Origin of the sequence: uncultured Turicimonas sp., assembly GCF_902477955.1 — a bacterium.
Taxonomy (GTDB): domain Bacteria; phylum Pseudomonadota; class Gammaproteobacteria; order Burkholderiales; family Burkholderiaceae_F; genus Turicimonas.
Window position 1 is genome coordinate 1 of the sequence record NZ_CABSJB010000015.1, and the last position, 57,671, is coordinate 57,671.

General features: G+C 45.6%; 52 protein-coding genes (1 of these 52 running past the window's edge). 32 read left to right on the forward strand and 20 right to left on the reverse strand.

The window, feature by feature from the left end; all coding sequences use genetic code 11:
* Nucleotides 1-99: 99 nt before the first annotated feature.
* On the reverse strand, nt 100-642 hold the full coding sequence (locus RDK53_RS05800) for a PBECR4 domain-containing protein (RefSeq protein ID WP_308513697.1): 543 nt from the start codon (nt 640-642) through the stop codon (nt 100-102).
* A gap of 597 nt (nt 643-1,239) precedes the next feature.
* Between RDK53_RS05800 and RDK53_RS05805 the strand changes: the two genes are divergently transcribed.
* From RDK53_RS05805 to RDK53_RS05815, 3 genes are read left to right on the forward strand one after another with little or no spacing between them, the layout of a single operon-like run.
* Entirely contained in the window at nt 1,240-2,478 is a 1,239-nt protein-coding gene (locus RDK53_RS05805; RefSeq protein ID WP_308513698.1) for a hypothetical protein, read from the forward strand.
* Between the two features lie 15 nt (nt 2,479-2,493).
* Nucleotides 2,494-3,021 (forward strand): hypothetical protein, encoded by a 528-nt coding sequence (locus RDK53_RS05810; protein ID WP_308513699.1) that lies wholly within the window; start codon nt 2,494-2,496, stop codon nt 3,019-3,021.
* Between the two features lies 1 nt (nt 3,022).
* Nucleotides 3,023-6,037: an LPD1 domain-containing protein gene (locus RDK53_RS05815; RefSeq protein WP_308513700.1), complete on the forward strand. Its 3,015-nt coding sequence runs from the start codon at nt 3,023-3,025 to the stop codon at nt 6,035-6,037.
* 129 nt (nt 6,038-6,166) lie between these two features.
* Here the strand turns inward: RDK53_RS05815 and RDK53_RS05820 are convergent, their stop codons facing one another.
* Entirely contained in the window at nt 6,167-7,678 is a 1,512-nt protein-coding gene (locus RDK53_RS05820; RefSeq protein WP_308513701.1) for an argininosuccinate lyase, read from the reverse strand.
* 136 nt (nt 7,679-7,814) lie between these two features.
* Between RDK53_RS05820 and RDK53_RS05825 the strand changes: the two genes are divergently transcribed.
* Nucleotides 7,815-8,798, forward strand: coding sequence for a LysR substrate-binding domain-containing protein (locus RDK53_RS05825; protein WP_308513702.1), 984 nt, complete (start codon nt 7,815-7,817; stop codon nt 8,796-8,798).
* 341 nt (nt 8,799-9,139) lie between these two features.
* On the opposite strand, the gene RDK53_RS05830 is transcribed toward RDK53_RS05825, so the two are convergent.
* Nucleotides 9,140-9,451 carry a hypothetical protein gene (locus tag RDK53_RS05830; RefSeq protein WP_308513703.1) on the reverse strand — a complete coding sequence of 104 codons (312 nt, stop codon included), beginning with the start codon at nt 9,449-9,451 and terminating at the stop codon, nt 9,140-9,142.
* A 368-nt stretch (nt 9,452-9,819) separates the two neighbouring features.
* Here RDK53_RS05830 and RDK53_RS05835 point away from each other — a divergent pair, with 368 nt between their 5' ends.
* The 8 genes from RDK53_RS05835 to RDK53_RS05870 are packed head-to-tail and all read left to right on the forward strand — an operon-like array spanning nt 9,820 to nt 19,262.
* Nucleotides 9,820-10,857 carry a hypothetical protein gene (locus RDK53_RS05835; protein ID WP_308513704.1) on the forward strand — a complete coding sequence of 346 codons (1,038 nt, stop codon included), beginning with the start codon at nt 9,820-9,822 and terminating at the stop codon, nt 10,855-10,857.
* Nucleotides 10,841-11,917 carry a P-type DNA transfer ATPase VirB11 gene (gene virB11 / locus RDK53_RS05840; RefSeq protein ID WP_308513705.1) on the forward strand — a complete coding sequence of 359 codons (1,077 nt, stop codon included), beginning with the start codon at nt 10,841-10,843 and terminating at the stop codon, nt 11,915-11,917. Before RDK53_RS05835 ends, virB11 begins: the two co-directional genes overlap by 17 nt.
* Nucleotides 11,904-14,459 carry a type IV secretory system conjugative DNA transfer family protein gene (locus RDK53_RS05845; RefSeq protein ID WP_308513706.1) on the forward strand — a complete coding sequence of 852 codons (2,556 nt, stop codon included), beginning with the start codon at nt 11,904-11,906 and terminating at the stop codon, nt 14,457-14,459. Before virB11 ends, RDK53_RS05845 begins: the two co-directional genes overlap by 14 nt.
* A gap of 33 nt (nt 14,460-14,492) precedes the next feature.
* Nucleotides 14,493-14,921 (forward strand): hypothetical protein, encoded by a 429-nt coding sequence (locus RDK53_RS05850; RefSeq protein ID WP_308513707.1) that lies wholly within the window; start codon nt 14,493-14,495, stop codon nt 14,919-14,921.
* Nucleotides 14,922-14,976: 55 nt separating this feature from the next.
* A complete protein-coding gene (locus RDK53_RS05855; RefSeq protein WP_308513708.1) occupies nt 14,977-15,207 on the forward strand; it encodes a hypothetical protein in 231 nt (76 codons plus the stop codon).
* A complete protein-coding gene (locus tag RDK53_RS05860) occupies nt 15,204-16,286 on the forward strand; it encodes a zincin-like metallopeptidase domain-containing protein (protein ID WP_308513709.1) in 1,083 nt (360 codons plus the stop codon). Before RDK53_RS05855 ends, RDK53_RS05860 begins: the two co-directional genes overlap by 4 nt.
* A 5-nt stretch (nt 16,287-16,291) precedes the next feature.
* A complete protein-coding gene (locus RDK53_RS05865) occupies nt 16,292-18,160 on the forward strand; it encodes a DNA topoisomerase 3 (RefSeq protein ID WP_308513710.1) in 1,869 nt (622 codons plus the stop codon).
* The gene (locus tag RDK53_RS05870; protein WP_308513711.1) at nt 18,147-19,262 is read left to right on the forward strand and encodes a hypothetical protein; all 1,116 of its coding nucleotides are present in this window, start codon (nt 18,147-18,149) and stop codon (nt 19,260-19,262) included. Before RDK53_RS05865 ends, RDK53_RS05870 begins: the two co-directional genes overlap by 14 nt.
* 3 nt (nt 19,263-19,265) lie before the next feature.
* Here the strand turns inward: RDK53_RS05870 and RDK53_RS05875 are convergent, their stop codons facing one another.
* The 5 genes from RDK53_RS05875 to RDK53_RS05895 all read right to left on the reverse strand — a co-directional run bounded on the left by RDK53_RS05875 (nt 19,266) and on the right by RDK53_RS05895 (nt 25,471).
* Nucleotides 19,266-20,195, reverse strand: a complete 930-nt coding sequence (locus RDK53_RS05875; RefSeq protein ID WP_308513712.1) for a site-specific integrase — start codon at nt 20,193-20,195, stop codon at nt 19,266-19,268.
* Nucleotides 20,196-20,215: 20 nt separating this feature from the next.
* Nucleotides 20,216-21,799 carry an ESPR domain-containing protein gene (locus RDK53_RS05880; RefSeq protein WP_308513713.1) on the reverse strand — a complete coding sequence of 528 codons (1,584 nt, stop codon included), beginning with the start codon at nt 21,797-21,799 and terminating at the stop codon, nt 20,216-20,218.
* Between the two features lie 30 nt (nt 21,800-21,829).
* A complete protein-coding gene (locus RDK53_RS05885) occupies nt 21,830-23,356 on the reverse strand; it encodes an ESPR-type extended signal peptide-containing protein (RefSeq protein ID WP_308513714.1) in 1,527 nt (508 codons plus the stop codon).
* 184 nt (nt 23,357-23,540) lie between these two features.
* Nucleotides 23,541-24,848, reverse strand: a complete 1,308-nt coding sequence (locus RDK53_RS05890) for a Y-family DNA polymerase (protein WP_290174413.1) — start codon at nt 24,846-24,848, stop codon at nt 23,541-23,543.
* Nucleotides 24,849-24,850: 2 nt separating this feature from the next.
* Nucleotides 24,851-25,471 carry a translesion error-prone DNA polymerase V autoproteolytic subunit gene (locus RDK53_RS05895; protein WP_308513715.1) on the reverse strand — a complete coding sequence of 207 codons (621 nt, stop codon included), beginning with the start codon at nt 25,469-25,471 and terminating at the stop codon, nt 24,851-24,853.
* A 495-nt stretch (nt 25,472-25,966) separates the two neighbouring features.
* Between RDK53_RS05895 and RDK53_RS05900 the strand changes: the two genes are divergently transcribed.
* The 3 genes from RDK53_RS05900 (at nt 25,967) to RDK53_RS05910 (ending at nt 30,595) form a co-directional block, all read left to right on the forward strand.
* Nucleotides 25,967-27,256, forward strand: a complete 1,290-nt coding sequence (locus RDK53_RS05900; RefSeq protein WP_308513716.1) for an integrase arm-type DNA-binding domain-containing protein — start codon at nt 25,967-25,969, stop codon at nt 27,254-27,256.
* Nucleotides 27,257-27,347: 91 nt separating this feature from the next.
* Nucleotides 27,348-29,402: an N-6 DNA methylase gene (locus RDK53_RS05905; RefSeq protein ID WP_308513717.1), complete on the forward strand. Its 2,055-nt coding sequence runs from the start codon at nt 27,348-27,350 to the stop codon at nt 29,400-29,402.
* Nucleotides 29,403-29,416: 14 nt separating this feature from the next.
* Nucleotides 29,417-30,595 (forward strand): restriction endonuclease subunit S, encoded by a 1,179-nt coding sequence (locus tag RDK53_RS05910; protein WP_308513744.1) that lies wholly within the window; start codon nt 29,417-29,419, stop codon nt 30,593-30,595.
* A 766-nt stretch (nt 30,596-31,361) separates the two neighbouring features.
* On the opposite strand, the gene RDK53_RS05915 is transcribed toward RDK53_RS05910, so the two are convergent.
* The 9 genes from RDK53_RS05915 to RDK53_RS05955 form a co-directional block, all read right to left on the reverse strand.
* Entirely contained in the window at nt 31,362-31,640 is a 279-nt protein-coding gene (locus RDK53_RS05915; RefSeq protein ID WP_308513718.1) for an HU family DNA-binding protein, read from the reverse strand.
* Between the two features lie 59 nt (nt 31,641-31,699).
* Nucleotides 31,700-32,011: a hypothetical protein gene (locus RDK53_RS05920; protein ID WP_008812115.1), complete on the reverse strand. Its 312-nt coding sequence runs from the start codon at nt 32,009-32,011 to the stop codon at nt 31,700-31,702.
* Nucleotides 32,004-32,624, reverse strand: a complete 621-nt coding sequence (gene mobC, locus RDK53_RS05925; RefSeq protein ID WP_308513719.1) for a plasmid mobilization relaxosome protein MobC — start codon at nt 32,622-32,624, stop codon at nt 32,004-32,006. The genes RDK53_RS05920 and mobC overlap by 8 nt, the downstream gene beginning before the upstream one ends.
* A 14-nt stretch (nt 32,625-32,638) precedes the next feature.
* Nucleotides 32,639-33,820: a ParB/RepB/Spo0J family partition protein gene (locus RDK53_RS05930; RefSeq protein ID WP_308513720.1), complete on the reverse strand. Its 1,182-nt coding sequence runs from the start codon at nt 33,818-33,820 to the stop codon at nt 32,639-32,641.
* Between the two features lie 14 nt (nt 33,821-33,834).
* A complete protein-coding gene (locus tag RDK53_RS05935; protein ID WP_308513721.1) occupies nt 33,835-34,710 on the reverse strand; it encodes a ParA family protein in 876 nt (291 codons plus the stop codon).
* A 14-nt stretch (nt 34,711-34,724) separates the two neighbouring features.
* Nucleotides 34,725-35,351 (reverse strand): hypothetical protein, encoded by a 627-nt coding sequence (locus RDK53_RS05940; protein ID WP_308513722.1) that lies wholly within the window; start codon nt 35,349-35,351, stop codon nt 34,725-34,727.
* A gap of 192 nt (nt 35,352-35,543) precedes the next feature.
* Entirely contained in the window at nt 35,544-35,807 is a 264-nt protein-coding gene (locus tag RDK53_RS05945; RefSeq protein WP_308513723.1) for a hypothetical protein, read from the reverse strand.
* Nucleotides 35,804-36,526 carry an ATP-binding protein gene (locus RDK53_RS05950; protein WP_308513724.1) on the reverse strand — a complete coding sequence of 241 codons (723 nt, stop codon included), beginning with the start codon at nt 36,524-36,526 and terminating at the stop codon, nt 35,804-35,806. The genes RDK53_RS05945 and RDK53_RS05950 overlap by 4 nt, the downstream gene beginning before the upstream one ends.
* Nucleotides 36,527-36,555: 29 nt before the next feature.
* Nucleotides 36,556-37,995: a hypothetical protein gene (locus tag RDK53_RS05955; protein WP_308513725.1), complete on the reverse strand. Its 1,440-nt coding sequence runs from the start codon at nt 37,993-37,995 to the stop codon at nt 36,556-36,558.
* A gap of 143 nt (nt 37,996-38,138) precedes the next feature.
* Here RDK53_RS05955 and RDK53_RS05960 point away from each other — a divergent pair, with 143 nt between their 5' ends.
* The gene (locus RDK53_RS05960) at nt 38,139-38,432 is read left to right on the forward strand and encodes a hypothetical protein (RefSeq protein WP_302296054.1); all 294 of its coding nucleotides are present in this window, start codon (nt 38,139-38,141) and stop codon (nt 38,430-38,432) included.
* 33 nt (nt 38,433-38,465) lie between these two features.
* Here RDK53_RS05960 and RDK53_RS05965 read toward each other — a convergent pair whose 3' ends face one another.
* Complete coding sequence (locus tag RDK53_RS05965) at nt 38,466-39,158, reverse strand: hypothetical protein (protein WP_302563837.1); 693 nt, start codon at nt 39,156-39,158, stop codon at nt 38,466-38,468.
* A 145-nt stretch (nt 39,159-39,303) separates the two neighbouring features.
* On the opposite strand from RDK53_RS05965, the gene RDK53_RS05970 reads away from it, so the two are divergent.
* Entirely contained in the window at nt 39,304-39,615 is a 312-nt protein-coding gene (locus RDK53_RS05970) for a YdaS family helix-turn-helix protein (protein ID WP_302563838.1), read from the forward strand.
* A gap of 213 nt (nt 39,616-39,828) precedes the next feature.
* Here RDK53_RS05970 and RDK53_RS05975 read toward each other — a convergent pair whose 3' ends face one another.
* Nucleotides 39,829-40,302 (reverse strand): hypothetical protein, encoded by a 474-nt coding sequence (locus RDK53_RS05975; RefSeq protein ID WP_308513726.1) that lies wholly within the window; start codon nt 40,300-40,302, stop codon nt 39,829-39,831.
* Nucleotides 40,303-40,332: 30 nt separating this feature from the next.
* Here RDK53_RS05975 and RDK53_RS05980 point away from each other — a divergent pair, with 30 nt between their 5' ends.
* On the forward strand, nt 40,333-40,587 hold the full coding sequence (locus tag RDK53_RS05980; protein ID WP_308513727.1) for a hypothetical protein: 255 nt from the start codon (nt 40,333-40,335) through the stop codon (nt 40,585-40,587).
* A gap of 277 nt (nt 40,588-40,864) precedes the next feature.
* On the opposite strand, the gene RDK53_RS05985 is transcribed toward RDK53_RS05980, so the two are convergent.
* Nucleotides 40,865-41,161, reverse strand: coding sequence for a hypothetical protein (locus RDK53_RS05985; protein ID WP_308513728.1), 297 nt, complete (start codon nt 41,159-41,161; stop codon nt 40,865-40,867).
* 286 nt (nt 41,162-41,447) lie between these two features.
* On the opposite strand from RDK53_RS05985, the gene RDK53_RS05990 reads away from it, so the two are divergent.
* From RDK53_RS05990 to RDK53_RS06055, 14 genes are all read left to right on the forward strand, one after another.
* Nucleotides 41,448-41,726: an AlpA family transcriptional regulator gene (locus RDK53_RS05990; RefSeq protein WP_278748454.1), complete on the forward strand. Its 279-nt coding sequence runs from the start codon at nt 41,448-41,450 to the stop codon at nt 41,724-41,726.
* Nucleotides 41,727-41,728: 2 nt separating this feature from the next.
* Complete coding sequence (locus RDK53_RS05995; protein ID WP_308513729.1) at nt 41,729-42,454, forward strand: hypothetical protein; 726 nt, start codon at nt 41,729-41,731, stop codon at nt 42,452-42,454.
* Nucleotides 42,411-42,818: a hypothetical protein gene (locus RDK53_RS06000; protein WP_308513730.1), complete on the forward strand. Its 408-nt coding sequence runs from the start codon at nt 42,411-42,413 to the stop codon at nt 42,816-42,818. Before RDK53_RS05995 ends, RDK53_RS06000 begins: the two co-directional genes overlap by 44 nt.
* A complete protein-coding gene (locus tag RDK53_RS06005; protein WP_308513731.1) occupies nt 42,815-43,024 on the forward strand; it encodes a hypothetical protein in 210 nt (69 codons plus the stop codon). Before RDK53_RS06000 ends, RDK53_RS06005 begins: the two co-directional genes overlap by 4 nt.
* 186 nt (nt 43,025-43,210) lie before the next feature.
* Nucleotides 43,211-49,723 (forward strand): autotransporter domain-containing protein, encoded by a 6,513-nt coding sequence (locus RDK53_RS06010; RefSeq protein ID WP_308513732.1) that lies wholly within the window; start codon nt 43,211-43,213, stop codon nt 49,721-49,723.
* 49 nt (nt 49,724-49,772) lie between these two features.
* Nucleotides 49,773-50,462 carry a lytic transglycosylase domain-containing protein gene (locus tag RDK53_RS06015; RefSeq protein WP_308513733.1) on the forward strand — a complete coding sequence of 230 codons (690 nt, stop codon included), beginning with the start codon at nt 49,773-49,775 and terminating at the stop codon, nt 50,460-50,462.
* Between the two features lie 25 nt (nt 50,463-50,487).
* On the forward strand, nt 50,488-50,766 hold the full coding sequence (locus tag RDK53_RS06020) for a TrbC/VirB2 family protein (RefSeq protein WP_308513734.1): 279 nt from the start codon (nt 50,488-50,490) through the stop codon (nt 50,764-50,766).
* Nucleotides 50,767-51,093, forward strand: coding sequence for a VirB3 family type IV secretion system protein (locus tag RDK53_RS06025; RefSeq protein ID WP_308513735.1), 327 nt, complete (start codon nt 50,767-50,769; stop codon nt 51,091-51,093).
* A gap of 3 nt (nt 51,094-51,096) precedes the next feature.
* Nucleotides 51,097-53,559 carry a VirB4 family type IV secretion/conjugal transfer ATPase gene (locus RDK53_RS06030; RefSeq protein WP_308513736.1) on the forward strand — a complete coding sequence of 821 codons (2,463 nt, stop codon included), beginning with the start codon at nt 51,097-51,099 and terminating at the stop codon, nt 53,557-53,559.
* Nucleotides 53,502-54,284 carry a type IV secretion system protein gene (locus RDK53_RS06035; RefSeq protein ID WP_308513737.1) on the forward strand — a complete coding sequence of 261 codons (783 nt, stop codon included), beginning with the start codon at nt 53,502-53,504 and terminating at the stop codon, nt 54,282-54,284. Before RDK53_RS06030 ends, RDK53_RS06035 begins: the two co-directional genes overlap by 58 nt.
* Before the next feature lie 12 nt (nt 54,285-54,296).
* Nucleotides 54,297-55,877: a type IV secretion system protein gene (locus RDK53_RS06040; protein WP_308513738.1), complete on the forward strand. Its 1,581-nt coding sequence runs from the start codon at nt 54,297-54,299 to the stop codon at nt 55,875-55,877.
* 13 nt (nt 55,878-55,890) lie between these two features.
* The gene (locus RDK53_RS06045; RefSeq protein WP_308513739.1) at nt 55,891-56,130 is read left to right on the forward strand and encodes a hypothetical protein; all 240 of its coding nucleotides are present in this window, start codon (nt 55,891-55,893) and stop codon (nt 56,128-56,130) included.
* 9 nt (nt 56,131-56,139) lie between these two features.
* A complete protein-coding gene (locus tag RDK53_RS06050) occupies nt 56,140-56,889 on the forward strand; it encodes a type IV secretion system protein (protein ID WP_308513740.1) in 750 nt (249 codons plus the stop codon).
* Nucleotides 56,886-57,671, forward strand: partial view of a TrbG/VirB9 family P-type conjugative transfer protein gene (locus RDK53_RS06055; protein ID WP_308513741.1) — the 5' portion only. Its footprint extends 63 nt past the window's final position; the window shows 786 of its 849 coding nt (coding positions 1-786); the start codon lies at nt 56,886-56,888; its stop codon lies beyond the right edge, outside the window. The genes RDK53_RS06050 and RDK53_RS06055 overlap by 4 nt, the downstream gene beginning before the upstream one ends.

Genomic DNA, 57,671 nt, shown 5'->3' on the forward strand with positions numbered 1-57,671 from the left:
TTTGTTTAATTGAGGATTTTTAAAATAATGAAGATCTAGAAGCGCAAAATTTCAGGGCAATCCGTGGGCCGTTTTGCTCAATATGTAGATGAGGCGTCGTTAATCCTCGTTATATTTCAGCTCGATTTTCTCTTTTTCAAGGATTGTGTACTTGGGCATTCCTTTTGAATAATTCTGAGCTCCTTTCTCAAACAGAGAGATCCCCACAAAGCAATTATTGTTTTTTGCAATAAAGAGGTAAGACACGGAGTCGTTAAGATGATTCTCCAGAAGATAGTCGGCTTTGATTTTTGAAAAACTTTTTTCTTCAAGGTAGCGAAATATCAATTGATCACTATCCAAGTAATTTTCCAAATTATTAAGAACGGTCAGTCTAGGCAAGATCTTTTGAAAATTCGGACTCTTTTCCAACAAAGCCATTGTTATTCTTTCTTCCAGAACTGCAAGAAATACAGCCTCTCTTTCTGCTGTTCTGATGAAGTCAATATCCCGAAGGTACTGGAATCCGGCAAGATGGTGAAAATGTCCACGGTCGAAGCGAAGATCTATGTCCACTTTGCGCCCCTTCTTCCCTAATACAAATCTGTAAGAAAAACGAGTCAGGTGCAGAAAACTATTTGCAATTTGACAAAGCGGGTCCATAATCGCGCTAAAAATAAGACCCGCACAGTGCGGGCCTTGATGGTGTTTTATTTCGGCTTTCAGCCTAGCTAAGTTGAGGTAACGTCACCGAACCCTTCCCGAAGGCTCCGTGCTTCAAGGCTTCTTAGCACCCTCAAGCACCTCATAACCAAATCTGCACACTCGTTGCAGACTTACTACTTTGTATGTATTTTATCCATACGTTTGACACCCGTCAATTTCCGTAAGGATCGGCCTTGTGCGTTTCAGAGATTAAGCAGCAAACCGATTCTTCCAACAAGTCCGCTAAAAACGTGAAATAATTAACAAGATCAAGTTTAACGATCAGTTCGTAAACGTCTGCACAAGAAGTCCCGCCAAGATTTTTTGATTAAAGCGTTATGAACTTCTTTAATGCAGCCGGGCTTCATGCCTGTCGGGAAGCCCCGCAGGTCACCCTGTCATTTCCCTATTCTAAAAAACTCCTCTTTTCTGCCGTAAAAGTCGGCTGGAAGAAAAATTCAAAGCAACCGAAAAAGCAGGTATCCGGCTCGATTTGCGGCACAAGGACGACCTAAGAAGAAATCCCAAGATCTCGAACGTTAAAGGTTAAACAAAATGAACTACGAAGAAAAAATCGAATATGCGGAACCGGTCGTTATTGAAAAGCGACTCATGCAGCAGCTGATCGACCCCGGCACGGACGTCCGTCCGCTGGACGCTAAGGCAGCCGAAAAGTTTCTCGCCGAGTATGAGGTGCTGAGATTTGAGAATCCGCTGGAAACTCAAATTTGCAAACCTTTCGGCGGAGAAAAAGAAACCGAATGCGTCACGGCACTGGCGGTGATGAAGGAAACGATCAAAAAGATTGATGCGCTTGAGCACGATTTAGATGAAGCAAGACAGAACCAATGGCGCACCGAGTACCTCCAAGACTGTAAGTCCGGGAAGGAGGTCAAACCTCTTTTCGGCGTTGATATCGAGTACGACAACATTCCATGGGAGAACCCGCTTGATGAAGAGGAAATGGATTATTTGACCCAGATAACGCCTACGTCTTTTGTGCTTGATCCAAAAGGGGAACCGGGCAGAATTGATCAGCTGGACTCGGCTCTGATAACAAAGTTCGGCGCATTTCTCAATAGGAAAAACGGAGAAATTGAAGATGACAAATATTACTGCGCTCCGGAGTTTCGCAGAAATGAGGTGTGTTATTACGGCTCTTTGAGATTTCACCTCCACGAAGTCGGAGAGCCGGTGAAATCATTCGGAAACTGGAACGAACAAACAAAAACATGGAGCGGCGTATTCGATCTTTCTCAATTAAACGTGGACGACAAGGAGGACATTAAAGATGCTCTGGAAGAACTTCCAGAGAAATTATCTCAGGAGAAAGTTTTTCAAGGCGCTAAAGAGGATGAACTTTTCTGGAGAGAAAGTGTCACGGCTCCGGTAGAACAAACGCTGCGGCTGCTTGAAGAACCGAAAAAAGAAATCAAACTTCAGGTAAAAGAGAAGGACCTCAGTATGGCGGATGTTTTGGAGCGGAGCATCCGGGAAAAAGCCGAAGAGCGATGGAAGGCCATTGAGACCGAGCGCAACCAGTCCAAAGCAGTTTTAACACCGGAAAACAGAAAGGTATTCGACGTCCTGTTTGAAGCTTATGTTGCGACCGAAGAACTTCAAAAGCACCCTAGATTGCAAAAGGCGCTGGAAAAACAACTTCTCAGTGTCTTTGTAGCGGCCCAAAAAAAAGGTATTACCGTCGGACTTAATGAATATTCAATGGACGCGCCGAGCAGAAATCAAACGATCATTCAGGTCAAGCAGCCCGCCCGCGACCGGGAAAAACAATAAGAACAGGAGGAGAAGATGGCAATCAGTTTTAAAGAACAAATTGACAACTTCAGCAACGATTTTTATATCAACACGGCCTACATTCCCTACATCGTCAATGGGCCGGAATGCGCAGACGGTTTGTCTGCGGATGAACTGAAAAAAATTGATGACTTCCTCGATAAATGGTCATACGTCGATTGTTCGGAGGCAATGCTCGATTCACCGGACTTCGGTGAATGCCGTATCTGCGGTATGCAAGCAGCGGTGACTAAGGCCACTTTTATCAATAAAGAGGCCGTCCGGGAAGAAGAGCAGCGGAGAGAAACCGATGAGAAATTATCGGAGCTTTCCTCGGAAAACGCTGAAACCTTTAAGCAGGTCTATGAATCCCATGTTTCGCGTCCCGAATTTAAAGAGCATCCGCGCATGAAAGAAATCTTCAGGGCAAAACTCGCCGATGTTTTTGTGGACGCAGAACGCCGGGGAATTGTTTTAAAGCCCGAGGAACGCGCCATTGATTCAAATCTCAACAAACCTAACAAGAACGACATGGAGAGATAGCATGGCCCGATTATTGCCGGAACAGCTTGAATTTGACTTTTTTGCTCCTCCTGCCCCGGAAAAGCTCAAGCAGTCTGAGAACAAGGCTAAATCAACTGCATTCAAAGACACAGACATTTTGAAATTTCAATTAAATAAAGACGGCAGCCGTAAACTCGAGGATTTCGGAGAAGACCTTAACAACACGAGAAAAGGAAGGTCGGTTCACAAAAAAGGCGACCCTTATCAATTTCTCACTGCATCTCAGGATGAGATTGAAGAACGACTGGCTACAGAGTCGCTGGATAGAGTCTGGCCTAAAGAGGCCGTTTTCGATCTGCACAAACAAAACCCAAAAGCAGCGGCTTGTCTTTGGATTGTCAGAGCTTCATTGAACGGACGGCGCCCCCCGAAAAGTTCCAGCAAATACGGGCGTTATAAGTACATTGCTTCGACCGCTATTGCCCTGCATCGTCAGGTTGTAACCGGAAAACTTGCCCCGGAAGCAGAAGTCGAAGCCTTTGATCGTTTTTATGAAGCACGGGATAAATATGAAATCTTCTCCCACATTTCTCCGAAGTATTGGCCTTTTATCAGTGCAAAAAGCATCGGAGACGCAGCCAATATGTGTCGATGGAATAACCTCGAACTCTCGGATGGTTCCGACATCAATTCTTACCGCTTCCAATGCACTTTTCCGGGAAGCATGGACAGCGAACATTTATGTTTAAAAAACTCCGACGGTAAACTTTATCCCTACTATGCGATAGCAGTCGGCAACAGCGAGAAAGAATTTGAGGCAAATATTGAAAAGCAGCTTAATGCAACTTTCGGAAAACTGCTTAAAGCACCGGGCCAAGCCGAAAAAACTCTGGAATCCAAGCCCAAACCTGAATTACCCGTAAAGCTCTACGGACGCGGTATCAGTAAGACTCATACTTACGAGGTGTACGGCAAATCCGGCTCGATTGAGTTTCAGCTTACTGACAAGATTGCTTTTGAATCCGATGACGCTTTCTGGAAGTATGTTAATGAACACAGAGGGGAGCTGGAAGGAAAATACCGGGCTTTCAGAGAAGAATTTTCGAGAAGCGAAAAGGATTGGAGAAGCGGAAACCCGATCAGAGATCGAGTGGGGCCGGATTACCGTCAAGGTAAAGACGCAACGCCGGAAATGTTCCAAGAGACCTTCGGATTCAGAGGCGTTGAGTTCGGGAACTGGGTCAAACAAGGCAAAAACGGGCGCGAACGGCAATGGATGCTCAACAATGCTTATGACTCCCTCATGGATCTCTCAAAGATATTGGACATTCCTCCGAAGGCCGTTGCTTTGGACGGTGGTTTAGGGCTTGCCTTCGGCTCTCGCGGTCACGGAGCAGCTTCGGCGCATTATGAAGTGGCGAATCGCGTTATCAATCTCACCAAAACCAAAGGCTACTCAAGCCTTGCGCATGAGTGGTTTCATGCGCTCGATCACTATTTGATGAGAACAAATTACAAAGAAATTCAAGACCCGGAAAGGCGCTACTTGAGTCAACAGGTAGACTCTTCGATCACCGTTCAGCTTACGGAAGACGCAAAAAGAGAAATCTTCAAGCGTGCCGAATCGGTATACCGTTCTGCAAAATGGATTCCGGCTCAAATGGAGTATTTAATCAAAAACGATTCAAAAAACTTTGACGCCGCGATTAAATGCGCTCAAGGTGATACCGATTCCTTCAGCATTGAAGTGAATTATCAGGAGCGCTCGAACTCAGCCAACAAGAAGATGATGTTTGAGTTCACCCGAAAAGACATTAACGTTAAAGAAGTCGGCCAAAACAATGTTATCCGCTTCCCGCTGCATGATGCATGGGCCGAAACCATCAATGCCATCCGAGACAGCGATATGCACAAACGTATGACGCGCAAGAGCGACTATTGGCATTCCAAAGCTGAGGAAGCCGCCCGCAGCTTTGAGGGTTTTGTCGAGCTGCGCTGCAAGGAAATCGGCATAACAAACGACTTCCTTACAAACGGTGCCTACACTGAAAAAGCTCTCGGCAAAGAAGGTTTTTATCCTTACTTAGACGGAAAAGACGTTGAGAAAGTAACGAACGGATTCAAGAGAATTTTCAAGGTTATTAAAACCAAAGAAACGGATAAAGGCGTGGCTCTTTTTTCCAAGGCCAATCAGGAAAGTCCGAAGACACCCAAGGCCGAGATCCGAGAGGCCTTAATTAAAGCGTTCGGAAAAGAAGGTCTCGTTAATCTCGTCAACAACAACCGCTTTTACTTGGCGCAAACGGAGTACGAAGCACTGACCGTTGCTTCGATAGAACAGGAGAAAAAACAGGGATTCTCGACTATTGCGCTACCGCAAGATCCGACACGGATTCTCGGATTCCACGACAAAGTAAATCACCGGACATTTCTCATTGCCGACAACCTCAAACCGGAGACCGCTTGCGCGGTGATGCTGCATGAGGTCGGCATTCACATGGCTGCCGATTCCACTCTAAGAGCAAAGACCCGGAAGCTGATTGATACGGCTGTAAATCTCTATGAAACAGGATTAAAAACTGAAGACACTCTGATGAAGACAGTTGAAAACCGTCTTCAGGAAAGCAGAATCTCCCGCAGTTCCTTTGATTACCGGGAAGAAGTCTGCGGATATCTTGTCGAAGAAGCGGCAAAAGCTCAGGCCCGAGCTCCGGCTGTCGTCCGATGGTTTAACGACGTTAAATCTACAGTCAACGTCTGGTTGGTCGAGCACGGCGTCAGAGATACCAGTAAGCTCTCAGCGCTCGATCTCGCGACGATAGCCAAATCGAACGTCAAAGAAATCTCGAAGATGCCGCAGGAGCTTGAACTAAGTCCGAAGGGCCGCGAGATTCTTGCAAAGCACGTTCAGGCTTTGTCGTCTAAGTATTCAAAGCTTTCGGATGCTGAAGCTGAAATCAAGGGACTCTACAAACGGTTTACCGAGCTGGAACAAGCCGGAAAACCGCTGCCGGAAGTTCCGAAAGCGAAAAAGACAAAAGAACCTGAGAGATAGGGGGAAAAACATACACCTGAAAACAGCTGACCTAAAGGGCTCTATGCAACATCCCCGCTGCGAGGATCTACACTGCGGGGATGTTTTAACAGAGTGATTGACACCTATCGATTAAGATCTAATGATCTGTCAGTTTTTTTTAGCCTCCTCTTTTGGGAGAATTTTTTGGAAGTCACCATCTAGTTTTTGCAACGCATTTGATATTGTGGCAACGTTGTCTTTTGCCCAATTAAGCTGAGACTGAATGGATTTCTCCATACTTGCAAGATTCTTATTAAGTTCGGCCGGTTGCGGACCCCCTGTAGTTTTGCGATTTTGAATAATTTTGACGGGATTCAACGTATCCTTAAATTGACTTTCGGGCATTGGACACAGTGGATTACCTTGCGGGTATTCCTTCTTAATTACTTCAGCATAGATTCGTTTTACCTCAGAATAGGGAAAATCTGCCGGCTTAATACCGTTCGCTTTGGCGTAACTAACAATTTCACTTGCAATATGGTGGCCTACTCTAAAAGGTAATTTATAGTCACGCATGAAAACGTCAGCTACTTCCTGACTAGCAGTCCAGTCCGAATTCAACTCTTCCAAAGCACGTTCGGGATTGATTTTTAAAGCAGCGATTACTCGCCTAACCTGACTTAACATAGCAAGGGTTTCTTTCACTCGGCCGGATGTGTCTTCAACATTACGAGCATCGCTCATACCCGGAATGATATTGTGCGCAAGCCAAACAGCCTGTTGCGCATCCGAAATGACACGACTAGCGTTTGTACGGGTACGGATCATCAGTCCCGGATTACGTTTCTGTGGCATTGCCGATGAAACATAAGTATTCTCTCCACCCTCTTGCAGTAATATCCACGGCCTTGGCTGAGCGTACTGCACACTCAAGTCCTGTATAAAGGTTCCAACGTGAAGTGCAATGCTCGTTAAAATTGAAGAGAACTCGACTGCGTCATCGTTGGACTTAAACTGGCCCGCGTCATAGGCATTTTCAACCGGAGCTTTAAAACCCAAGTAATGAGCCATTCTTTCACGATTTAGCGGCCAACTTGTGCCGTTAAGTACAGTAGTACCCATAGCACAGTAATTTAAGCGATCATAAAAATTTTCAATTCTTTCTGCGTCTCTTCTGAAGGCAGAAAGCAAACCAAGAAGATAATGTGCGTAACTGTTAGGTTGAGCCGCAACGCCATTTGTGTAATTTGGAACAATCGTATTTTTATTTTTCTCTGCAAGGTTAAGCAGAGACTGCATCGTATTGCTCAAAGAAACCATCAGTTCCAGAGCTTCATCTCTTAAAATGGCTGCGCGATAGGTAGCGTGCATATCTTGGCTCGATCTTCCGATATGAAGCATGGTGACATCCATTCCGGCAGCTTTGATAAGGAGCGGCTCGAAAGCGATAACTTTCTTCGGACGTTTTGCGCCGGGTTTACTCCCGTTTGTTATAACCTCTTCGATGCCTCTGGCTATTTTCGGTGTCACGGCTTTATCCAGTAAACCTTCTTCACTGTTAATTACAGCAGTAGCCTTATTCATTTCGCCAAGCCAAAAGAATTCATCTCGTTCTGCTGCGTTTGCGGCTAATGAAAATAAAGCGCAAAAAACAATTGCGAAAGATTTTCTTAATTTCATAATTCCTCCTGAAAGTAACAGTTTGAATATAACTATCCAAAAAAAAATCTTGTCGCTAATTTTCATTTTTTAAAATTGGGTGGGGATAATATGAAAATAATTAATATGTTTTGTTTTTTCTTAATTTGGATTTCTTGTGAACCCCTTCAATGATATTGAGACTTGGCAGACTCTTCTTTGCTTATCGGAAGGGAGACAACTCAATCAAATCGCTCATGAGAATGAGATCAGTCTTGCTGCGCTCATCCGAAGAATTCGTACCATTGAAAATACATGGGGTGTGAAGTTGCTTTCGACGAATAGACCAATTCGTCTTACCTCAGCAGCAGTCAATTTTTTGCCGGAAATCCGAACATTATGTGAGAGCCACAGGAAACTACAACACCGCTTTGAGACAGCTAAAGATTATCACTCCAGCCTCTCCGGCCAGATCCGTTTTGCAGTCGCTGCTGGTTCTCTCGGTAGCCAGAATACCCATCGCTTGCTGATGGAATTTTCAACCCAGCATAAAGGAATCGAATTTCAGACAGAAATAGGACCTAATCTCAATAAAGTCCTAAACGGGACATGCGATGTTTCGACATTCACCGGTAATTTAGAGCTAAGCGGATTGGAAGCGATTCCGAGAGGACGGGCGAAATATTTTGCACTTGCTTCTCCCTCCTACATAAAAAAATTTGGTTATCCACATCATCCTTCAGAGCTCTCACAACATTTCTGTGCTGTTTTTTGCGGAGCTTCTAGAGCCCGTACAGAATACCTACAGAAAGCCAAAGAAAAAAGAATAGTGACCTACGGCAAAACAGTTACTTCGACTGATGTTTTATTTCTTAAGCATATTGTTCTTCAAGGAGAGGCCTTAATCGTAGACTTACCGGTAGGCCACTGCGCAAAAGAAATTAAACTAGGTCATTTGGTACCGGTTTTAGACGGGTGGCACCGGAATTCTGAACCACTATGGATCGTAACATCAGAAAATAAATGGAAAGATCCAAAAATACGCATTTTTATGAAATGGTACGCGACGGCTTGGTCCGAAATGCTCCAAAAAGCCGAGGATTCTTTGCGAAATTGTCTGAACGACGTGTTCATTGAAGAAATTCTTGATTCAACACCTTAGAATAACCCCGGCTAAATATTTGCTTCTATATGCTTCTTTTTTTTTTCAGAAGTGGTCTAGCCGCTTAGCCAAACGGCTCGGCTAAGAAGCCCCTGTTTGATGGCTTTATTTCAAATTTATGAATTTACTTTTTCGCTATGGTTTGCTGTGTGAAGGTTTACGGCATCTACAAAATCAACAGTCAAAAGATTAAAAGAACAAACAAGACTGGGCGTCCGTCCGGGAACACCCGGCCCAAGAGGTTGCTAGAGCTAAAAGGCTAAAGGCTCAGCACGTTGTAAAACCGGTCAACCGACCAACGAACGCCTCATAGAAAGGTGTGGCCGGAATAAACAAGCAGATTACAAGTAGAACAGGCAGCAATAGATAAACAAAAGGATCGGAGAAAGGCATAAAAGCAGAAAGGCCCACCAGAAGAGAAGAAGGACAAGCTGCAAGCAGTAGACCGCAAGAAAGGGTGTTAGCTTACAGAATGCTAAAAGCCAGCCGTCATCCTTTTCTAAAAACGGAGGCCACCACGGGATAAGCAACATCATCGTGAGACTGAGACCGTCGCCGGAACCAGTCCTATTTCTCCCGCTTTTGCACACTTCGTAGGCTCCCGCCATTTGAGCAGGAGTCAGACCGGAACCTCCACCAAAAATGCCTAACATTTAAACCTCCCTCTCTATAAATAATATTTTAAGTCTTGAGGGCTAGTAAAAGCCGGAGCCGGTTCATCCCCGCTTGCGCTGGGTACTACTCAAACTTGGGATTAGCTTGCGTTCCGCCGATTTATTCGGTGCCAAGGAGTCAGGTGCATGATTGTCTCCTGACCTTGATGCTTCGGTTACACCAAACTCTTGACCCCAGCCGGTCGGAAAAAACAAACCGAATCCAACCCGGAAAACACGCACGAGTCCTTAGGCAATTTCGGATCATACCTGAATCAGCAGCTGTAAGTTCCCGTATTGCCGTTTTTGCTACAATAAACGGGTGAGTCTGCAAGTGTCCCGCCAAAACATTTGCTCGGTTCAACATAATGACTTCAAATCCCAATTTGGCGGAAGACGATACAACCCCGGCGAAGCGTTCGTGCCTTTTAGAAAATTCGTGGAAATTCGGACCTACAAGGTTTGCTGTTTCTGAGAAAATCCAAATCATCCGGCTCTCTGAAACCGATCCGATTTCCAATAAAAAAGACGCTATCAATAAACTGGTCGATGCACTGGGAAATGGCGTAGTCAATCAGGACACAGGTTTCTTATTGCAAAGCTCTAGAAGTGACGCTAAGAAAACATTATTCAGAAAAGACATCGACTCTCCGATTGTAAGGTGTATTTATTCTCAGGCACGAGATTTAGCACAAAAGTCTGTCCTAATTGAATCCCACGGTGACATTCTTCATGACAATACTCAAGTGCAGGCTATCCATATTTTTGCCGCCGGAGCCTTGGTTGAGAACAGATTGTTCCGAGTTGAGCTGACCGTCAGAGATTATGTTGAAACCGATCATGAAAGAAAAATGGTTCACTCAATAGACGGTGTTGAAATAAAAGAAGTAGATAAAAACAAGGCATCCGTCTGGGAACCCCCGGCCCAAGTGTTTCCTGAAAAAAACCTCTTGCAAAAAACCGGTCAACCAACCAACGGATGCCACGCTCATATTTTAAAAGAAATTAAAGAAAATATCACTATTGAACAACTTTTACACTCTTACATCCGCGCTGACGGAAAGGCATATTTTGAGGCAGTTGACACAGAAGAATACGGCTCCGACGGTGTTTATCAGAGTTTGGTCAGAAGAAAGTATGTAGCCTCCAAATTGACGGATCTTCTTACCGGTTTGCAAAGAAAGAATGGAATTGCCGTATCGGATTCGGCAAAAAAAGAAATTTACATTCAAATTGAGAAAGTATCTGAACCATTCTGGAAATCCTCGGATCAGCTTTCCATTGATTTTCAAAGTTTGAAAAAAATACTTCTTAGCAAAGATTTCGATAAGAACGTTCTTTTGAAAAACTTTATTAAAACCCTGCAAAATCGAATTTTGGGAGGAACCAATGAGCTCTCCCGTTGAAAAAGACCTGACGGTTCGTGTGCAACTCCAAAAAGGACTGCAAAAGTATCTTGACCGCAGCGATATAACGGAAATTGCCGTGAATCGCCCCGGCTTCGTGTGGGTTGAGGAGTCCTCCGGGTGGCGATGCTATGAAGACAAAAATTTCACCTACGATTACCTTGCCAAGCTCGGAAACGTCTGCGCTGTTTACGGAGGAGAGAATAAAATGCTCGACTCCGCTCATCCGGTGCTCTCCGTGGAACTCCCGGACGGTGAACGTGCCCAGTTCGTGATGCCTCCGGCGTGCAAGAACGGGACCATCAGCCTTACGGTCAGAAAAATCTCGAAGCACGTTATCGGACTGGATTCTTACATTCAGAACGGATATTTCTCGCACATCCGCCCCAAAGACTCTCTTAACCCGATAAACGAAGAGTTATCTGCGCTTTACGAGGAGGCTTTTGACGACACTAAAACGCCGGATGCCCTCAACCTTCTCCGGGCAGAATTTTTAAAGCGCTGCGTGGAAACCGGCAAAACAATAGTTATTGCCGGAGAAACCGGTTCAGGTAAGACTACGTTTATGAAAGCTTTGATGCAGCATATTCCGACGGATCAGAGAATTATTACGATTGAAGACGTACCTGAGCTTCTTTACGGACTCCCAAAGCACGAAAACCAAGTCAACCTCTTCTACCCGTCTGAAGCAACGGATAAATCAACGGTAACCGCTGCAAGCCTCATGCGTTCGTGTCTCAGAATGAAGCCCGACCGTATTCTGCTTGCCGAGCTGCGCGGGGGAGAGACTTTCGACTTTCTGAATGTGTGCCTTTCCGGGCATTCAGGTTCAATTACAAGCTGCCACGCCGGAAGCTGCGGACAGGTCTTTGACTATTTGGCGCTCAAAGTTCTTCAGTCTTCAACGGGACGCGAGCTGCCTTATGCGGTTATTCAGCAGCTTTTGCATCAGGTCATTGACGTGATAGTTCACGTCCACCGAAACAGAACTTTCGGACGTCATATCACTGAGCTTTTCTTCAACCCTCATACTGAGGAGACAAAGAATGAAAGCCTCTAAGACGCTTCTGAAAATCCTCTTTGTTGTTATCGCAGCCCTGCTTTGCGCGCTGGTCATTCTTTTTATCAGCAGTTTCGTATTCATGCGGATTTTCAATCTTCCGCTGGAAGCGTGCCGCCCGTGGACGATCATCCAATACTTTATGATGTACCGCCACGCTCCCGACAAAGCGGTGCGCCTTGCCGTTCACGGGTGCCTTTTTCTGCCGTGGATTGCGCTGGTCGGTGTCGGCATTGCAATCGTGATTAATCGAGACAAACGTGCTCTGCACGGGGCGGCAAGATTTGCCAATCTTGGCGAAGTGAGACAATCCGGCCTGATTGATCCTCCGGGCGGTCTTGATAAAACCATTCTGGTCGGAAAGTACAAAAACAACTATCTGACCTATGCCGGATACCAGTTTGTTCTGCTTGCTGCGCCTACCCGAAGCGGTAAGGGCGTCGGTATTGTTGTTCCGAATTGCCTCAACTATTCCGATTCTCTGGTCGTTCTCGATATTAAAGGTGAAAACTTTGATATCACGTCAGGTTTCAGAAAAGCGTGCGGACAGGAAGTCTATTTGTTTTCGCCTTATGCGGATGACGAAAAAACCCATCGCTACAACCCGCTGGATTACATCAGCAGCAGCCCTGCCGAACGGCTCGGCGACATTGATGCCATCGGTCAGGCGCTTTATTCGGGTGAAAACAACAACGACAAGTTTTGGAGTGAAAATGCCAAAGACTTTTTTCGCGGCGTAACTCTGTTCGTTCTGGAAACACCCGGACTGCCCCATACTCTGGGAGAAATTCTCAGACAGGCGTCCGGCAAAGGAAAACCGGTAAAAGAACATCTCTTAGGAAAATTAAAAGAAGCTCAGGATGCCGGGCATCCCTACTCAAACAACTGCGTTGATGCGCTCAACCGAGTATTGAGCAACTCGGACAATACGCTTGCCGGTATTATCGCCACGTTCAATACAGCGCTTTTATCGTTCCAGAATCCGAAAGTAGATTTGGCAACGAGCGCTTCGGACTTCGATTTAAAAGAAGTCCGACGCAAAAGGATGAGCATTTATTTCAAGATCGAGCCGACAAAACTAAAAGACGCCCGGGTGCTCATCAACCTCTTCTTCGATCAGCTCTTAAACCTGAATACCCGGAAACTGCCGTCTCAGGACAAAACGCTCAAGTACCAATGCCTTGTTCTTTTGGACGAGATGACGTCCATCGGCACAGTGAACATGATTAAACAGGCCGTTTCTTATATGGCCGGTTACAACATGAGACTCTTGACCATCATTCAAAACAAGTCGCAGCTTGAGGATGTTTACGGCAAAGCAGGAGCCGTGACGCTTCTTTCGAACCATGCTTTGATGATTATGTATGCCCCGAGCCCGGCCACCCAATCGGATGCGAATGAATATTCGGAAATGCTGGGATATGAGACCGTTAAATCGAAGTCCAAGTCCCACAGTAAGGGCGGCAACTCCACCAGTGAATCCGATCAGAAGCGTGCCCTGATGCTTCCGCAGGAAATCCGGGAGCTCGGCAAAGACAATGAAATAGTAACGCTCGAAAATACTAAACCCATTTTCTGTCAGAAGATTAAGTATTACATCGACCCCGCTTTTAGGCAAAGAGCGAATTGGGCGGTTCCAGAGATTCCGCAGCAGGACGTTGAACTTTTCGTTGCACAAATGGAGCAGCGGATAAAAACCGCCTCAGCATCAGACTTAAATGAAACGAATGCAGCAAGCCGTATTGTCACCGGTAATACCGAACTGCCGGACGATATGAAATCGGTACCTGACAACCAGTGGTCCGAAGATCAGGTTAATTGCTACATTGAAAATCTGATCTCCAACGAGATTGTCAAAAAGTCGATTTCCAATTTTGAGGCTCTTGATGGGATCAGCGCGGCTTCTGCATCGGCTCAGACCGACGTTCTGCGTCAAATGAATAGTGCCGCAGCACCCGGCACCGAAAACGCCCGGCAGATTTTGTCCGACTTAACGGAAGAAAAAGCAGACGTCAGCCCAACCTCGGAAAGCAGCACTGAAGACGAAACCTCCGAAAGCTCGGAAGAATCCGATTCCGCACTTTTGGCTTCTCTTGAAGAATTTTCCGATGATTCCGATTCGGAAAACAAGGTTGAATCCATTGCCATACACGCGGACATAGAAGAAACGCATTTAAGTGAAATAACCGAGCAGGACACGGAGCCGGAAGAGACTTCTGCGGCGGCGCAAAACGTTACGGACATTACTGCCAACATCACAGCAGATGTCACTGCCGACTGGGACGAAAAACGCTGTGCGGACTTTGCGGCCTCTTTGATTTCACAAATCAAGTTGCATCTGAAGGAACAAAAGATTCCTGAAACGACTGCGCAGGAATCTATCGAGCCGGAACAAAAAGACGAGGCCACCGGCAAAGAGATTCCGACGTCCAAGAACGAAGGAGACAAACAAAAAGAATACTTCAGACACGTACAAAAAATTAGAAACGCTTATCGGAAAGTCGCGAAGAATCCGCTTGCTTCGCGAAGAAAAATTTCCTAACAAAAGCGGGCAGCAACTCTTAAAGGAGAAAAAATGACTGAATACAAAGCCTTCAGTAATACCGTCGTTGTTTTCAAAGAACCAACGGTTTCGCAAATCGTTCCCAAATCCGGCCCTAATGCCGGTAAAGAAACTTCCGTCTTGGAGTTTAAAGCCTATAAGCCTCATTTCGTGAAGCAGCAGGACGGCTCCTTTCAACAGGACATAGACGGGACGGAGTTTTTCAGTGTCCGTTACTACGGCAAAGAAAGCTCGGCAAAAAGAATGGCTGCGGGCATCAAAGTAGGAATGATGCTCGAAGTGCGCGGGGATGTCTCAACTCGTGAATTTACCGGGAAGAACGGTAAACAGATGCAGGAAAACATCTTAACCGCTAAAGGAATTGCGGTATCGCTCAATCAGCCCGGTTTAAAGATTGATTACTCGCGTCCTAAAGCTAAAGAGCAGGAAGCCGAACGTTAAAACGCTCCGAACATGACAGACCGTCCGCGCTTGCAGACGGTTCCGAGGATCAATCATGAAAACAACCAACCGAGAAACCATAAAACTAACCGTAAATATTCTCATCAGGAAATTTTGCGAAGACAAAGCCGCCAAAAATTTTTCCACGAGTAAAAAGGAAGCCGAGGACTACGGCGCTTGTGAAGAGACTTCTTTGCGCGAAGAGGATAAGGACAAGCTCTTTGAAGATTTCGCACTGGATTGTTTCACACGACCGAGCTTTTCCAATAACGGGGAGCGGCTATGAACGAAAAATACAATGCATACGTTCGATCCGTCGCCGATTACTTCATTGAAGAGATGAAAAAAGGAACGGCACCGTGGCAGAAGGACTGGGATAACGCAGCCAATGTCGTGCCTGTCAGTGCCGTTACCGATGCTCCTTACCGGGGTACCAATGCGCTGCTGCTGATGGCTGTCAGAATGAGTCAAGGGTACGGAGACAATCGTTGGCTCACGTTTCGTCAGGTACAGGAGCTCGGCGGGAAAGTAAAAAAGGGAGAACACGGCACCAAGTGCATCTTCTGGAAACACTTAGTGGAAAAGGACGAAAAAGATGAGGATAAAACGGTAGAACGCCTCATTCCCTGTCCGTTTGTCGTTTTTAATTCCGAGCAATGTGAAAATCTGAATCTCAAGAAATTTGAGACATCGGTACACAAATGGACTCCGTTGGAAGCTGCAGAACGTATTCTTGACAAGTCAGGCGCCAAGATCGAAGAAATCAAACAAAATCAGTCCTACTATGTTCCGGCCTTGGACAAAATCGTTCTTCCGTTGAGAACTCAATTCAAAGATGCCGAAGGTTTTTATGCAACGGCGCTGCATGAACTCGGTCATTGGACAGGCCACAGTTCACGTCTGAACAGACCGATACTGAATAAGTTCGGTACTCCGGATTATGCAAGAGAAGAACTTAGGGCAGAAATATCTTCAATGATGGTGTGCGGCGGTTTAGGCATCAAACACAAGGCCCAGAACAGCGCTGCATACGTCAACAACTGGATCGATGTTCTTAAAAAAGACCCTAAAGAATTATTCCGGGCGTGCGCAGACGCAGAAAAAATAAAGGATTATTTATTCGGCATTGATAAATCTTTAGGACTGACAGCAGAGCCTCCGGTAAAGAAAGATAAAAGTCCGGACAACAAAGAAGCTAAGGCCGCCCTTCAGACAGCAGCTCTACAGACTTACAAGGATTTACCCAATTATCAACAGAAATATATTCAGAGTTCGATGCTGAATTATCTGACGCAGCCGTTATCCAATCCGTACCAATTTCAAAAACCATCACAAAAAATCAGAACCATTGATATTGAAAGGTAGTCGCTATGCAATTATGGATTGCGGAAAAACCCTCTGTTGCCAAAGCTATTTGTGCAGAGTTGGGAATTGTAAAAAAGGGAGCCGGTTTTAACGAATGCAACGGCGGCAATACCGTCACTTGGTGCTTCGGCCACCTTTTGGAACAGGCGGGCCCCGATGCTTACACACCTGATGACGTTCCAGTCACCAAGAAAGGCGGAAAAATTTGGCGTATGCAGGATTTGCCGATCTTCCCTTCAGTATGGAAACTCAACGTAAAACCGGACAGAGGCGTCAAGGCTCAGCTCAAAACAATAAAATTACTTTTGGGTAAATGCGACAGCATTGTTAATTGCGGCGACCCGGACAGAGAGGGTCAGCTCCTTGTTGATGAGATCTTGGAGTTTTACAAATGCCGAAAACCCGTCAGTCGTTTTTGGGTTTCCGCACAAGATCCGGCGTCCATTAAAAAAGGCTTGAAATCTCTTAAGCCGAATAGCCAATTTCAGGGAATGAAGCTTGCAGCGCTCGGCCGATCCAGAGCCGATTGGCTGCTGGGAATGAATCTGACCCGGGTTTTAACGCTTACTCACGGAGCTAAGGAAAGGAAACTCATTGCCGTGGGGCGCGTCCAAACTCCTACGCTTGCCTTAGTAGCCGAAAGAGACAAAACAATTAAAAATTTTAAGGCTGTCCCTTATTTTGTTTTAAAAGCTGAAGTTTCCTCCGGGCGCGGCAGTTTTACAGCGCTCTGGAAACCGTCGGACGTTCAGAAAGGTTTGGACTCTGAAGGCCGACTGGTGAATCCGGCAGTCGCAAAGAGTTTGTCAGACAAGCTCAAACCGATAAAAACGGCGGTTGTCAGAAAGACGGAAACCGTGCCGAAAAGGCTGGCACAGCCCCGGGTATTTTCGCTGGCGGACATTCAGCTTGAGGCAAGTAACAAATACGGTTTTTCTGCTCAGGAAACACTGGATACCTGTCAAAGTCTGTATGAAATACATAAAGCCGCAAGCTATCCCAGAAGCGATTGTCAATACTTGCCGGAATCTCAGTTTAGTGACGCGCCTAAAGTCCTTGCAGCCATTGCGAAAACTTGCCCCAAACTGAAGGAGTTAGTCTTAAAAGCCGATCCGACTGTTAAGTCTCAAACTTGGAACGATAAGAAGATAACTGCTCACCACGGAATTATTCCGACGCAGCTGCCTGTTGACTGGGCAGCTCTAAGCGATAAGGAACAAAAGATTTATGAGTTGATCGGACGCCGATATTTGGCTCAATTTTTCCCAGTTCATCAATTTAATTCTTGCTCTATCGACTTAGACCTAGGCGGTGAGACGTTCATCGGTAAAGGAAAAACCGTTACCAGCCTCGGATGGAAAGTCGTTTACCAAAATCAAACCGACCCGGCTAACGATAAAACCGAGTCCGACCAGATTCTTCCTTCAGTAAAAAGCGGCGATATTTTAAAAGTCCTAAAAACTGAAACGAAAAACGAACTTACCAAGCCGCCTGCGTATTTCACCGAAGGCACGCTGATTGCAGCTATGGAAAAAATTCATACCGTAGTGGACAACCCGGAATACAAAAAATATTTAAAAGAGGGTGACGGGATCGGCACACCGGCGACCAGAGCTGCGATTATCAGCGAACTGAAAAGAAAAGGTTATTTGGAGACGAAAGGCAAAAAAATCTGCGCCTCTTCAGACGGGATTGAATTGCTGAAGCTCGTACCGGAACTCGTCCGCAACCCTATCCTCACAGCTGTCTTTGAAAGAAAACTTAGGGACGTGGAGTCCGGCAAAAGCACTTTGAATTCCTTTATTGAGAGCCAGCAAAAATTCATTTTGCAGGAAATCAATAAAGCAAAGGCAATCAATAATGGCCTCCAATAAGAATCCGTTTCTTGACGATCTTTTTCCCGATCCGATGCGTGCCCGAAAAGCACGCATTTTCAAAGGATATGAAAAAGTTTCAAACACTGCGGCCTTCAGATTTTCTGCTCTCAGCTCCAAAGTTAAAGCCGAAGGTGTTGTGGATAAGCGTGCCGAGGTCATGTTTCGGTTCGGACAAGCAAACATAAAAAGTTATCTACACACGATCAAAGCAGCCGACTACATTGCGCGAAACGGTGAGATTGAACTAATCGACCAGAGCGAAAACAGTTTGCAGGGCAAAGCGGAATATCGAAAAGTTCTCTATGAATGGAAGCTGTTGTCAGAAATGGGCGACGGAACATCCAAAAGAGGCCACGCAAGAAGAGTCATTCTTTCAATGCCCGCAGGAACAGACGAAGAAAAATTCAAAAAAGCTTGCAGTCAATGGGCAAAGGATATGCTTGACGGATACGACTATCTGCTGGCTTTTCATTTGCCCGGGAATGATAAAAAAACTACTCAGCCTCACTGTCACGTTCTTCTTCGTACAAAAAACAGAGAGGGCAAAAGAATTCATCTGGCAAACGACGAGCTGGCGGCAATGCGTGAGCATTTTGCCGCTTGTCTCCTCAAGTGCGGCATCGAGGCCAATGCAACCCGGAGGTGGTCAAGAGGAAAGACGCAGCAGGGAATTTCTCAAGCAGAACACCATGTTTTAAATAATCGCCGAATGTCTGAACAGGATCGAGCTCGAGTCTATGCAATCGCTAAAAAACGTGAACTTTTGAAACGGCAGCAAGCTCTGGTTGAAAAGGTTCATTCGGCGTTCAAGGAGGGAAAAGCAATACCGGACTCTCCGTCCATTCAAAAAACCAAAAAAACACGAAAGACTGTAGCTTATTTAGCTGAACAAGCTTCGAAAAAACTTCTTGATTCTCCCTATGCCGAGGAGCAGCACCTCGGTAGAAAAATGCAGAATTATTACTCAAAGCTCGAACCTGTTGAAAGCGCTGAGCAGAAAACATTGCGTCAGCTTAACGAGGCTAAACAACAGCAAATCAAGCGGATGCAAGCCATGCGTAAACGGCTGAAAAAAGGTTCACAAAAACCGGAACGATAGGCTTCAGCCGAAAACTTCCAGATTCTTGCAAACTTTTTCCCGGCTGCTTTCCGAACGAAAATCATACCGGGCTGTAGTAGCTACCGACGTATGACCCATCGCTCTTTGTAAAATAAACAGGTCACAACCCTGCTCCAACATTCGAGTTGCAAACGTTCTGCGTAAATCATGAGGCTTAACCGTGCCGATAGCTGCCAGTTCAGCTCTTTTCTGCAAAATTCTATAGATTGACGACGGCTGCATTTCTCTAAAGATGAATTTACTGTTATCGGCTCCGGAACAAATCCGAGGAAAAAAGACTCCCTCTTCTAAGCCTCGAGCCATTAGCCACTCGTCGATTATTTGGTTCAGTTTCTGCGGCAGAAAAACACGTCGTTCTTTGTTTCCTTTACCGATAAAGCAAAAGGATCTGCTAATGCAGTCCCAATTTTTCATTTCCAACTGGACGACTTCTGCACGTCTTAATCCGCATCCCATCATTAAAGCAAATAAAGCCATATCCCGTTTCCCCCGGTTTGTACCGTCGTCGCAAGCCTTAAGGAGCCCTGCGGCTTCTTTGACTGTCAGGCTTCGGCCTTTGGGCAGACGTTCATATTTAACGCCTTTTATTGCTTGGATTTTCAAATAAGAAGACTGAGGCAGCTGATCCAATGTCCACGCCTCCTTTGCAACGGTTTTGAACGCCGTCAAATAAAGATTTTGAGTCGATCCGCAACACCCCCGAGCAGCCAGTTGTTTTTGGATCTCGGTCCAATGAATACGCTTCAATTTTGACCAATCGGCAGCCTCTATGTCTTTAGCCCCTAAAAAGTTAGCAATGTGCTTTAAACAGTTTGAAATCGTGATAACTGAGCGGGATGAACCGAGTCTTGCTAGATAAGCGAGGGCAGGATTCTTTTTTACTGATGTATTTGTGGTATTCGTTGCAATCATTTTGTTCAAAAAGTCTAATGTTAGATACCTAAGACACGAAAAAACTTTGCTTTGAATGCCTGCACTAAATCGTCACGTTGGGTAGCCGTGAGATTGACTCCGGTCACGATCACTTTTCCGCCGGTAAAGGAAGCATGGTCGATCAAAGACTGAGCAACGGTCCCGGGAACGTAGTGTCTGAAGAGATCGGTCAACGCAGTTTTGGTTTCCTCCGGCAGAGCTGCTTGCAGACTGACCGTTGACAAAGCTGTTTGGCCTTGGCTGCCTAACGAGTCAAAGATATTGGCTGCATTATTCGTCTGAAGCGTGCCGGACGAGTTCAGACGCCCGTTGGAGGCAAATTCAAATCCGTTTTGGAAGTTCACTGCACCACTGTTATTGAGGGTGCCTGAAATTGCATAGAGCGCGGTTTCCGTCCAACTTCCTCGGTTATTAAGGATGCCGGAAGAAGTAAGATTGCCTCTACTGATAATGTTTCCAGTTAAATTTAAGGTTCCGGGGTTATTTAAAAAGCCATGAAGATCTGAAGAGCCGATGGTCATTTCGCCAGAATTTTCAACACTGCCATTACTTTGATTAAAAACGCCGGCGGTTAAGTAACCTGAATTATTTAATACTCCATCATCTTTTCTATAAGTATTAAATACATAACTGCCTGAAGAAACATTAACTGTACCTTTTAGTTGAGTTAAATCTGCGTTATAGGCCAGCGTACCTCCAGAAAGGGTGAGAACATTTCCAACACTGATGTGACCTTGCTCGGAGCTACCTACAATAACTGAATTGACATTTTCTAATCTTCCCCCACTTCCCACTGTTAGGCTATCTTGGAAATGAGCCGTCGTCCATCCATTCGAACCGTTATGTTCAAAGAAACCTCCATTTTGGATAATTCCTCTTTGGAAAATCATGGAGACTTCGGTTGTTTGATCTCTTCCAGCGTTATAGGGTGCGTGAAAAGTTCCTTCTAACAAAAGTTCATTAGCATTCAAAGAGGCTTTAGCGACTCCACCAGAAGAAGCTGTATTTTCTGCGAGCCTAAATGCGCTTCCGTTCTGGATGTAGAACCTTCCGCCTATATATATTTCAGCCAGAGCTTCTCTTCTATTGTTGCTTGCACCAACAAACCAACTCTTATTTGTCAATTCAACATTGTCTCTTACAACGAGTATCCCGTGACCACGTTCACTCGCATCACTTCTTGCTACGCCAAACCAACGAGAGCCTTCAGAACCAGGTTCTTTTTGGTTGGCTCTGTGATAAAGGCTTCCATTGATGGTAAGTTTGCAATCAGTTGAACCACCTTTGCCGTCATTGTCTGCGACAACGAAAAGATCTTGATAAACATCTAAAGGATCAAAATAGAAATTGCCATTTATTGTCGTTTCCGGGCCATAAGGATGTTCGTGACCATTTCTACCGTTTTGTGTACCTTTGTACCAATCTCCATCGTAGACATAGGCAGCTTCGGAACAAATAGATGTCAAGGCCATACCTACGACAATTGAAAGTTTTGCCTTTTTCGAAATAGCGACTGCAAGTTCTGAAGCTACTACCCAGCAACCTCTTTTTCTATTCCAAATTCTCTTAACGATTTTGTTCATTTTTCTCCTCCTCGGGATCTGATGTTTTAATCAGCACTGTTGAGAAACAGCACTGGTGAAAGCATCCCGGGAAAAAAACTTTGCTTTGAATGCCTGCACTAAATCGTCACGTTGGGTAGCCGTGAGATTGACTCCGGTCACGATCACTTTTCCGCCGGTAAAGGAAGCATGGTCGATCAAAGACTGAGCAACGGTCCCGGGAACGTAGTGTCTGAAGAGATCGGTCAACGCAGTTTTGGTTTCCTCCGGCAGAGCTGCTTGCAGACTGACCGTTGACAAAACTGTTTGTCCTTGGCTGCCTAACGAGTCAAAAATATTGGTTGCGTTATTCGTCTGAAGGGTGCCGGACGAGTTCAGGCGTCCATTAGCAGCAAATTCAAATCCGTTTTGAAAGTTCAGTGCACCGCTGTTGTTGAGGCTGCCGGAAATTGCATAGTGAGCAGTTTCAGTCCAGTTTCCCCGGTTATTAAGAGTACCGGCAGAGGTTAGGTTACCTCTGGTAGTGACATTCCCGGTTAAAGAAAGCGTCCCGGTGTTTGCCAAAGTTCCATAAAGATTAGCGCTGCCAAGGGTCAAATTGCCGGAGTTTGAAGCTGTCCCGTTGCTTTGATTAAAGTTCGATACTGAAAGCGTTCCGGCATTAGTGAGTGTGCCATTTTCTTTCGTTAATGTGCTGAAACTATAGTTGCCCCCTGTAACAGACAATGAACCATTATTCTTGACGGTTATGGTTGGGGAATTACTAAACTGTCCGCCTCCTAACACCAGATAGTTTCCAACGTTTTGTCCCACAACGATGGGATTCAAATTTACGTAAGTTCCGCCGAGCAGTTCGAGCCCTTGAGAAATTGTCATTGGTACAGCGGTACTTTCAACGTAGCTGCCGCCGCGAACAATGACCTTCCCAAAATTGACCGTTCCGCTGCCTGTTTTAAAATCGACGGTTCCGGAAGTCTCTAATACGTTCGCGGACAATGAGATGTTGGGACTGGCATTCCCATAGACGCTATCGCCTAGTGTCCCAGATTGTCCTACCTTTAAAACTCCGTTCACTTGGACAGAGCCGGTTTCACCTCCGCGGTCTCCGGCAAAATAAAGAGAGCCGTTAACATTTAAATTTCCACCGACAGACAGCGTGCCGTTCGATCCTCCTCTTCCAGATCCGTGTCCGGCTAATATGAAGATCGTCGGATTGTCAATCGTCATGTTGTCCCTGACAGTCAGAGACTGAATAGGCCGTCCTGTATCACCGTGTGAACAATCAAAGGCTATGAAAGTCCAGCCTGATCCCCGATCAGGCACTGTCAGACTGCCGTTGATTACATAATCCGAATGGATCATGCTGGAACCGTTGTCATGAAATGAGAACGCAATGTTGTTCCAATTTGTCTCACCATCGACGGTTGTAGCAAACACACAGGAAGGAACCAGAGCAACGCTTGCTGCTATCACTGCTGTCGTCTTTCCGCAGGTTTGACAGGCCGAAGTCATCGCTTCAGAGACGGCGACGAAGCACCCGCGAACTCTGCTCCATACTTTTTTATAAACATGATTCATTTTTCTCCTCCTCGGGATCTGATGCTTTAATCAGCACTGTTGAGAAACAGCACTGGTGGAAGCATCCGCATCCGGGAGAAAAAACTTTGCTTTGAATGCCTATGTAGGCAGACAAGGAGAATCAGCCGAAATTTAAAAAAATTCCTCGGAAATTTTCCGAGGCAAACAAGATGGAAGTAGTGAATCAGAACGGAACCGTTTCTTCTATGAGCGGCCCGACGCGTGGCAAATCTTTCCAGCAGGTTGTATATCCCGGGCTCAAACGCGCACGGGACATTTCCCAAGCGTCTTTGCCTAATTTAGAAGCCGCAAAGCAGAGCGTATTTTTACCGTAGCGCGTGTTGATGGAATCCATCAGTTCACAGATGATCTGCTGTTCTTCGGTTTCCGTCTCTTCAAAAAAATCCTTCGTGACAGCGTCTTTTGAAATAACTTCGCCAACATATACACCGGCGCGTTTGTACAGGTAACCTTTGCGATAGGTCTGATTAAGCAATCGCCGGGCGTAATGAATAATCGTATTGGTATCCGAAATAGGATAAGGAAGGCCAATACACGGATAAGCGTGCTGTTGGCCATCCTGAAGGCGGAAAGGATTCGTGTTTAAGACAATACCGATGGTGTGCGCCACCGTACCTTCGCGACGCAAGGTTCTTCCGCATTCCTGAGCATGAAAAGTGATTGCACCTAAGAGGTCATCCTTATCGCAGACTAAATGACTGAAGCTGCGGCTTCTCATGATTTGCTGTCTTTTTGGTTTTACAAGTTCCAGTGGAATGCAGGACGTTCCCTGAAGTTCTCGTACCGTCATGGAAAGCGTAATGCCGAACCGGTCTCGGATGGTCTCAGGATCTGCACGGGCTAAATCTAAGGCCGTCCGAATACCCATCTTTTCTAGGTGTTCCGTATAACGTCTCCCTACACCCCAAATTTCAGAAACTGGTTCGCAAGCAAGCGCTTTTGCCTGCCGCTGAGGTGTTAAGTCGAGCCAATTGCACACACCTTTAAGTCCGGCGTAGTGCTTGGCCAGATGGTTGCAGTACTTAGCTAAGGTTTTTGTGGGGGCAATACCGACGCACGTGGGGATACCGACATCTTTAAATACTTTGTTCTTGATCCGAAAGCCCAGCTGAGTCAGGTCAGTGCCTAATCCCTCGTACCCGCTCATGTTGGCGAAGCACTCATCAATACTGTACGGATCGATGCAGTCAACTTGAGATGCGATGGTTGACATCATGCGCCCGGAGAGATTGGCGTAGAGTTCGTAGTTACTTGAGAAAACGGCGACGTTTTCCCGTATGCAGAATTCTTCGATCTGGAAGTACGGCTGGCACATTTTGATGCCGAGCTTTTTGGCTTCCTTCGATCGAGCAACGACACACCCGTCATTATTACTGAGCACAATTACGGGACGGTCGGTTAAGTCCGGACGAAAAACTTTTTCGCAGGAGGCGAAGAAAGAGTTTCCGTCCACCAGCGCGAACACCTGCATACTTAGTTGCTTTTAATCGTGTACTTCACAACACCGATAAAGCGCCACTCGTCGTAGTCTTTGGGAAGAATGGGTTTGTAGATGGGGTTTGAGCTTTCCGGGAGCAGACGCAGTCCCTTATCGTCTTTCACAAAGCGCTTAACGGTAAATTCGTTGTTAATGCTCATAATGACAATGTCTCCGTTCTGGGGCTCCGGCGAGCGGTCGACGACCAAGAGGTCGCCTTCGTCCATACCGGCCAAGTCCATTGAGTCGCCTGTTACGTAGACAAAGAATGTCGAGGCAGGATTGGAGACTAGGTATTCATTCAGATCCAGTGACTTGTCTACATAGCTTTCTGCCGGGGAAGGGAAGCCAGCCTGAACGCCGCATTCGTAGACAGGAATGCTCAAGTGCGTCGGATTCATGGCCGGAACCAGAATTTGATCTGTATCAAGCGTGCGTGCGGGTTCTGCGACGCGTTCCAGTTCACAGCGAAGCCATCTTGCACCGCCTAACTGTTTGAAAACAGGAACCAATTCGTCCGTTAGGCAGACAGAAACGCGTTTTGTATTACCAAGACCTTTGCGGCCTGCACCTTCGCGAGCGCCCCCGCGGTTTTCTTTTTTAGTTGTTTTATCCATGATAAAGTAAAAAGAGGGAAATTTTTGAAATAATCATACTATTTCAAAAATCTGTAGTCAATTATTCCCGTTGCTATGAATCAAGGATACCCACCGCTTTAAAAAACCTTAGAATAGTCCTAGACGAACTCCGACCGGTTTTAGTGTCTTCTAGGTCGGCAAAGGTTAGCCCTGCATCAGCAGGGCTTTTCCTTCTAACAATTTTACAATTTTAATTGGTCACCAAAGTGGTCACTAAATTCTTCTTTAAGTTGTTATCTATTTGAATTTAAATTAGTTTAAATTCTCCCCCTCTCCGCCATTCGTTAGTTCGCATAAGTTCATATGCGTTCAAAAATCCCCTAAAATTCAGAAAGTTGCGAAACAGTTGTAACAAACGTTGTTCGTATAAGTTCACATGAGTTCACATGCAGCCGCAACTAAATGGTCACTAAACTGGTCACTAAATTTTGAGTTTTTTCTTCTTAGTGACCATGTTGAATTTGGAGTTTTTGGATGCAAGTTTCAACAGTCTTAGAAATAAAAAATCTAACGGCGGAAGGATATTATTCAATTACCGGAAGCCGAGGCCTTCAATTGCGTGTCACCAAATACGGCAAAGAGTTTTATTTCCGCTATTCATGGAAAGGGAAAAGACAACTCTTCAAGATAGGCACATCCGACTCGGTTACTCTTTCGGATGCTAGAAAAAAAGCTATCGAGCTCTCTGAACTGCTCCGTAAAGGAACAAACCCAAAAGAACAAAAGACCGCTGGAAAGGAAGAATGCACCGTAGAAGTTAAACGTAAGACATTTAAAGAATGTGCACTTGATTGGGTTAAAGAAAGAGCTACCAATAATTTCTGGAAAAACAATGTCAAAGGAGAAGCTAATACATTAAGCAGATTATCGAACCATGTTTTCCCAAAAATCGGTGAAAAGGCGATCGAGAGTATCGAACCGGAAGATATTAAGGATCTTCTGCTCCCTGTTTGGAACAGGAGTCCCTCCACATCTTCAAAAATTCTCGCTGACGTTAGAGCTATTTTACGATGGGCGATCGCTCTTCGAATCAGAAAAAACCGCGAGAACCCGGCTGATCTTTCCGGAGCTCTTGGGGTCTTAATGGAGCCATACAATAAAAACAGAAAGGAAGAGGAAAATTATTCCGGGTTAGATTTTCACGAAATTCCTGAGTTTGTAAAAGACGTTAGTACTCTGAGAAGCAGAACAGCCGAGATGCTTCTATTTTCGATTTATCTAGCTGCCAGATCTAAGCCCGTTAGAAATGCCAAGTGGTCGGATATTGATATTGAGAAAAAAATCTGGAATGTGCCGCCGGAGGATGACAAGGTTAAAGGCTCAAAACGTTCCCGGACTATCTTCTTAAACGAAGCAGCCGTTACGCTACTCAAGAACGTAGTTCGGTTCAGTGAAAGTCCATATGTTTTTTGTAATTCCTACGGAAGGCCCTATTCCGATATGGCTATGAATCAACTCATTCGAAAAGCCCACGCAAGAAAGAAACTTCTGGACGGAATCGGCTGGATCGACAAGGAAAAATCAAAAAGAATTGGAAAGGAATGTATCGCTACTCAACACGCAACAGCTCGCAGCTGTTTTGAAACTTGGGCAAAGGATGACGTGCTCGGGAATAACAAACGATTCGATAAAGAGGCCATAAATCTCAACATGTTGCACGAACGTAATGATCCTTATAAGGGAGCTTACGACAGAAGCAAAATGGAGCTGGAACGCAGGAATATGATGGAGGAATGGGGAAAGTTTTGTACCCAGCTCCTATAGCAGTGAAAAGCAAATACACAATTCTTTAGAATGGTAACGGGGCGGTCTTTTCTTAGGACCATTGACTAAAAAATGAAATCTTCCTTTTCGCATGACTAAAACAGTTACCAAAAATAAAGTTCGATCTGTAGAACCGCTTATTGCCGATCTGGCTAACGGGTGGATGAAATCTTATAACTTAGACTACAAACTTGAACAAGAGCCGTTAAACACAGAAATCGACAAGGCACTGGACGAATATTTTTCCAAAAGCGGAGGAAAAGGAGGGAATAGACCTGACGCAAAACTGCTGCTACAAGATAAAAACCTCAACTATTGGCCCGTTCTTATCGAATACAAAGGCTATAAGGGTAAGCTTGAAAAACTCGACTCTTGCGGGAACATTGACAACTTAACAGCTCGGAATGAACCAAACTATTCAAACATCAAATCTTTTGCGGTAAACGGTGCTGTCCACTATGCAAACGCTCTGCTCCACCATACGAGCTACACCGATACCATTGCCATTGGGATGACGGGTTACAAAGACGAGCTGGGCAAACTAAAGCACTCAATTGCGGTTTATTACGTCTCTAAAAATAATTTGGGTGTAGGACAAAAAGTCGGGGAGTACACAGATCTATCATTCTTACCCCCCCCCGAATTTGACAAGTTTATTGAGAAAGTTAAAACCTTAAATATCAGCGCTGAACAACTAGAGCAATTAAGAGAGCGAAAAGATCAAGAAATTAAAGCCAGCTTAGTAAAGTTAAACAACGACATTTATCAGAACGAAAAAAACTTGTCTGAAAATGACCGGGTTTATCTCGTTGCCTCCTCCATCATTGCCACTCTTGGAGTTCCCGGAAAAGTAAAGCCTTTAGAAAAAGAAGATCTGAAATCCTCGCCGGAACCCGGTAATACAGACGGCGAAATTATTCTCAGAAAAATTAAAGCATTTTTGACAGAAAAGGCTCTGCCCGAAACAAAAAAAGAGCTCATCGTCAGAACTCTTCAAAATACTTTAACCAGTGATAACTTGAACAAAATCACTGCCGGTGAGACTCAGCTTAAAAGAGTCTTTAATAAAATTGTTGATGACCTTGGCCGTTATTACAAAATCGGATTGACAACAGACTTTACCGGCAAACTCTTTAATGAAATGTACGGTTGGCTTGGTTTTTCTCAAGACAAATTAAACGATGTCGTTCTAACACCTTCCTACGTTGCAAAACTTTTGGCTAAGTTAGCCAGAGTAGATATGAATTCCTACGTTTGGGACTTTGCCACCGGCTCGGCGGGATTATTGGTTGCAGCTATGAACGAAATGTTGATAGATGCAAAAAACAAAATTAATTCCCCGGAAGAACTAGCCCGAAAGGAAGCAACTATTAGGGCCGAGCAACTGCTCGGTTTAGAAGTGCTCCCAAGCATTTATATGTTGGCTATTCTGAACATGATTCTTATGGGGGACGGTAGCTCCAACATTCTTAATAAAGATTCATTGCACGATTTTGACGGGAAATATGGCTTCGGGAAAGTAACTGAAAAATTTCCGGCCAGTGCCTTTGTACTCAATCCTCCCTATTCCGCAGCCGGAAACGGAATGATTTTCGTAGAAAAGGCTTTGGGGATGATGGAAAAGGGGTACGCTGCCATCATCATTCAAGGGTCGTCCGGAAACGGTAAGGCAGTTGATTACAACCGCAGAATCTTAAAAAAACATACTTTGTTGGCAAGTATCAAAATGCCAATTGACTTATTTATCGGAAAATCTAACGTGCAAACTTATGTTTATGTTTTCCGCGTAAATGAGCCACATCAAGCTGATGACACTGTAAAGTTCATCGACTTTTCTAATGACGGATACACTCGGACAAACCGTAAAAAGGCCAGCGTCAACCTTAAAGACACGGACCATGCTAAAGAAAGGTATGAAGAGGTTGTTCAGCTGGTAAGGTTTGGCAAAGAAAAGCTGAAATATCTTACGGAAAAAGATTATTACGAGGGAAAGATAGATCCCAAAAACGGAAAAGATTGGAATCAAAGTGCGCCGATTGATACTCGACCACAGTTAGAAGATTTTAAGAAAACAGTTAAAGATTATCTCAGCTGGAGGGTTTCTCAACTTATTCAAAATGAGGGGCATGAGTTGGGAAAATTTTGAGCTCCCGTTTGGAAGTGCTTGAAAATAATTTCAAGAAAAACGGGGGCTGTTTCAAAGAAGTAAAAGTCGGAAAATACTTTACCAAAATTAACACACCAAGAAAAAAGGATTTCAATAAGGCAAGCGATACAAGACCTATTCAATCCAAAGAGTTTTCCCTTCCCTTAGTCACGGCTACACACGGAGATAACGGGATTATGTATTACGGTCGTGCCGAGGATTGGGTAACCGAATCTATGACGCTCAGCGTCATCCAAAATGGTGCAATCGCAACAGGGGACGTGTATCCGCAACCACAAGAAACTGGCGTAATATGGGATGGCTACCTCATTAAACCAAGCTTTGACACATCTGAAAGAATCTTAATTTATTTAGCATCCGCGTTGGAAAAAACTATTAAATTAAAGTTTTCTTACGATAACAAAGCAATTTGGCAAAAGGTTAAGCAGGAATATATTTCACTTCCGATAAATTCTCATTCAAATGAAATCAACATTGATTTCATGGAGGATTACATTCGTGAAATTGAAGAGAATTACATTCGCGAGATAGACAGATTTTTATTATCTTCTGGTTTAATAAACTGTTCACTTCCAGAGATAAATCTAGCAACTAATTTTGAGGCAACGAAAGAAGAAATTCTTGCGATTGAAAGCTTAAAAACAAAAGAATTTAAAAAATTTAAAGTTACTGACATTTTTAATATTAAAAACACAAGTAATCTTCTGTCTAGAGATATTAAGGAGAACTCAGGTCTGGTCCCCTACCTTTGCGCAAGCGCCGAAAACAATGGAGTAAGTAGTTATATTTCTTACGATGATTCTTCGTTTTTAAACAAAGGAAACTGTGTTTTTATAGGAGGGAAGACCTTCGTTGTCTCCTACCAAGAGAAGGATTTTTTCTCGAACGACAGCCACAATTTGGCCTTGTACCTTAAAGAGAAAAAATACTCTAATCAAAACATTTTCCTCGGGTTAGCAACCTGTATTAACCTGAGCTTGGGCCATAAGTACTCTTGGGGCAATAGCATAAGTTCACAAAAAATAAAGCATGACTTTGTAACTTTGCCTTTAGAAAACGGTCAGCCTGATTTTGAATTCTTAGGACACCTCGCCTCTGCATTGAAAAAATTAGTTTTGAAATCTTTCAACAATTTCATGATCGCGAAGAAATCTGAGTTAAAAATTCAGTGAGTTTTAAAGATCCCCGAAACCGAAGGTTTCGACCGCGATAGCGGTGGGCAGGACAGCCGAAAATTTCCAATTTTCGACCGAGCGACAGCGAGGTGCTGATGCATTTTTAATATCAGGTCTTTAGAACTGATATAAAAATGCGATCCTGCCTTAGTTCTTTTTTGCTTTTAATTTGTTTTTAGAGGGGACGCTAAGCGCTCCCCTCAACCCCTAGCCCGGCAGCCTCGTTTTTTCAAAGTGAGGCTGCAAACGGGCTCTGATTTTCCAAGTTGGTCTTAAGTTTTCCACAGCCGGTTTACACGGCTTGTGGGAAACTTCCTCTCTGCTTGCAGTTGTCCATAACTTTCCCCAAGGGAGCGCTTGGCTCCGGCACTGGCTGTAGCGACCGGGGTTTGTTGTGGGCAATTGCAAGGGCCGAAAAGTTTATTTGAATAAACTTTTTGAGAAGTTCAAACCGAGCATTCTGTTTCGGGTCGAGCCGGTTTTTGGATTAAATCTCAAGTTTTCCATAGCCGCTTACAGCGGCTTGTGGAAAACTTCCTCTCTGCTTGCAGTTGTCCATAACTAACGCCTAAGGGAGCGCTTGGCCCATCACTGGCTGTAGCGACCGGGGTTTGTTGTGGGCAACTGCAAGGGCTAAAAAGTTTGTTTGAACTAACTTTTTGGGAATTTTGATTTAAAAGTTGGTTCAAACCAACTTTTTGAAAATACCTTAGAAGTCAAAAGGCCTCCGAAGAGGCCCTTTGATTATGGTATTTTCTATGAATTATTTTCCGTTAACTGCGTCCTTGAACATTTTCCCGGCTACAAATTTCGGCAGCACAGAAGCCGGAATTTTGATTTCTTTGCCGGTAGCCGGATTACGTCCGGTTCTAGCAGCACGTTCGGCAGATTTAAAAGTACCGAAACCGATCAACGCGATTTCATCACCAGCCTTTACCGTTTTGACCACTTGGGCAATAAGAGCCTCTAAAATTTCTTTGACGTCGGCCTTGGATTTTCCGGTTTCTTCGGCAACGGCTGCAACCAATTCAGTTTTGTTCATTGCGTTTCTCCTTAAAAAATTGAAACTAGTTAGTAATATCTCGGGTTTTGGGGCTAATTTTATCTTGTTTCTCGGGCTCTTCTTCTTTCAACTTGAGAGTCCGTATTTTGCGGCTCCGGGCAATTCGCATTCGGCCCGACAAATTTGAATTGCTCAGTGAGCACTTTCCTCAAAAATTGCTTTCGGGTTTCGCATTCTGAATACTGCCAGCGCAGACTCTCTACCAAACGAGAGTCGGAAAATAAACGAGGTTTGCTCAGCTGCTCTATGGCGTCCAAAACGTCCTTGGCTTCTATGAAAATAGCGACATCTCGGCGCCCGGCCAGCTCGGCCCGCTTTTCTTCAAGCCACTTCTTGACTGACTCATTCATTTTTCTTCTCCGTTTTCTTTACCGCTGATCTTATTTTTAACCTATCTTTATGCTGCAAAAGAAATTCGTCAATCTCTTTGATATGCAGACCTATTTTTTGATCCAGCTGTTTGAGGACTGCCGGTATCTCAGCAATGTCTGACGGATTTAATTGTCCCGATTTATTCTGTTCATTCAAAACTCTGGCTATCTGGTTCAAGTTCACGCCGATCCGATTCAGTGAAAGAGTTGAATCGGATATAAGCTGATACTGTTTAGGATCAATCTGGGATTTATTCAAAAGCAATTCTCTGACAGCAGATACGATTAATGCCTGACGTGTTTGTCCTCTGACCGTCGCTAATTTCCGAATGGCTTCCAGCTCGCTTTTTGTCATTCTAAGAATAATCGACGATTTATCCTCTTCGCTGCTTTCTCTTTCAACATCAAGCGATACTTTTAGCTCCGGCAGGTTAAGAGACTCCTTTATGACTTCTTTTATGACGAAGTGGGTGTAGGCAGATAGATTCATATTGTTTAACCGGGCAAGCTGTTTCCAGATGTCTTTTTCTTCCTGCGTCAGCCATACACTCATTGATGTTTTATCTTTATTCATACCGAGACTGAGGGGCACTAGGCCCCTTCTTATCAAGCTTCTATGATTCGATTTAACGTCACGTCTTCAGCCGGAACTTCCTCTTCCGTACCGTCCTCATATTTCACTACAACGAACCCGTCCAACGTTTTTTTCTTATACAGCAGTTCGCATTCTCTGCCTTCTATCAAGCATAGGATCACGGGTTTTTTATAAGTAGATTCTTCAGATTGCTTCTGCAAAAAATCATCCGCTGCTGTTTCAAGTTCTTCAGATACGTCAAGACGCTCTTTCTCGTCAGTTGTGGTCTTTTTTTCATAGTTGTCGATTGAACCGCAATCTTCCGGCGTTTCAATCTCTTCTTTCAGACCCTCTTCTGAGTTAACTGTTTCGGCTTCTTCAGATTCGCTGTCAGCCTCTTCCGGCTTATTGTCTGACTCTTCAGAGGCAACTTTATCTTCCGTTGCTGGTGAGACTGATGTATCTAAAACAGGTTCATCCGACACTTGGTCTGAAGGCTGAGATATATCTTCTTGGTCTTGAAAAGTTTGTACGTACAAACTTTTTGGTTCAAACTTTCGGGCTTCAGCTTGACTGATTTTTTCGCTTTCGGCTACAAATTTCGCTGTCTCCTCGGGATATTCCTGCCAAGTTTTGAAAAGGGCATAAGCAGACTGAATACTACCGATTTTTTTTGAGGTTAACGCTTCTTTAATGCATTCTGGCAATTCCGGCCATACGGCATATTGAGAAACGATAGCCTTATTCAAACCCAATTTTTCGACTACTTCAGCTTGTTTATCACCGGCCTCCAACTGTCGGCATATAAACTCTGCGATTTCGACCACAGTCAGATTGGCTCTTTTAATGTTCTCGGCCATTTGGACATAACCGATTTCTTCCGGTTTGAGCGTCTTTTTGACAATTGCGCGGATTGTTTTGGCTCCGTTCAGCTTTACAGCCCGGAACCGTCTTTCTCCGGCAATGATGTAATACTCGCCATCTTTGTCCGGCGAAGGGCGCAGAACAATCGGCTGGATAAGGCCGTGTGCTTTAATGCTTTCTGCCAGTTCCTTTAATGCATCCTCGTCAAACTCTTTACGCGGCTGCTGAGGATCGGCTTTAATGACTTCGACCTCGACATCCCGCATTGTCTCTTCAGGTACGTCTGAGCGTCTGTGCGTAAAGTCTTTAGCTGCTTTATTGATATTGCCTAAGTTCAGATTTAATCCCATTTTCGTTTCCCTTATTAAGGTTCAGCAACAGGCTGAACATCAACTGCTATCAATTTGTCACTGTCTTCGGATTTCTTAATTTGAATTTGTTTCTGGGGCGTTAATCCGAGCTGCTTGAATATTGATACCCAAACTCTTGCCAGTTCGAGCGCTTCGCGTCTTGGTTTGCCGTTTTCGCTGAAAAATACGGGACGGCAAAACTGCTGCGCAGCTGTGTATTCGCTGCGGTCATAGATGCAGCACACGCCTTCAAACTTTCCGGTTTTCGGCTCGTATTTCTTCAGAAGCAGATTTTGGGTTTGCTCGATAACCCATTCAAAGTTTTTCTTTTGAATGCCCTGCATCTTCACCATGCTCATCAGCAGCCCCAAAAATTCCAAGGAATTGTTCACGTTCTCCTGAATAACTTTTGCACGCGCTAAAGTTTTTTCGACCCCACTGATAGATTCTGATTTGACCTGAAAGGGGATTAGGTAATGCGTGCTTAGGCTTAGTGCAATCAGCTGACGAACATCGGCGCTCGGTGAGCAATCAATAATGCACAGGTCGAAATTGTCACTCACGGCGTCCAATGCCGAATAAAGATTTTGTGTGATTCCTGCGGCATCCCTCATACTTTCCAGCTCAAGCAGATTGTCGTCTCCGGGAATGACCATGAAGGGCTCTTCTGCCTTCACTAATCCACCGTTTTTCATGATTAAACCGGCGGTTGTTTCGGTCGGAACGCACAAGCCTGAGTTAATCAGAATATCGCTTGTGTTTCTTTGCTGGTCTAAGTCAACAACAAGAACCCGGTTGCCGAGTTTGAAACGGCAGAAAAGCGCAAATTGCGTGGCGATAAATGACTTGCCTACGCCGCCTTTCTCATTGATGATTGCTAATGTTTTCATGGTACCCCCTTTTGTTAATCCTTGATCTTTTTAAAAGCCGTGATTTCTTCAGAATAAAATGTCCAATTTCCTTTTTTCCACCCGGCGCTTCTTTGCAAGCCGCCTTTTAGCATGACTTCATAAACTTCTTCCGAGTCGGGTTTAAATTTCGGGTATGCATTCCAGCCGCCGGGATCGAGCTCGGTTTGATTCTCCAAAACCGCTTCCGCCGGACGCGGTGAAAACTCTCTGTATGCTGCAATTTGATTTTCAAACCGAACCCAGTACTTATCTTTGGTAATTTTTCCGGTACGGTATGACCCGTTTTTCAGTTTGACCAACCAATAATCGCACTCTCTGGTTTCACCGTTAATGGCCGGTTCAGTATCCAGTCTGGGCGGTATGACATCAGGCCATGCATTCCATTCGTGAGGCCGGTACTGTGACTCTTTAAGAAGGTGCGCTCTATCTGCAATCACATCTATCTGTTTGCCCGTGATGCTTAAATCTGAAGGGATACTGAATACCAAGTTATTGGCATTTCGATTCTCAAAGGCCGCCGAAAAGATTTCAGGAAAGACTGAATCATCTTTCATCAGCATTCGAATTGAACCGATCAAAGTCTGATCGCAAAGTTCTTCCGGATTAAAGGGTGCTGTCATGTTTTTCTCCTAGGGTTTTATTTTTAGAGGTCGCCAAGCCACAACTTCCGTTGTCACCGGGTGAATCAAACCGCCCTCATATTCAACGGTAAAAGTTACATCACCGATAAATGTCTCGGTTTAACGCAGGAAGTCTCGGCTTGGGGCTTCCGACTGTTTTTTGTCTGAGGTTGTTCGGCATGACTGTCTCGGTTACTGTTTCTTGCGGAATAACGGAAATTTCGTTCCGTGCAGGTCGATAAAAGAAATCTCTGTGAATAGATCAGAAGTCTGAAGCGCCTCGAGGCACATACGGAATCCGTTTGTTTTTGAATCTATTTCCGGGCATTCTTTTCGGAATACTTTGAGCGCTTTTTTAAAGAGTTCGTCGTCCAGACAGGAAATCAAATACTGCTTCTCTCCCATTGATTCATAAATGAACCTGTCCAAAGACTTTTTCTGCTGTCCTGATTTCATTTTGTCCCCCTGTAACTTTCCCAGTTGAAAACGACAAAAGTGTTTGTCTCAAAAATCCGATCTACAGTGCGTTCGTCCATGAACTCTTCCAAGGAATCCTCCCCGCGCATGGAAAGGTTGGAAATGAGGATGGTCGGCTTTAATTGTTCGTAACGGTCATTGATGATCGCGAAAAACAGATCTTTTTCTCTCGGAGAAATCTCGCGATTCGTACCGATTTCGTCGATAACCAAACAGTCCAACCCGGCAAGCTTCTTAAGGTACTTTTTCTGAGAATCATCCGTCGAGTTCCATGTTGCTTTCACAGCCGTAAAGACTTGATCCAAAGACGTGTAAAGCGCTGCTTTCTTTCCGGCAATAATCTCTTTCAGCAAAGAACAAGCCAAATGCGTTTTTCCGGTTCCGGGGCGACCGGTCAAAAGCAGTCCGTGCCCCGTTTTACGGTAATCCCCGAAACGCTTCACAAAGTCTCGGCAAAGGGTTACTGCGGCCTTTTGCCCGTCGTTCGTCACTTCATAGGTTTCAAAGGTTTGATCTGTGAATCTGGCAGGTATCAGCGCTTGGCCGAACGCGGCCTGACAGCGTTTTTCTGCTTCGCAAATCGGACAGCCGTTTGTGTAGCGCGTCCCTGAAGCATCCGTTATGGAATACACGTAAGATGTACCGTGAATCGGACAAGTTTTAAAAGTCTTTTGGACGTTATCGGTATCGGATGACATGGCGTTCCTTGGGTTAGTAATCGTTGGGGTTAGCGTTCGTAATTCGGATCAAGGCTGTAGGAGCCGTCGGGATTCTTGATTAACCCTTCCGTCCAGTCTCTGTCCGAATACTTCTTTTTCTTCGGAACGTAATTCGGGTCGGGGCTCCAAGATCCATCGGGGTTTTGAATCAGTCCTTCCGTGTAATCGCGTTCAGAACTTCTTTTCTTCGATCGTTTTTTTACCGTCACGGGTTCGCGTTCAAGTGCGGAGATAACGTAAGCGATTGACCCCGCAAACATGGCCCCTTCAGAACGTTTTTGTTCTTTGCATCTGGCAATCAGCTGGTCAAAAGCCTCTTGATCGAACCGTGGAAGAACCTCGGAAAAAAGCGCATTGAAGCGGGTTTGATTTCTGTCTGAGCGCGAAACCCACGCTTCGAGAAACTTTTGGTCTAACCCGGAATCAACCAGAAGCGTTTTGGCTTCCTGAAGCGTCCATTTTTTTCCGGTAAAGAATTTTTCAATTTCGCGCGAATTTTGATTTTTAAAATTTTCAGTTTTTTCTTTAACTGATTCCGATACCGATTCCGATTTATTTTTTTTATTAATTAAAAAAACATCAGATATCGGATTAATCGGATTATCCGACGCGCATACGTGCGCACACGCGAGGGACGGACCGGCTTCCGACTCGAACTCGGCTGTATTGGTCAAATTTTCTATTTTTTCTTGAAAATCAAAGGATTGGGCTTTATCAGTTGTAGCAAAATTTTCGTTTGCTAGATTTTTGCCAGCAGTTTGCTTGGCATTTGCTACAACTTTGCTAGAACTTTGCCAGCCGTTTGCTACAGTTTTGCTAGGAGTTTGGTAGCAGTTTGCTAGAGGTTTGCTAGAAGTTTGCTTGGCGTTTGCTACAACTTTGCTAGAACTTTGCCAGCCGTTTGCTACAGTTTTGCTAGGAGTTTGGTAGCCGTCTGCTAAAGGTTTGCCAGAGGTTTGCTTGATCTCTTCCGGTTCTTCGCCAATTGTTTGCTGCTCTTCCGGAACTTCGTTGACAGAGATTTCTTCATCAAAAACGGGAGAATTTTGATTTTTTCGGTTTCGGGCTTTCGTTAAGCCGCCTTTCATTCCGGCCAGAGCTCGGGCGACTCGTTTTTGAACTTCTTTTTCGATTAATTGCTCTATGTTTAATTGATGTTCTTTTCTCTTCTCGATTTGACTCTCTATCCTTATGTCAATGAAAACATCGCCTTTCTTCGTGAAAAATTTATTAAGCACTTTGCCTAATGTCTTTTCATGAACAGGGGTATAAACTGGGTAGAGCCCTTCGATATCATCTTCTGATAATGGGCTTCCTTTTAATGCGTAAGCTGAACGCAACTTAAAGAGGCAAGCAAGTTGAGGTTCCGGAAGCGATAAATAGTCCTGCGTATATTCTTCTGCTGATAGAAAGTAACAAGGACTTTCAAATTGATTGGATTTACTCATATTGCACTACCCGTTGCCTATAAAAATCATCTGCCTCGATATGAGTAAATCATAATAGTAAAAACCAAATTTGTACACTACGTACAAATTTATTTTTTTTATGTTGTAAAATATTGGTATAGTGATTCCCCGGAGATATTTTTATGGCTAAAACTACTTTTTGTTGTATTTTGGTTGCTCTTGCCTGCGGTTGCGTTCAAGCAGCCGATTCTTCCATAACGGACCTGAAGTCTGCTAACTTTCAACAATTAAAGTTAGAGGCTTCCTCGTTGGAGTTAAACGAACGGCAATGCAATAAAGATTACCTTTGGGAATTTCGAAACAGACTGACGGAGTTGCAATTTCAAAAAGTGATTGACTTTAAAACCAAGTACTCAGTGGATCGCTTGGTAGAGAAACATCTCAAAAAATGTGTTGATGCCAAACTCTACAAATAAAAGTCTGGGTGGTTTGAGGAGTTGGAGTACGGCTTACAGACTTGTTCCTGTGCAAACGTATAACGCCTTAGCTAATATTTTTATTTTTGATAAATCCGTCAAACGTTGAGAAAAATCATCGGTTCGAATTTGATAGCCCCCTTCATAGTCAATGGAGATCAGACGAAGTAACTGTTCTCCGTTGACTTCTATCAGGTAAATACCCTCGCGTGTAAAAGTATTAACTCCAAAATCAAGGATCAAAGCATCGCCAATCTTACATTTTGATTTCAAAGAGTTATCTTCAACGACTACAAATCGCAAATTTTCTTCAGAAGTGGCTTTTAAAACTGACTTGATAAAATAATCACTCAATTTCATTTCTCCATCGAAAAGTGTAAAAGTTAGATTCGATGGAGTGGCGCTGTTTAAACGATAGCTTCTTATCCTATTGAAAGAAGATTTCAAAAAATTTTCAGATTCCTTAATTAGTTCAGTTTGAGGTTTATCGTGAACTACATCCATCCAACCCGGTTGAAGGTGTAGTTTCATTTCAATTTCTCGCGCAACCTCCGCTCCCATAACTCTTGGAGTTTTGGCGCTAGGCGGTTGAGATTTGTTTTTTATTTGGTTAAAGGTTCCGTCATACCGTTTTCTTCCCAAAGCAGAATTGAGATTAGCGACGGACTTATACATAGAGATCAGCTCTATTAAATTTTTCCGACGGATTTCATGCACATCTGTCATTTCTTCACCTCTTAGAAAGATATAACAGAAGCAGCTTTTTTGTTTATTCTTAGATGAGCTAATAAAATTTGTACTTTTTGTATATTATTTGTACATTGTTGTACAAATTCAGGTAAAATAAAGACAACAAAAATAAGGTGTAGCAATGAATTTGAAAGACTATTGTTCGTTTCTAAAAGAAGCTGGGGTTGCTGATCCTAGACGGTATTTAGCAACCGAGCTGGGGCTTTCTAAAGCGACGATTAACTCTTACATCTGCGGGCGTCGTTTAATTTCACCCGAGAATTGCCTGACATTGGTCAACCTTTCTCGTGGACACCTAACTTGTGAAGAGTTGCGTCCCGATATCCCTTGGAAGTTCGCTCAATTAGATAGAAGTAACGCTGAAACCGGCAGATTAAAAAAAGAGATTAAGCAGTATTTGAGCTGCCCCGGAGCAGAAGCGTTAAGCGCTTGAGGTTGATCCTGAAAGAGTTGAAGCAAAACATGATAAACATAGACTTTCACACAGCCGGTTTGCTTTTCGTCACGCTGCTATCTTTGATAGTTGCGGGCCATATCATTGTTTTGTACCTTATTTGTTGTTTTTCTCATTCACTTGAGATTCAAGTCATCATCCATAAAGTCAACGCTTGTCTCTTAGTTTTTCAGGCAATTTTAGCGGCAGCCCTTATAGGTCTATATATATGCCGTCCTGATCCCATGTCTTCGTCGGATCAGGCAGATGACAGTAAGCTTTTTGAACTACAGACGCCTCCCCCTGTAGAACTTCATAGGAGAGGGTAAAAATGATGTTATTTTCTGAACTCAACATCGTTTCTATTTCTATCTCTTTTGTCGTTCTGGCTTTCATAAGAGAGGCTAATTGCAACGACTTCTTAAAATCATTGTTTACATTAAACAAGCCATTTTTTACGGCAATAGACATCAGCAGACAATCTCTGTCCCCGGCTTTGACTGTCACGCGTACTCTAGTTTCAGGGTGTAGAAAACCTTCTATCGGCATTACATACAGTTTTAGGCCTCGCTTGAAAGCAAGTTCTTCTTCACTTGCTCTTGCAGTACGCCACGAGGCCCTTGCAGCAAAGATTGAAATGCATACCGAGATAAATGACAAAACTATTGCAATTAAGTCGTACTTCAATTTTTTACTCCGGGTATTGGGTTTGGATTTTTGTCTGACAGCTCAAATTTTACCCAGTACACCGGAGACCAATTTCGTGAGGATGAGATGATGGCCGAGCAGAAATTCTTCTTCATCCTTCTTCTTTCCGGCCTTTGCTGTCTGGCAATTGCACCTTTATTCCTGTTCCGAAACAGCGAAAGAAACTCAGTGTCTTTAACCGCACCCGGACTAATGCTTATCGGCATTGCGTTTGTCCTTATCGGCTGCTGCGGTTTTGTGGGACTGGACAGTTACGGGGGCTGATATGACAAAGACTCTCAGATATTTTGTAGGACTTTCAAAAAATGCTGATGACAGATTTTTTTCAGCAGCTGCCGACGAACATTGTGACGGTCGATTTTTGGAAAGCAATGGCACCCGCGACACTTACCTTGGGGTGCCTGCACATGTTGATAGTGATAATTTCTTTGCTGATTCGGACATTACTAAAATTTCCGAAACTTTCCAAGATTTTTCAAGGGCCGCCCCTCTCGTTTTTGTTTCCAACGAAAATAAAAGAAATTCTTATTCCAGCCTTATTCTATCTTTTGGCAGCGTTTGTCTTGCCGAGTTTGGCAATTGTTGCTCTCAGATTCTGAATTTCGTCCGTTGCTCTTTCAATAGTTTGTATAAGTTCCCTTCGCTCTTTGCTGCTTTCAGTGGCAAGGAAGAGGCTTACGGCCGGAACAATGCAGGCAAGGAAAGTACACAAGAAAATCAAAATATCACGACTTTCTTTCTTTTGGTAGACAGTTGCCAAAAGACAAAGAAGCAAAATAACAGCAATTCCAAAGAGTACGAACAGGACTTTACGAATGAGTTTTTCGGAATTGAACATTGTTTTTTCCTCCGGGAATTGATTAGCGATTTGAGTTTGGCAACTAAATTCTATTCTTTTCCTCGGAGGCCCAATTTCCTCGGACTCTTGGTAAGCAAATCGAGACAAGCACACTACCCCCGCTTGTCAGATTCGCTAAAGAGGTCTTCAGCGCTTTTAAAGTTTCTGAATTCTTTGGTGCCATTTTCCTTCGGGTATATAGATCCTTGCAGGCACCTCTTCTCTTTTTTCGGGAACAGGACTGATTTCTCAGCGGCGCTGTTTTTTATTCCTGATCGGAGGCTCTATGAGTAACTTAAGCCTCAATCAATTGAGACCTGAACAGGTCTGCGAGCGTCTCGGCTGCGGTAAAACCCAGTTATACAAATTGGTAAAAAACGACCCGACGTTTCCGAAACCGATTCAATTGTCCAGTAGATGGACATTTTGGTACGAGTGTGAAATAGACGCTTGGACGATAAAAAAAGCCGCTGAGCAGCAAGGCTTAAGCGTTGAAGCGATGACGGAACGACTAGCTAATGCAAGCGCTTTTTCCATGAAATTCAAAGAATTGATGGCAAGCTGAAAATGAAAACAACAATCTCAAATCCCAAAACATTACTAGCCTTGGCAGCCGTCAGCGCCCTGCTGTCCGGCGCGGGTTTCAAAGTGTTGGCTGATACGACGGATTATTCTCAAATCCCGGGTATGCCGAAAATCGAATTGATGACCGGCAATGACCGCTGGGGATGTGAAGTTCTCCTTTGTCTAGCCAATCCTAACGGCCCTCGTGCTGTTTCTGAGTGCCGTCCTCCGATTGACAAGCTTTTTGACTGTCTTTCTTGGCGGCATCCGTGCAAGTTTCCGTCGTGCCCGATGGCCGGAGACGGCAACTATGCGAAGCAGCTTTCTGACGGATTTGATCCTTGCATCCTTCAAGGGATGGAAGATGCTCCTCAAGGCTGGATCGTTGAAGGAAACATCAACGACAACAATCAGTTCAAAACTGACCGTCGGAAAAACAAACTACTTAGAAAAAATAATGCCAGCTACAACTGGGGCGGTGAGCACTGGTTCAAAGCAACCGAGGACTCTCCCGGACATTGGGCAGGCACTAAGGCTTGCGTTAAGGGCTATCAAGGTACTGCCTATGAGAGTTACACCTGTTATGACAGCTCAGGAGACAGCAGCAGTTCTTCCGTTTGCTACCGCCCTGTCCGCGTATATGAACAGGTGAAATGGCAACAGTATCAGTCCAGACGAGCCATTGATGTCTTCATCAACGGCAAAAACTGGACACGCGTGCATTGGTAAAGATCAAAGGTTCATCATGGTTGAAATAACTGCCTCTGATATTTTTTGGATCGGAGCAATGGACAAAATAGAGATCGGCTTAATTGTAATGTTCCTGTTTGCTCTCTTTTTGGTCTTTATGGCTGCCGATTCGAGTTCCGTAGCTGTTTTCTTATTTGCTCTCCTACTTGGTATTTTTTCTATGACGGCTTGGGTCTTTATTCCAAGTTCGAAAACTTTGGCTGCCATGAAAGTTCTACCGGCGATCGTTAACAACCAGCGAATACAAGGTGTCGCCGAAAGCGCCTTGGAACTGACGGAGCGGTTTCTGCAAGACAATCTGGAAACTTTGAAAAGCAAAGAAAAATCGGGAGATAAAAAATGAGAATCAATAATGTGGAATACCCGAATGTTTCCATCCGCGTCATCGAGTCAAAACGTGTTCTGGGTCTTACCGGGCCGAAGTCGATTCACCTTTATGAAGCAAATATCAAAAGAGGCGCAGTAATCCAGAAAAGAACTTCTGAAAACATAGCCGAACTTCAGGACTGGATTCTTTTGAAGGTCGGAGGCCGATTACGGTCAGCGTAACAGTTAATGCCCGGAAGCAGACGGCCTGATTGACAGGCGCGGTTGCATCCTTGGCGGGACAATGCAGCCTCCGGGCACCAATTATTCTAATCGTCCCGCCCCGTTGAAAGAACGGTGACAGTTGATCTTTCGGTTCATAACAGTCTGCACAGAAAGTCCCGCCAGATTTTTTGATCAAAACACGTTATGAACAATATTTATAAAAAGGTATTCAACCGCTCCCGAGGCGTATTTGTTGCTGTGTCAGAGGCTGTTAGCTCGGCATCTCAGCAAAACAAGAAGTCCGTTTTAGTCGCGGCAGCAGTTTTAAGTGTCATTGCGTCACCTGCTGTTGCGCTGACAACCATTGACGGGGATGTAGTCGGAAAAGACGCTCGATTCCATTTTCAAGGTCGAGGTCCCTCACTTGCCGACAGTCATACGATCAATGGTAATTTGACTTGGAACTTAGGAAGAGACGGAGATTTCAGAGGGGCCTTCCTTTGTGTTTCCATTGGGGCTGGCTACTTCAGCTCTCTCAGTAACACGTTGACTATAAACGGAAACTTCAATATCAATAACAATTCGTGGGTACACGTCGCTCATAACGGTGACGAAGGGGGAGATATCTATAGTGCCCTGAATGTTTCCAAAGATCTAAACATTTCCAGTGACTCCGAGCTTTCTCTAATCAGTAACGGGGGAAGCGGTAACGACCCGACAATTCACGCAAGCCTTAATGTTGGAGGAACCGTTTACAACTCAGGACGCCTTATCTCCTACGGCGGCTCTCAAGCCGGAAGAACATACGGATCGTTTTCAATCAACAATCTCGTAAACGCAGGCACATTCATTTTTGACTCGCCAAATGCTTTAAACGGCACCTTCAACAACGTAACGCAAACCGGAGGTTATTTCCAACAGGGCGGAACTAACGATTTCCACATTAACGGCACTTTAACAGTCAGCGGAGGAACTCTTGGAAATAACGATGCGATCGTTGTTGGTGCTGACTCAGGGAAGTTTTCCGTTGGCCATAATTTGAATTTGGCAGGTGGAGTTCTCTCGAACAGATCCTTGCTGACTCAAGTCGGTGGTTCGGTTGATGTGACAGCCGGAAGTTATGACTTTGGCACATTGAACAAATCCAATGGAGTGTTGAGAAACGCGGCAACTTTAGTCATAACGAATTTCAATCAGAGCAATGGGACTGCCTCAAATTCTGGCAATTTGACTATTGTGAACGCCGATCTAGGCGGGAGTTTGGCAAATACCGGAACGCTTTCTTTAACCGGGAATGTCACTACCAGAGGTAACCTATCCTCCACCGGTACTCTTAATAACCGGGGAAACTGGACTGAAACTGCTCACTATGCAATTTCCGGCAGCTTCAACAACAGCGGTGCAGTCAACTTCCAAAACGGATTTGAATTTGCCTCCAACGGGCGTCTGAACTCCTCCGGAACGCTTCAGACGAATAACGCAGCCAACGTTTTTGATTCATTAGGCAGCCAAGGCCAAACAGCGTTGTCAACGGTCAGTCTGCAAGCAGCTCTGCCGGAGGAAACCAAAACTGCGTTGACCGATCTCTTCAGACACTACGTTCCCGGGACCGTTGCTCAGTCTTTGATCGACCATGCTTCCTTTACCGGCGGAAAAGTGATCGTGACCGGAGTCAATCTCACGGCTACCCAACGTGACGATTTAGTGCAGGCATTCAAAGCAAAGTTTGGAAGTGCAGCGACCCTTGAGTTCCAAGGCACGATAGCGGGCGTTTCACATGATGATAAATTAAACACCCAAAAAGTTAATGAGCTTTATGACAATGTCGCATCTCTTAGAGACGTGACAATCCTGAGCCACAATTTGGAGGGCGAAGGTAAAGCTGTAGAAATCGGCGAAAACGGCGTCAAGCACTCGGCCGGCTTCAAAGGCATCAACGAAGCAGCCTCTATTAGCGTTAAAGACGGCAAGACTCTTGAACTTGTCGGTGAAAAAGGCGAGAACACAAACTTCGTCATGACAGCGGTAAATACCGTTGTTGACGGACTTTCCAAACTTGTGTTCGGCTCCAAGGGTTTAAACGAAACCTACTCCGGAAAGGCTGCTGAGGTGCAGCTTACGGAAACAAACGCTTCCCTGCTCGCTGCTGCCGGTATGTATGAAGTCCAAAAAGTTTCCGGCTCAGGATCAGTTGAAGTTGACCAAGGTGCAAAACTTACCGTAAACGGCGCAGAACATAGCGGTGAACTGAACGTTAAAGGAAACCTGAGCGTTCAAGGAGACGCAAACTTTGGTCACGCACAGTTAGCGTCCGGTTCTGTTTTGGATAACTCCTCTGCCCTCCACTTAACCTCTATTGCAGAGACGAACGGCGCTGTTTATAACCAGACCGGAGGCTCTATTCAGTCTGACTCTGGCTGGTTTGAAAACGCCACACTGAATATCAGCGGCGGCCGCGTAGATGGTTCACTGATCAAAGATTCAGAAGGTAATGCTGCCGGTCTGGGGAACAATACAATCAATATCAGCGGCTCCGGCAAAAACCCGATTATCGTCACGACTGATCCGGCTGAAAGTAAAAGAGGATGGAAGGATCATTTGACGGTTGTCTATGCCCCTGAATTGACGAGCGAAACTAAGGTCAATGTTTACGAGGGCGGAGTACTGCAAGCAGACAAACTAAGTTTTGACGGGACAACAGAAAACTCTGTCGTTCTCGCCGGCGGTGCACTCGAAACCAAGCTCGATCAGGTATTTAACGAAGTTAAACGTGACTTGCTCACCATCGACGGAACTGACTCCAGCGGACAAATTGGGGTTCCGACGCACGTGCTCGGTGCAACCAGTGTCGGATCTTTGAAGGAAGACGTTAAAACAGCTATCCAAGGCGGAAGCGGTCTTGTTGTCTTTAATGATGACTATTTAAAGATGTCCGGTGTGGTTCAAGCTATGCAAAATTTCGCAGCAGAAGCTGAGAATCCGGGAGCAATCAATCCGGATGAGCCAAGCTCTCCTTCAGATACTTCCGATGGCCTTTATCTTGCATTTACCGGGCAGGTTGACGGAAAGCTTACTGTGGATCTGGCTAATCAGTTTGATACCGAGCAAACCGAAGGAGGCGCTTTAACCGGCGTCGTCTTGAGTCATACCAAGCTGTATAACGAGTCAGCCAATGATCCAGACGGCAATAATAAAGACCTCGTCATCGGCTTTAACGAACACAATCACGAGAACTCAAACGTTATTGATGTCAATAACGGTATCGGTTTCCTCAGTGTCGAAGGCGCGAACCAAGTTCATATCGAGAACGGTAAAGAATTTAGTCTTGTCGGTCATCACGATGATGACGATATAAGAACCGATGAAGACCGCAACAATGTCCATAGCGTGCCGGACAACGTTCTCTTTAATGAAAACACGGCGCTGATTAAAAATGACAATAATGACGGCGGTCATGTTGAAGTCTCGGGCAAATTTACCTACGGATCTTTCGCCTCTCACACACCTACCATCGGATGGATCGGCAGCATTCTCGTTCACGAAAGCGGCAATGTCGAGGCCAAAAACGGTGAATATGCGGTATGGGATATCGAAAACAACGGCGTAATCCACGTGGATAAAGGATCAATCCTTCACTCTCATAACTACACCGGAACCGGAGACTGGCTTAATGAGGGTCAGATTTGGCTGGGAAATTCTCACTCCGGACAGGTAGCCGATAAAGACCATATCCCGTTTGACATCAAAGGTAGGTTTGAAAATGCTGAAGGAGCAATTTTCAGCTCTGCTAATAAAACCAACCTTATTGTCAGCAACGAACTTTTGAATAAAGGCACCGGACTTTATTCAGTCCTGACGGTTGCTAAAGACGGTTCGTCACACAATAAAGGGGAGGAAAGCGGAAAAGCCATTGATGTCCAAGAAGGAGGCAAGCACGTTAATGAAGGCAGCTCTTTCTTTAAGAAAGTCTCTGTTGGCGGGCTGATCCAGAACTTCAAAGACTTCGTTATTGGAAGCGACTCATCAACTTCCACATTAGCTGATCCGGTTACTGATGCGGATGGCGATCAGAAAACTTTTGAAGTGGCTGCCGGAGGCCGATTCGAAAACAAGGGCAATTTAGCTGCTTCCAGTATTCAAACCTCTCAAATTGCCGGAGAGTTAGACAACACGGGAGTAGCCAATTACAACGACATGGTTATTGCTGATTCCGGTTCTTCTACCACCTCAAATTATGAGAAAGGTGAGTGGCTCACGGTTAACGGCTCTCACAGCAACAGCAAGGTTTCAATTTGGAACCGCATTGATGTTGCAAAGACCGGTAAACAAGAGAATTCCGGTTCTTTGGATGTGGGTTCGAGCTTTAACGTGGCAGGAGAATTTGTCAATACTGCCACCGGGACGCTGGACGCCTCCAAAGTTGAGAATACTGAGGTCAGCGGTACTTTGTCCAACGCCGGGCAGGCTCAGTACAAAGACATGACAATTCATGCCGGTGGGAATTCAATTAACAGCGGCTATGAAAAAGGAGAATGGCTCAAGATTGAAGAAGGCGGCGCCCACTCCAATTCCGGCATATCTATTTGGAACAAACTCAATATTGCCGGCAGTTTCACCAACGAAAAAGACGGCAGCCTCGATGCCACTAAAGTCGAAAATACTGAGGTCACCGGAAATCTGACGAACAACGGAATCGCCAATTACGACGATATGACCATCAAAGACGGCGGTGTCTCAGACAACAAAGTCTATGAAAAAGGTGATATTAAGACGGTCGGCGAAGGCGGTACTCATAAGAACTCCGGTATTTCCATCTGGAATGAAATCCAGATTGACGGCGGTGATTTTGAAAACACCGGGAAGACCGATACCGACAAACTGATCATCGATGACGGGAAAGTTGAAATCGGAGGCGGAGAACTGAATGCCAAAGATACTGACTTAAACGGCGGAGATTTGGTCATTGGTAACGATAAGCCGTTAGCCGATGAAAACAAGGCTCAGGTCGAATTTAAGACCGACAGCAAACCGATTGACACCAATATCTACGTTAAAAACAACGGCGATTTAGGATTGGGTGAGGATGCCCTTGATTTTGCCGATGTCGTCCAAGCATTAAGAATCCCGGATGTACCCTCTCGCCTCGTCGTGACCGAACCGGTTATGACCGGCCCGGGAGGCGGTATTGCCGTCGGACCGGAAGTCTGGACAAGCGAAGATGATCACGTTCAGATCGGAAACGGAGATTTGTATTTCGCAGACGGCAGCTACACGGTTATTAAAGCTCCGGTCGCAGCAAATACTCCCATCTTTACGACCACAAGCGACATAGCCAAAGTAACGGTGGAACCGGGAGCTACTTTAGTGCTCGGGGCTCTCGAAGAACCGGGAGACTACTCCATTGTCAGCGGCTTCATTACCGCAGGCAATGAAGACGACGGCGGCTGGATCGGCGGTTGGATCGCTAAAGACAATCTTCAGGCATTAGCCCAGCCCGGCACCGGGTTGGAGTGGATTCTGACTCTGCACAATGATCCGAAGAACATTTGGGTCAACGCGCAGCTCGCTGACGTCAGAACGCTGTACCCGGACATTGTCATTCCAAACAATGTGAATAAAGCCCTCAACGGCCCATGCAGCGGCGGAGCCGATGAGAAGCTCATCTGCAAGATCCTTAAAGATAAGACTGCTAGCCGCGGCATGAAGACAAAACTCTTAAATTCCATCGTGATGATAGGACAAGCCAGCGGAGCCTTGTCTATCACGAACGACCTAGCAGACAATGCAACGGACTCAGTTGAAAAGCACCTCTCCTTCCGTGATTACGGCTACTCAAACGGTTATCTGAAGGATTACTCAGGTCTGCATTTGTGGGCTGATATTCTGGGAACGCATCTGAAGACGAAGTCTTTAGACGGAGCCGGAAATATGACCGGAGGCTACAAGGCTGATGCCGGAGGACTGATCCTCGGTGCTGACCATCAGTTTGAAGCTATGCCGTCTGTGAGAGCCGGGTTTGCGGCTTCCTTCCAAAAAGGTAAAGCTGACTCCCTCGGTGATTACATCGACACCAAGAACAAGTTCAGTCAGTGGATGCTGCACGGCTATGTTGCCAAGGACTTTGGCAATGATCTGAACTGGATTAGTTCTATCAATGTCGGCCAGAACATCAGCAACGCTTCTCAAGGTTTGCCCTCTTGGTCCGGTTTCAGCAAAGCGGACGCTCGAATCAAAAATACTGTTGCCAATGTCGCCACAAAGTTGGAGAAGAATCTCAAGCTCACAGACAACTTCCAAGTGATTCCTCATGTCGGTGCCCGTTGGCTGCGCACTCATACTCAAGGCTACACAACCAAGCTCAACGGTCAAAAAGCCTTTAGCTATGACCAGACTTCCACGAACTTGCTGCAACTCCCGGTTGGAGTCGGAGTTCAAGGCGAAGCGTATTTCGGAAGCTGGACAGTCCGTCCGCAGGCTGATCTGACCTTCACCTACAACATTGGAAATCTGAAGAACACGACCAAGGTCTCCGGTGTTTCCATCGGTGAAATGGACTCAATCACCAATGAGTTTGCCGGACGTTTCGCGTCCAAGGTGCAGGCCGGATTCCAAGTTGAACGCGGTAATGCTACGGCCGGGCTTCAGTTCGGATTGACTAAAGGTTCAGCCGGAAAACTGGATACCGGTATCAAGCTTGAAGGCAGATACCGTTTCTAAACAAATCAAAAAACAAACGCGGGCTCCGAAAGGAGTCCGCACAACCCCGATGAATGAAGGATTCATCGGTGAGCGCTCTAAGAAGGCGCTGACCAATGAGTCTCAACCCAAGAGAAAACCAATGACAGTTCTAAATTATCAAAAACTGCTTTTGGCATTTTTAGCTTTTTCCGTAATCGGACCGGTCTTTGCCGATGATTTCGGGGATTTGGCCAAACGCTGCGCACCGGAAATTTCTGAAGACACGTTGCGCGCATTGGTCAGAACCGAATCTAGTTTTAATCCGTATGCCATAGGCATTGTCGGAGGAGGTTCTCGGCAGCCGAAAGCATTCCATGAGGCAATGGCAATCATTGCACAGCTGGAACTTGAAGGGAAAAACTATTCGGTCGGTTTGGCACAAATCAATAAGAAGAATTTTTCCAAGCTCGGCATCAATGCCGCCGGAGCGCTGGATGCCTGTACCAACTTAAAAGTAGCTTCAAAAATCCTTTCCGAATGCTACCAAAGAGCGCAGAAGAACAGCGGCAGCAACTCGCTGCACGATGCCTTGAGCTGCTACTACTCAGGAAATTTTCAGACCGGCTATCGGCACGGCTACGTGGATAAGGTGCGCGCCAATGCCGGGATCAACGTCATACAGACCGTCCCGTCCATCCGGGAGGCTGAAACGCAACAAAAAGAATCTTCAACCCTTGTCGCTAAAGGCGACAAACCATCAACCGGATTGATTTTCTAATCCGATCAACTTTAGGAGTTTAACCATGAAAAAATCCAACCTCTTATTCCCCGCTCTTCTGGCTGCTTTGATGCTGTGCGACCCTGCACTTGCTGCTTCCGGAACCCAAGCCCTAAACAATACGCTACAAACAATTTTGGGAGTATTACAAGGCTGCTCTTTGGTTGTCGTCACGATCGCTATTGGCTGGGCGGGTTACAAAATACTATTTACTCCCGCCGGCATTCAACAAGTTTGGGGGCCTGTCCTAGGTGCCTGCTTGATTGCATCAGCCCCTTGGCTGGCTGAATTACTGGTGGGCTAAATGGAAACATCAAGCCCGCTATTTAAAGGCGCGACGCGACCGGCTTGCATCGGGGGCGTCCCGCTCAAGGTTTTTGTTTTGAACATCGGTGTCATTGCGCTTTTGGCAGTATGGGTTTGGATTCCTTTGATTCTGATCGCACCGATAACGCATTTTTATTTGAAGTCTGTAGCGGATAAGGATGAGCAGATTTTTTCTCAGCTGCTCTCCTACATTCGCATCAACCTCATTCAAACCAAAAATCGACAGTTTTGGGGAAACGTCACAAGTTTGAGTCCCAAACAAGAAAGAAAAGAGCTTTTTGTATTTGAAAAAAGCAAGGAGTAAACAATGTTTGCCCAAAGAAAATCGCTTGAAAAATTCGAAAAAAGCCTGTCGCAGTTTATTCCGTATTCGGCAGTCATTGCGCCCGGCGTTGTGATCTGTCGTGAAGGAGATTTGGTTGCGACTGTAAAGATTTCCGGAAAGGTTTTTGAGGCGGTTTCCAACGAAGCGCTCCAAAGAGACGCGGAGCGCCAGAATAACTTCTTAAAAGTGATGGCAAGCGCTTCCTCCACGGATGAAATGTCTCTCAAGGTGCATAGAATCCGACGCGTGATTCACGACCAACTTTCTGTGCCGGACGAGAATTTGAGCAGCCGTTTTGTCAGAGACTTTGTTCGCGCCTACAACAGTGAAATCTCGGAAAATAACCTGATGGCGACCGAACTTTATGTGTCGTTGGTCAGCCATAAAGCGACGGCATTGAAGAGGGATAAGTACAAAGAATCGGAAATCCGGGAGGAACTTAAAGAGCGCTTGGAGGTTTTCGGAAAAGTCTTCGATCAGCTGGTAAGTTCACTTAGGGATTACGAGCCCGCAGTGCTTGGAGAATATTCGGACGAGCAAGGAATTATTTTTTCTCATCAGCTCTCCTTCTACAACTACCTGCTGACCGGGCAATGGCAGAAAGTCCGTGTTCCGTTCATGCCGCTTAACGAAGCGCTCGGGAACGTTCAGGTTTTCGGGGGTGCTGATACCCTTGAATTTCAAACGGCATTGGGAAAGTCCTATGTGCAGTCGATAGAGCTTAAAGATTATCCGATGGCAACGTATTCCCGGCTGCTTGACGGGCTGCTCTACAACACCAATTTTGATCAGAGTTCTTATCCCTTTATTGAAACTCAGACTTTTACGGCTCTATCCAAAAACAAGGGGCTCAAAGCTCTGAAGTTGCAGCAAAACCAGTTAAGGTCGGCTCAAGACGATGCGGTTTCACAGATGCAATATCTTTCTGTGGCCCGCGATATGGTCGCCAACGGTCAAATTGTGATCGGTGACTATAGTTATTCGCTGCTGGTGTTCGGCACTGACGATACCGTCGTTGCCAATGCGAATGACTCGGTAAAGAAATTGCAAGATGCGGGATTTTTACCGATCAAGTCCACTCTCGCGCTGGTCACGTCTTATCTGCATCAGCTTCCCGGAAGAAAGGACCGCCCGCGGGTCGCAAAAATCTCAAGTATGAATTTTGCTCATCTCGCCAGTTTTCATAATTTCCCATGTGGAAAACGCGACCGAAACCCTTGGGGCGAAGCCGTCGCGTTAATGAAAATGCCGAGCGATCAGCCGTATTACTTTAATTTTCATTACACCGATCCCGAAAAGGATTCTTTGGGAGACGTGCCGCTTGGGAATACTGCAATTCTCGGAGCATCCGGCGCGGGTAAAACCGTATTGCTGAATTTCCTTTTGTGCTCGGCGCAAAAGTATCGCGATAAAGACCATCAGCTCTCGGTCATCCTATTTGATAAAGACAAAGGTGCCGAGCTTGCCATTAAAGCGATGGGCGGGGGATATTTGGCAATTGAAAACGGGAAACCTTCCGGCATCAATCCCTTCCAGTTGGAACCGACAACAGAAAACATCCAGTTTTTGATCGGATGGACAAAGCGGCTGATCGGACGCGACGGACTTCAGATCACTCCGTTGGATGAGCAGCGGATCGCAACAGCAGTTGAGACGGTCATGTCCATGCCCGCTAAGTACCGAAGACTTGCTGTGCTGCCGCAAAGCCTTCAGACGGGTGAACGGGTTGAAGACGCGCAGAACTCGCTTACGATGCGCCTGTCTAAGTGGATTGAGACAGGGCCTCTTGCATGGGCCTTTGACAATGAAATCAACACGCTTGATCTCAATGAATTTCCCAACTTCGGAATTGACGGTACGGACTTTTTGGAAAATGAGGATGTCCGCGGCCCGATTACGGAAATTCTCCTTTATCTGATTGAAACTCAGGTAATGAAGGACAAGAGACGAACCATCATTGTGATGGATGAGTTCTGGAAATATCTCTCCGACCCGGCTACGGCTCAGTTTGCGTTCGACAAGCTCAAGACGATTCGTAAGCAGAACGGTATTTTTGTGTTTGCTTCTCAGTCTCCCGAGGATGTTCTGAAAAGCGAAAGAGGTTCCGCGTTTGTGGACAACACGGCTACAAAAATCTACCTGCCCAATCCCTACGCGAATGAAAAGGATTACACGGAAGGGTTCAAGTGTACGAAGGACGAGTTTTCGATCATCAAGAGCCTCGATACACAAAGCCGTCTGATGCTGATTAAGCAGGGGCCTGTGTCCGTGATGATTCGGCTTGATCTCGGAAATTTCAAACGTGCTCTGAAGATTTTTTCCGGGACTGCCGGAACCACCAAGTTCGGAGAAAAACTATTTTCTCTCGTAGGAGACGACCCTGAAGTTTGGATTCCTTATTTCTTCGGGGACAAACCCCTTCCTCAGACATCCAAGGAGGATTAAAAATGAAATACAAGAAAATCATACTTGCCGTTATGCTTTCCGCCGGTGTTTGCTCCGGTACTTCCGCTTTGGCGTCCGGCATTCCTACCGTGGATGCGGCTGCCATTGCACAAATGGTGCAGCAGCTCACGCAGATGCAGCAGATGTACTCGAACATGGTTCAGCAGTACAACACGGCAGTCAACACGCTGCAAAACTTCACCGGAACTCGCGGATTGGGACTGGTGGATTACAACCTGAATCTGAGAAGTCTGATACCAACCTCCGCCCGCAGTCGTCTCAACGGAATAATGAACGGCACGTCGTCACTCAGCAGTTTGGGCCGAGATATTTTTAACCGGCTAAAGCTCGGAGACGCGTGCAGCAATCTTGACGGTGAAGTCAAGCAAAACTGTCTTAAGGCACGGGAATTTGAAGCGGAGCAACAGGCAGTTTTGGAAGAAGCAGCCAATACCGCCAACCAGCGCCTTCAAAACATTGAATCGCTAATGAGTCGGATCAACACCGCAACGGATGCCAAATCCATTGCCGATCTTTCCGCCCGCATTCAGGCTGAACAGGTTGCGCTGCAATCGTCTCAATTGGCTGCACAGTTCCAACAGGCTCAGATGGATAAGCAAAACGAGCTGGTACGTCAACAAGCTGAAAGAGAAGCGCATCAAAAGATGTTTCCGAGAATGACGCAAGCGGATATTCAACGAGCCATTCGTCCGCCGAAAAACTAAAAGGAGAATCCTATGGCGGGTACTTTTGAAGCCTTCGGGAATCAAGTCAGAGGAACAATGGCTGGTTTTGCCAATTCCGTTTCAGGCGAGATCATCTCGAGCATCAGTCCGATTATTTACACCGGCATCATGATCTACTTTTTTGCCCGGGCCTATCAGATCACGACAGGCCGGGCGGAAGGCGCGATACCCGACTTGATCACACAATGCGTAAAGATCGTATTGGTCGCTTTTTTCGGACTGAATGCCGCGAATTTCGTGACTTATGTTATCCCGGCGGTCTATGGCATCGAAAACCTGCTGTTGAATGCAATATCCCACGCCACGACCGCAAGTGACATAAATAACGCTTGGGGAGCTGCTGACCAAACATGGCAAACCTTTATGAACGGCTTTCAGGCCATTTACAACATTTGGTCGAACAGCTCTTGGAGCGTTTGGTCCATCGGTGAAAGCATTGCCACGAGCCTGTTCATCATTTTACTCATGGTGCTTATGCTGGTGGTATGCATTTACTTCATGTTTTTCGCTGTCGGTTACTTGCTTCTTTATGAAATCTTTCTTGTCATGGGGCTGGCTTTCGGGCCGCTGTTTATCTGCACATTGATGTTCACCGTAACGCGGACGTGGTTCGATGGTTGGCTCAGAGCGGTGGTCTGCTGGGCCTTTACTCTTGTCGCAGTGGCAGGAACACTCTCACTGATTAACGGTATCTTTGCAGAGAGAATTGATCAAATAACCGAGTTTGCGATAGCTGCCGAAGGCGGAAAAGACTATGGAGTTCTGTTAGTTAACTTAGGTGTTTTTGCCGTTGTAGTTCTAGCTCTTGCAACAGTTGTGAAATCTATCCCCACATTTGCCGCCGGTCTTACCGGAGGAGTTGCGCTTCAGGCTGCCTCGGTGGCAGGTATGCTGCAAAGTTTCGGCAGAACGATGGCAGCCGTCACGGGCGGCGCCATGCTGGGGTACGCGGGCGGTATGTACGGTCGCGCCAATGCTCAGGATACGGATTACGCTAAAGAAAACCGTGACGCCCTGAAGTCACAAGCACAGCACCTTTTAGGCAGCGGCGGCCTTACCAATCCCGGTTCATTTGCAGCAGCGACTGCCGGTTACGCGGCAGGCGCAGTCAGACAGTTCTTCACCGACCCGGACAAATTAAGAACTCCGACAAACGCGGGTTCTTCCGGCCCGTCAGGAGGAAGTGCTTCCGGCTCTTCAGGCGCCCCTGCACCTGCATTTTCAGGCCCGGCAAACATGAACCAGACGCCACAGCAGGAAAAGGTAGCGGCAGCCAACGCTGCGGCGCTCGGTGCTGCATACGGAGCACAACCGGCTTCCGTTGCACAGCCGACATCTCCTTCAGGAGTGTCAGCTTCAGCAGCGACCGGCAATTCCGGCTCACCAGATCCGGTTTTTGATTTCTCTGCGGATCATTCGCAGTTTGACCAAAGAGCTCAATTCAATACTCCGACGCCTGAACAAAACATTCCTCAGTCGTCTCAGAGTTCAGGGTCTTCAGAACAAGTGAATGAAGCACAAAGCCGGGAAAACGAACGAATCGCCAATGAAATCTTAAAAAAACAGAAGTAAAGAAGAGTGAACAATGCAATCAAAAAAACTTCTCTATTCAATCTTAACCGGCGCTTTTACAGCCTTTGTTTTAACCGGCTGCGGCGCCACAAAACCTCCGACACCTTCCGGCATTCGCGTCCCGGTAACGGAATTTGCACAGCAAAGACAAAAGGAAGCAATGCAGAAAAAAGAAGAAGCGAAACTCAACTTTGGAAAAGACCGGGTTACACGGAATTTCAGTTTCGGATATGAAAACCAAGACAACGAATAGGAAAAGAATATGTTTTTCAAGAAAAAGAAACCCACGCCCCAAGCAGAAGCCGCTCCTTCAGCTGCAAAAGAAACCGTGAACAAACCGGCTTATCCCTATCACGAAGCTCTGGATTGGACCGTTGAGCGTATGGCGCTGAAGGAAAAACAGGCCAAAGCCGGTTGGACAGCCGCCAAGATCATGGGGTGCCTATTAGTGCTGGTGAGCATTATCTGCATTGTGATCGCGGTGAAAAAGGAGGCTTATCCCTTTATCGTCGAGCTGGATAAGAGCAACGGCACTACCCGGGTGATCGACATCCGTGATCCGCAAAACATCCCCGTCGATGAGATGATGGACAAGTATTGGCTCAATCTGTACACGCAGAGCCATGAAAGCTACGACTACCGCACGCTGGAAAACGACCATGCGCGAGTCCGCCTGATGAGCGTTCCTGAAGTATTCAACCCTTATGACCACCAGTACGGGCTGGACAATAAGAAGTCCCTTCAGAACCTTCTTAAAGACAAAAAGAAGATCATCTGCAATGTTGAATCCGTCGTTCCCAACGGAAACGGAATCGCAACCGTCCGCTTTACCAAACGTCTGGTAGACACGTACAGCAACAATGAAGAAGCAAGGAACTCTTGGCGTGCAACCATCGGATATGAATACAACCCGAATTATTCAATGGACGAGGCTCAGAGGCTTGTAAACCCATTTGGTTTTACGGTCACAAGCTACCGAGTTGATCCGATCATTGAAGGAGCTGCGCCATGAGAAAAAGTCTTTGCTGCCTTTTGCTGACTGCATCTTTCCTCGGCTGCGGGCTCTCAGTTAATGCTTTAGAGCGTCCGACGGCAAGTCAATATGACGCACGAGTGATGTACACGGACTACAAACCCGGTCAGGTGTATCCGATCCGGGCCGCAAACGGGCTGATTACAACCATCACATTTTCACCGGGAGAAAAAATTCGTGATTTCGGTTCCGGGTATTCAACCGCTTGGGAGTTTCAGGCCCGAGGCAATAATTTCTTCCTGAAGCCCAAAGACTTCGACGGAGCGACCAATCTTGTGATTGTGACGGATAAACATACGTACCTCTTTGATGTGCATCCGGGTTCCAGAGCCAAGGCAACCTACAGCCTGACCTTCCGGTATCCGCTGGAAGAAGCGGCCAAAGCTCAGGAAAATGCGAACAAGAAGACCGTTGACTCGCTGCTGAATCAGTCCGATAAAGAGATCACCGATAAGACCGATTCCGAGAACCGATCCGAAGTTAATAAGTTTTACAGCGAAAATTTCGGCTCTTCTCCTCTTTCCAAGGAAATCGCTCCTTTGGAAGTGTTTGACAATGGAAGGTTCACGTACCTGAAGTTTGATCGGCACACAGACTTCCCGGCGGTTTACAGAGTCTCTGAGAACGAAGAAGAAACACTGCTTAACTCTCACATCAAAGGCGACTGGCTCGTTGTTCACGGTGTTTACCGAGAACTGAGGCTTAGAGCCGGACAAGCTGTCGTCGGCATTTACAACGAAACCTACAGCGGCGGCGGAGCT

Bases quoted from the DNA above. Each gene is read 5' to 3' on its own strand.
- RDK53_RS05815 (WP_308513700.1), top strand. From the start codon at position 3,023: ATGGCCCGATTATTGCCGGAACAGCTTGAATTTGACTTTTTTGCTCCT.
- RDK53_RS06025 (WP_308513735.1), top strand. From the start codon at position 50,767: ATGGAAACATCAAGCCCGCTATTTAAAGGCGCGACGCGACCGGCTTGC.
- RDK53_RS05970 (WP_302563838.1), top strand. From the start codon at position 39,304: ATGAATTTGAAAGACTATTGTTCGTTTCTAAAAGAAGCTGGGGTTGCT.
- RDK53_RS06040 (WP_308513738.1), top strand. From the start codon at position 54,297: ATGGCGGGTACTTTTGAAGCCTTCGGGAATCAAGTCAGAGGAACAATG.
- RDK53_RS05835 (WP_308513704.1), top strand. From the start codon at position 9,820: ATGACTTCAAATCCCAATTTGGCGGAAGACGATACAACCCCGGCGAAG.
- RDK53_RS06030 (WP_308513736.1), top strand. From the start codon at position 51,097: ATGTTTGCCCAAAGAAAATCGCTTGAAAAATTCGAAAAAAGCCTGTCG.
- RDK53_RS05875 (WP_308513712.1), bottom strand. From the start codon at position 20,195: ATGATTGCAACGAATACCACAAATACATCAGTAAAAAAGAATCCTGCC.
- RDK53_RS05905 (WP_308513717.1), top strand. From the start codon at position 27,348: ATGACTAAAACAGTTACCAAAAATAAAGTTCGATCTGTAGAACCGCTT.
- RDK53_RS05895 (WP_308513715.1), bottom strand. From the start codon at position 25,471: ATGGATAAAACAACTAAAAAAGAAAACCGCGGGGGCGCTCGCGAAGGT.
- RDK53_RS05850 (WP_308513707.1), top strand. From the start codon at position 14,493: ATGACTGAATACAAAGCCTTCAGTAATACCGTCGTTGTTTTCAAAGAA.
- virB11 (WP_308513705.1), top strand. From the start codon at position 10,841: ATGAGCTCTCCCGTTGAAAAAGACCTGACGGTTCGTGTGCAACTCCAA.
- RDK53_RS05810 (WP_308513699.1), top strand. From the start codon at position 2,494: ATGGCAATCAGTTTTAAAGAACAAATTGACAACTTCAGCAACGATTTT.
- RDK53_RS05855 (WP_308513708.1), top strand. From the start codon at position 14,977: ATGAAAACAACCAACCGAGAAACCATAAAACTAACCGTAAATATTCTC.
- RDK53_RS05870 (WP_308513711.1), top strand. From the start codon at position 18,147: ATGGCCTCCAATAAGAATCCGTTTCTTGACGATCTTTTTCCCGATCCG.
- RDK53_RS05890 (WP_290174413.1), bottom strand. From the start codon at position 24,848: ATGCAGGTGTTCGCGCTGGTGGACGGAAACTCTTTCTTCGCCTCCTGC.
- RDK53_RS06050 (WP_308513740.1), top strand. From the start codon at position 56,140: ATGTTTTTCAAGAAAAAGAAACCCACGCCCCAAGCAGAAGCCGCTCCT.
- RDK53_RS06020 (WP_308513734.1), top strand. From the start codon at position 50,488: ATGAAAAAATCCAACCTCTTATTCCCCGCTCTTCTGGCTGCTTTGATG.
- RDK53_RS05865 (WP_308513710.1), top strand. From the start codon at position 16,292: ATGCAATTATGGATTGCGGAAAAACCCTCTGTTGCCAAAGCTATTTGT.
- RDK53_RS05900 (WP_308513716.1), top strand. From the start codon at position 25,967: ATGCAAGTTTCAACAGTCTTAGAAATAAAAAATCTAACGGCGGAAGGA.
- RDK53_RS05930 (WP_308513720.1), bottom strand. From the start codon at position 33,820: ATGGGATTAAATCTGAACTTAGGCAATATCAATAAAGCAGCTAAAGAC.
- RDK53_RS05915 (WP_308513718.1), bottom strand. From the start codon at position 31,640: ATGAACAAAACTGAATTGGTTGCAGCCGTTGCCGAAGAAACCGGAAAA.
- RDK53_RS05800 (WP_308513697.1), bottom strand. From the start codon at position 642: ATGGACCCGCTTTGTCAAATTGCAAATAGTTTTCTGCACCTGACTCGT.
- RDK53_RS05990 (WP_278748454.1), top strand. From the start codon at position 41,448: ATGAGTAACTTAAGCCTCAATCAATTGAGACCTGAACAGGTCTGCGAG.
- RDK53_RS05920 (WP_008812115.1), bottom strand. From the start codon at position 32,011: ATGAATGAGTCAGTCAAGAAGTGGCTTGAAGAAAAGCGGGCCGAGCTG.
- RDK53_RS05935 (WP_308513721.1), bottom strand. From the start codon at position 34,710: ATGAAAACATTAGCAATCATCAATGAGAAAGGCGGCGTAGGCAAGTCA.
- RDK53_RS06045 (WP_308513739.1), top strand. From the start codon at position 55,891: ATGCAATCAAAAAAACTTCTCTATTCAATCTTAACCGGCGCTTTTACA.
- RDK53_RS05880 (WP_308513713.1), bottom strand. From the start codon at position 21,799: ATGAACAAAATCGTTAAGAGAATTTGGAATAGAAAAAGAGGTTGCTGG.
- RDK53_RS05885 (WP_308513714.1), bottom strand. From the start codon at position 23,356: ATGAATCATGTTTATAAAAAAGTATGGAGCAGAGTTCGCGGGTGCTTC.
- RDK53_RS05960 (WP_302296054.1), top strand. From the start codon at position 38,139: ATGGCTAAAACTACTTTTTGTTGTATTTTGGTTGCTCTTGCCTGCGGT.
- RDK53_RS05940 (WP_308513722.1), bottom strand. From the start codon at position 35,351: ATGACAGCACCCTTTAATCCGGAAGAACTTTGCGATCAGACTTTGATC.
- RDK53_RS06005 (WP_308513731.1), top strand. From the start codon at position 42,815: ATGAGAATCAATAATGTGGAATACCCGAATGTTTCCATCCGCGTCATC.
- RDK53_RS05830 (WP_308513703.1), bottom strand. From the start codon at position 9,451: ATGTTAGGCATTTTTGGTGGAGGTTCCGGTCTGACTCCTGCTCAAATG.
- RDK53_RS05860 (WP_308513709.1), top strand. From the start codon at position 15,204: ATGAACGAAAAATACAATGCATACGTTCGATCCGTCGCCGATTACTTC.
- RDK53_RS05995 (WP_308513729.1), top strand. From the start codon at position 41,729: ATGAAAACAACAATCTCAAATCCCAAAACATTACTAGCCTTGGCAGCC.
- RDK53_RS05945 (WP_308513723.1), bottom strand. From the start codon at position 35,807: ATGAAATCAGGACAGCAGAAAAAGTCTTTGGACAGGTTCATTTATGAA.
- RDK53_RS05950 (WP_308513724.1), bottom strand. From the start codon at position 36,526: ATGTCATCCGATACCGATAACGTCCAAAAGACTTTTAAAACTTGTCCG.
- RDK53_RS05805 (WP_308513698.1), top strand. From the start codon at position 1,240: ATGAACTACGAAGAAAAAATCGAATATGCGGAACCGGTCGTTATTGAA.
- RDK53_RS05845 (WP_308513706.1), top strand. From the start codon at position 11,904: ATGAAAGCCTCTAAGACGCTTCTGAAAATCCTCTTTGTTGTTATCGCA.
- RDK53_RS05820 (WP_308513701.1), bottom strand. From the start codon at position 7,678: ATGAAATTAAGAAAATCTTTCGCAATTGTTTTTTGCGCTTTATTTTCA.
- RDK53_RS06010 (WP_308513732.1), top strand. From the start codon at position 43,211: ATGAACAATATTTATAAAAAGGTATTCAACCGCTCCCGAGGCGTATTT.
- RDK53_RS06000 (WP_308513730.1), top strand. From the start codon at position 42,411: ATGTCTTCATCAACGGCAAAAACTGGACACGCGTGCATTGGTAAAGAT.
- RDK53_RS05965 (WP_302563837.1), bottom strand. From the start codon at position 39,158: ATGACAGATGTGCATGAAATCCGTCGGAAAAATTTAATAGAGCTGATC.
- RDK53_RS06015 (WP_308513733.1), top strand. From the start codon at position 49,773: ATGAATGAAGGATTCATCGGTGAGCGCTCTAAGAAGGCGCTGACCAAT.
- RDK53_RS05985 (WP_308513728.1), bottom strand. From the start codon at position 41,161: ATGTTCAATTCCGAAAAACTCATTCGTAAAGTCCTGTTCGTACTCTTT.
- RDK53_RS05955 (WP_308513725.1), bottom strand. From the start codon at position 37,995: ATGAGTAAATCCAATCAATTTGAAAGTCCTTGTTACTTTCTATCAGCA.